The organism is Rossellomorea aquimaris, from assembly GCF_020172085.1.
In the GTDB taxonomy this organism is placed as follows: Bacteria; Bacillota; Bacilli; order Bacillales; family Bacillaceae_B; genus Rossellomorea; species Rossellomorea aquimaris_E.
On the sequence record NZ_JAIVAT010000013.1, the window covers coordinates 1 to 56,785 of the forward strand.

Consider the following 56,785-nt stretch of genomic DNA (forward strand, 5'->3'; position numbering starts at 1 on the left):
GAGCAAGCTCCCATCAATCCGCTCGACTTGCATGTATTAGGCACGCCGCCAGCGTTCGTCCTGAGCCAGGATCAAACTCTCCGATAAAAGTTTGAATAGCTCTTTAAAAATAAATCTAGTATTAACGTTGACGTATTGTCTTGTTTTGTTCAGTTTTCAAGGTTCAATGTGTAAGTGCTTCGTTTGAAGCGACCCTTTAAATATTACATTATTAACTCTTTCAAGTCAATAACTTTTTTTAAAAAGTTTTTTTATGTTGTGTGTCGCGTTTTGCGGCAACAGATAATACTATACCACCATCAATACAGGCGCGCAAGGGTTTTGTTGATTCTTTTTTATCAATTGATGAATATCCGTCAATCGACACTGTTTTTATTCCTTTTACCGTAATATGTAGAAATAGAAAGAGAGTCTTTCTACCTAAAAAGCGCACCATTCTATTATCTGCCAGGCTTCTAATATAGATTCAAAAAAACAGCCGGGGCTAGTGCCCCGGCTGTTTCACATATTCTATTAGTCACGGTGACGCATTAATGGGAATAATAATACGTCGCGGATCGATGGAGAATTCGTTAACAACATAACCAGCCTGTCAATCCCAATCCCCAGTCCACCAGTTGGTGGCATTCCATATTCAAGAGCCTCAATGAAGTCGTTATCCATCATGTGGGCTTCGTCGTTTCCTTCTTCTCTTTCCTTCAGCTGAGCCTCAAAGCGTTCTCTTTGATCGATTGGATCATTAAGCTCTGTGAAGGCATTCGCATGTTCACGTCCAACGATGAATAGTTCAAAGCGGTCAGTAAAACGTGGATCCTCATCATTTTTCTTCGCAAGTGGAGAAATTTCCACTGGATGTCCATAGATGAAGGTTGGCTGGATCAGCTTATCTTCCACTTTTTGCTCGAAGAATTCATTTACGACATGTCCATACTGCATATTATCCTTGATTTCGATACCGTGTTCTTTCGCAAGGGCACGAGTATCTTCGTCGGACATTTCCTGCCAGAAGTCTACACCTGTGTGCTCTTTCACCGCGTCTACCATGTGAAGACGAGTCCACTCGGGTTCAAGATTGATTTCGTAGTCTCCATATTGAACAGTAGTCGATCCGAATACATCTTTCGCGATGTGAGCGACAAGGTTTTCCGTTAGAGCCATGATGTCGCGGTAATCTGCATAAGCTTCATAAAGCTCGATCATCGTGAACTCAGGGTTATGCCTAGTTGAAACACCTTCGTTTCGGAATACCCGTCCGATTTCGTATACTTTTTCAAGTCCACCGACGATTAAACGTTTTAGGTGAAGCTCGATTGCGATACGCATGAATAACGGCATATCAAGAGCGTTATGATGGGTATTGAATGGGCGGGCAGATGCTCCCCCAGCAATGGCGTGCATCATCGGCGTCTCCACTTCCAGGTATCCGTTGTTATCCAGGTATCTTCTCATAGATTGGATGATGCGGCTGCGGGCGATAAACGTTTCCTTGCTTTCCTGGCTTGTAATAAGATCCAGGTAACGTTGACGGTAGCGCTGCTCGACATCTTTTAAACCATGGAACTTCTCAGGCAGCGGGCGAAGCGCTTTTGTCAGAAGTTGAAATTCTTTCGCTTTGACTGATAATTCGCCAACCTTCGTTTTAAATACCGTACCTGTGATCCCTACGATATCACCAAGGTCTGCTGTATTGAATACTTCATATGCCTCTTCACCGATGGCATCTTTACGGACATAGATCTGAACTTGTCCAGCGAGGTCCTGTAAGTGGGCGAATCCCGCTTTTCCTTTTCCACGTTTCGTCATGATACGGCCCGCGATGGTGACAGTAATATCTTTTTCTTCTAACTCTTCTTTAGAAAATTCATCATATTGAGCTTTGATCTCGGATGAACTGTGTGTGCGATCATAGCGTTTACCGAATGGATCCTGTCCTTTTTCACGGATGGCTTCCATTTTTTCACGTCTGACTCGAAGCTGGTCATTGATTTCTTCGTGACTCATCTGTTTCACTCCTATTCTATCTGCTTGCTTTACTAGACTATACGATTATATACCATACTATTTTACACAATATCTATATTTGTAACACCCCTAAAGTAAGAGTAATTTCATAAACATACTCCGGCGTGTAGAAATACTATTGAAAAAAATCTAAAAAGGCCGTTCCAACTCGGTGACAGGGTCACGCTTTGGTTCCAGCCTTTTTTAGAATAACATAAAAAGAAATACAAGTGAATCAACCGACATTACTCACTATGTTCCTGATCTTCATGCGGGATCAAGTCATGCAGCGGGATATTCAGCACCTCTGCTACGTTCGCTAAGAATTCTTCTTTCGGTATCCGACTCCCTCTTTCCACTTCTCCAAGGACAGAAACGGAGATGGAAAGTTCCTTGGCCAAACCTTCCTGAGTAAATCCTTTTAGCTTTCTGAATGCACGAATGCGTCTTCCCCATTTATCTGTTTCCATAACCGAACTCCTTCTTTGTCAGGTATTTCGTCCAGAAATTCAACGAACGGGGCATTAAAAGACGGGTGCTCAATGCGCGGAGCAACCTCTAATAACGGTATTAACACAAAAGCTCTTTCTTGCATCCTTGGATGAGGGATGAGGAGATTCTCCGATTCAATCGTTTCATGATTAAAGAGTAAGATGTCGAGGTCTATGATTCTCGGACCCCACTTGAACTCTCTTTCTCTCCCAAGGTCGATTTCCACCTGCAAGCATTGGTGTAGTAGAGTTTCTGGACTTAATTTGGTGCGAATTTCGATGACCATATTCAAAAATTCATCTTGTTCTGTATATCCTACCGGGTCTGTTTCATACATGGAGGACCGTTTCGTTACCTCTATCTTACCATGACTGCCTAAGATGTTTATGGCTTTTTCTAAATAACCCGCCCTGTCTCCCATATTGGAACCAAGTGAAATGTATGCAGTATTCATCCTATCGACTCCTATTAATCTCCACCGCCACCGATTGATAATGTCCGGGGATAGGTGGATCAGGTTTGATTAGTGTGATTTTACAGCTCTTTACGATGTCAAAAGTACTTAAGATTCTGGAAGAGATCTCCTCAGCCAATGCCTCTACTAAATTCTTAGGCTCTCCCTCGACCACTGATTTGGCGATGGAATAAACCTCCGCATAGTTTACGGAGTCTTCTAACTGATCACTTCGGCCGGATTTCTGTAAATCTACATGCAACTCTACACTGACCCGAAAACGCTGCCCAAGTTTGTTTTCTTCTTGAAATACACCATGATAGCCGTAAAACTCCATCTCGTTCAATAGAATCTTATCCATACATCTTCTCCTTCCCAATGAGAGCGTCCATCATCTTCGCCATCCGGGCCATTTCCTTCACATCATGAACCCGAACGATGTGACAACCCTTTTGAATGCCGTAGCATACTGTAGCTCCTGTCCCTTCCATCCGCTCCTCTACAGGAAGGTCCAGTACTTGTCCGATCATTGACTTTCGTGATGTCCCGAGAAGCACCGGATATCCAAGGGAGACGAGGATATCCAGATGCCTCATCATATCTATGTTCAATTGTACCGTTTTGGCAAAACCAATACCAGGATCCAGGATGATTTGTTCGTCTTTTACCCCGGCTTGTTTCACCAAGAAGATGCTTTCCTGCAGATCCTGGATCGCATCCCGGATGAAGTGGCTGTATTCTTTATTGCCCCTGTTGTGCATAAGAATAATGGGGGCACCCGTTTCCGCTGCCACCTGTGCCATTTCAGGATCTTTCTTCGCACCCCATACATCATTTATGATACTCGCTCCTGCTTCCAGGGCTTTTCTTGCCGTCTTAGCTTTATATGTGTCGATGGAAATCGGTACGTTCACTTCACGGGAAATCGCCTCTATAATCGGCACAACCCGTGAAATTTCTTCTTCAGCCTCAACGACCTGGTGTCCCGGCCGGGTAGATTCTCCTCCGATATCAATGATGTCTGCACCCATGGCCACCATTTCTTTCGCACGTTCCACTGCCACGTTTAATTCATTGAAAGATCCACCATCCGAAAACGAATCAGGAGTGATATTTAGTATTCCCATGATGAGGGTCTTCTCTGTAAAATCAAGTTCGTATTTTCCGCACTTCACTGCGTCATCCCCCTAATTGTAATTCTTCGATAGAATTCAAGTGTCGTTTATATTTCGAGTATTGTTCATAGAGCAGCCTTACCATCTTTCCCTTCCGACCGGGAAAATGTATGGAACCAATGGTCCTTACCGGGATGATCTCCTGTACGGAATTCGTGAAAAAAACCTCATCCGCTTCAAGTAATTCCTCTTTACCAAACAGACCCTCCCGAACAGGCATATCCAATTGATAGGTAAGGGCGAGGATGAATCGGCGGGTAATCCCGTTTAAGAGACCGGTATCTACCGATGGAGTGAATAACTCTCCGTTATTTACCCAGAAGAGATTAGAAGTGATCCCTTCACACAGGTGCCCTTCTTTTGTCAGAAAGATACCTTCTTGATCGAGTGATGGGCCGATCTCCCTTTTCGCCGCCATATTGTTCAGATAATGGTGAGATTTGAGGCGTTCCCCCGTTTCGGGAGTGTTTCTCCTTAGGCTTAGAAATACCCCTTCTTTTTCTCTCAACGGTTCTGTAGGGGGCAATTCCTTTTGAAACAAGATAACGGTCGGGTTCTCATACGGGGTCGTTTTCAACCCGATATCCCCCGCACCACCGGACACATTGAATCGGCAATACGCATCCATTAGTTCGTTTTTCTCCAGAAGCTCAGAAATATACCGTCTGATCTTTTCCTCATCCAGATCAGCCGCTATATTCAATTCGTTTAACCCCTGTGATAATCTGTTCAGATGATCTTTTAACAAAAAGGGATGGCCATCATATGTGCGAAAGGTTTCAAACACTCCCATTCCGTACAAGTACCCATGATCAAATGGGGAAATGGCTGCTTCTCTACTATGAACAACGTCTCCGTTCAGATATAGATACATCTATCATGCCATCCCGACTTTTTTATAGGACTGCAAGAAGTTAAGAAGCAATTGCTTCCCCTGTTCTGTCATGATGGATTCAGGATGGAATTGCACTCCCTCAACCGGCAGATGTTTATGTCGGATCGCCATGATTTCCCCTTCTGGTGTTTCGGCTGAAATCTCAAAGCATTCCGGAAGGGTCTCCCGTTTCACGATCAGGGAATGATACCTTGTCGCATTGAAAGGATTGGACAACCCCGCAAAAAGCGTTTTCCCATCATGGGTAATCGGAGAAACCTTCCCGTGCATCAACCGTTCAGCACGGACGACGTCTCCTCCAAATACTTGGGCAATCGACTGATGACCGAGACACACGCCGAAGATCGGGATCTTCCCGGCAAAGGTTCGAATCGCCTCCATACTTACACCGGCTTCATTCGGACTGCATGGCCCGGGAGAAATCATCAAATAATCCGGTGACAAAGCTTCAATTTCACCCAGGGTGACCTCGTCGTTTCGTTTCACTATTAATTCTTCCCCGAGCTCTCCTAAAAACTGCACAAGATTATACGTGAATGAATCGTAGTTATCTATCATAAGGATCATAGATTTTCTCCTTCCGCCCTTGCCTTCGCTACCCATAGGGCTTTCGCTTTCTTTAATGACTCTTTATATTCGTAAGCCGGATTGGAATCGATCACCACTCCCGCTCCCGCTTGAATATGACCTTTTCCTTCTTTCACAAGCATTGTCCTGATCACGATGTTCAGTTCCATATCGCCATTCACACCGATCCAGCCAATGGATCCCGTGTAAATGCCCCGTCTGACCGGTTCGAGCTCTTCAATGATTTCCATCGTCCTCACTTTGGGCGCACCCGTAATCGTTCCACCCGGAAAAACAGACCGGATCAAGTCAGCTCCCGATTTGGTTTCGTCCAACGTCCCTCTTACATTGGACACGATGTGCATGACGTGGGAATATTTCTCGATTACCATGAACTCATTCACTTCCACCGTCCCGTATTGGCACACTCTTCCCAGATCATTGCGCTCCAGGTCCACAAGCATCACATGCTCGGCTCTTTCTTTTTCATTATTGATCAGTTCAAGGGCAAGTTTCTCATCTTCTGCGGCATCCTTACCACGGGAACGTGTACCGGCAATCGGTCTTGTGCTTACTTCCGTCCCTTTTTTCTTCACCAACAGCTCAGGTGAACCTGAGACAACTTGGAAGTCAGGGCTGTGAATATAGCTCATATAAGGTGACGGGTTTAATTCCCGGAGCTTTTTATAAACCGTGTATGGCTCTCTGCGCAACTGCTGAGACTGCCTGACAGATAAGTTCACCTGAAAGACATCCCCCTGTGAAATATACGATTGAATCTTCTTCACTGCCTTTGAAAATTCTGCTTCATCCATCGATACTTCTATATCTGTCGAACCGGCATAAACAGGGTTTCTATCGACCTCGGCCACCGATGAAGATGCATTATTCCACGAGGCTGTCCAACTGGAAAGCTTTACTTCAGCCATATCCGGTCCTTCATCAGATAAAATCATCGTCCACAGGCAATTCTCCTGATGGTCGAATACGGCCCACTCCTTCAAGTAGTAGAAATAGAGGTCGGGAACCTCAAGATCATCCTTTCCAAGCGAAGGAAGTTTCTCAATCTTTCTTGCGTAATCATAACTGATAAATCCGATCACCCCGCCCTGAAAATCAGGCAGGTCGTCTCTTCTTTCTGTTTGAAGGGGGTTCATCCATTTCTCCAACTGAATAAGCGGATCTCCACTTACCGTTTCTTCCCCTTCTGCATTCTGTATTCTCAATCCTTCCGGAACACTTTGTAAAATGACGTCAGGTTTAAGTCCAGCCACACTATATCGTCCACCACGTCCACTTTCTAACAAAACATGATGCGTCTGATGTTGACTAAGCTGTTCGTACGCTGCGAAAAAATGTTCTTTAGTTGATTGGTTTTTATGAAAATATAGGTGCTGCACTAACCCCTCACACTCCTAATCTTTATCTTCTTTCATGATACATGAACTTCGAAAAGGTTTCATCGTTAAAAAATTGTAAGTAGGATTTGCTGAGCAGGTTTTCATGCATAAAAAAAGACCCTGAAGCAACATTTCACTTCAGGATCAGGTATAGATGATTATTCTTCATCAAATTGATAAAGAGGAGTGCTTAAATAGCGTTCCCCGTTACTTGGGATGACGGCGAGAACTTTTTTCCCTTTCCCTAACTTCTTCGCTACTTCAAGGGCTGCATAGATGGCTGCACCGGAAGAAATTCCGCCAAGGATCCCTTCTTCCTTTGCCGCTCTTCTGGCATAGTCGAAAGCGGAATCTTTATCCACCTGTATGATATGGTCATATACATCTGTATCTAAAATATCAGGGATGAATCCGGCACCGATTCCCTGAATTTTATGTGGACCGGGCTTTCCTCCTGATAGTACAGGGGAATCCGATGGCTCAACGGCATACAATTCAACAGATGGATAATGCTTTTTCAGCACTTCTCCCACTCCGGTGATTGTCCCGCCTGTACCGATTCCTGCAACGAAAGCATCCAATTGATCGCCCATTTGTTCAACGATTTCAGGTCCAGTCGTTTCCCGGTGGACTTTCGGATTGGCGGCATTTTTAAATTGCTGCGGCATGAAGTAGCCTTTTTCTTTCGCCAATTCTTCCGCTTTGCGAATGGCTCCTCCCATTCCTTCTGCACCTGGCGTTAATACTAGTTCGGCACCGTATGCACGTAACAGGTTCCGCCGCTCCATACTCATCGTGTCCGGCATGACAAGCAAAGAACGGTACCCTTTAGCGGCAGCGACCATGGCAAGGCCGATACCCGTATTGCCACTCGTCGGTTCCACAATCGTATCTCCAGGTTTAATCGTCCCAGCTGCTTCCCCTGCCTCGATCATCGCCAGGGCGATACGATCTTTTACAGAGCTGCCCGGGTTCATATATTCTAGTTTCAAATATACATCTGCACTGGTTTCATCCACTAATCGATTTAATTTCACCACTGGAGTCTGACCTATTAATTCTGAAATTGAATTGGCTATTCTCACCGTCCATCACTCCTAATTCCAAGTAAATTTGTTGGTTTTAATAAAATGTAACAATATTCAATTAACTTGTCAACGATATTGCACTCTTTATCGATATACTCTAAAGACGAAGATAATCGTTGATCCCTATACTTAACACTCACCTATATTTATATGCACTCTACACTTATCCTATGTTTCGTTGAAAAAGGTCTGACTATGTAAAAAAGAGCCGACAGAAAGTCAGCTCTCCTCCTTTACTCCTGCTTACCGTAAAACCATTCGACCTTCAACTCATCCCAGAAGGATTCCGGCTTAAGAGGTGTCTCGATCTGATCCAAAGCAATTTGCCTGCGGATTTGTGATTTGACGTCTTTGAAAGAAAAATGTCTTTCCTTCAGGATATCGTCTACATAATAAATAACATACTCTGAATCCTGTTGAACCGGTGGAGTCCATTCACCTTGTGACAAACGTTCCACCTCTGCTTTTGCATCCCCGGATAGAATATCGCCATCCAACGGGACATACCCAATGTCCCCTCCGAGGTGTGCACTTTGCTCATCGGTTGAACGTTCCATGGCCAACGCTTCAAAGTTCGAACCGGCTTCAAGTTCCTTCAGTACTTGCTCTGCTTCTGTACGATCAGCTACCTTCAGCTGCTTCAGCTTGTACATCTTAGAAATGGAATACTGGTCCTCGTTCTGAGTATAGAATTTTTTCAGCTCTTTCTCCGGCACCTGGACATCCTTTGTAATGAGCTCCTCTAGCAATAGCTCAGATTTAATCTGCTCTTTGAGAGTGTCTTCATCTTCATTATTTTCTTCATCATATGCATTATAAACCGATTGGATAAGGTAGTATTCCTGTTCAACTTCTTTATTCGACACGGAAATATCGTATTTCTTCGCTAATTGATTGACCACTTTTTGATTGATCAAAGCCCTTAGCTCTTCTTTCCCATGTTGCTGCTCAAGTGAATACAACCAATCCTCCCTAGTCACGGATTCTCCGCCAACCGATGCCACGACTTCAGGGGTACCGACTTTACCCGAGGACCAGTTCCACACAAGTGTAATCAGATTCGTGACAAGCAGTACCCCGATGATACCCATGAGTACAGACCGTTTTATTCTCATTTCTCCCATTCTCCCCGGTTGTGATTTATTGCTCAGCGCTGGATTTCAGCTCTTCTAGCTCCTCTTTCGAAAACACATACACTTCATTACAGAAGTGACAGCTTGCTTCCGCACTTCCATCTTCATCGATCATGTCTTGAATTTCCTGTACACCCAAGCTGATGATGGCATTGGAAAAACGCTCTTTATTGCATTGACACTTGAATTCTACCGGCATTGTTTCCAGTACTTTGACTTCCCCTTCACCAAGGACTTCTTCCAATACCTCTTCAGGCGTAAGACCTTTTTCAATCAATTTCGAGATTGGTGGGATCTTGGCCAATCGTTCCTCGATTTTCGTAATCGTTTCATCATCCGTACCAGGCATAAGCTGCAGGATGAATCCGCCTGCTGCAAGGATTGTATTGTCCGGGTTCACCAATACACCTACCCCTACAGAAGATGGCACTTGTTCTGAAGTGACGAAATAATACGTAAAATCTTCTCCAAGTTCTCCAGAAACAATCGGAACCTGGCCGGAGAAATGGTCTCTCATCCCAATGTCTTTTACAATCGATAACGTTCCCGTTGTACCGACCGCACGTCGTACATCAAGCTTTCCATGTTCGTTCAGATCAAAATGGACATGAGGGTTTGATACGTATCCTCTGACTTCTCCTTTTGCATTACTATCCACCAGAATGGCTCCGATCGGACCGCCACCCTCGACTTTGACCGTTATTTTATTATCACCTTTCAGCATAGCCCCCATCATTACTCCAGCACTGATGCTTCGGCCAAGTGCTGCTGATGCCGTCGGCCATGTATCATGTCTTCTTTGTGCTTCTCCTACTGTATCCGTGCTTTTCACTGCATACGCACGTACCTGCCCATTATAGGCTAACGCTTTTACTAAATAGTCGCTCATGTTGAAGCTCCTTTCACTTTAGTTCATATTTCTCTTATAGATTAATTTTAAGCCCTTCAACGTCAGGAAAGGATCTACCACGTCAATGCTATTGGATTCTTTCGATATCAGTGTCGCTAAACCTCCCGTTGCAATGACCGTTGGCTCCTCCTTACTTTGTGCTTTCATTCTTTGAACGATACCTTCGACTTGTCCAACATATCCATAAAGGATACCTGCCTGCATAGCCGTAACGGTATTCTTTCCGATGATCTGCTCAGGACGAGCGATTTCAATCCTTGGCAGTTTGGCAGCCTTAGAGTAAAGGGCTTCTGTTGATATCCCTATCCCCGGGGCGATCGCTCCACCCATATATTGTCGTTCTTCATTGATATAGCAATACGTCGTCGCTGTTCCGAAGTCAACGATTATGAGAGGACCACCGTATTCGTGAATACCAGCGACAGCATTGACGATCCGATCCGCTCCGACTTCCCTTGGATTTTCATACTTAATATTCAAGCCTGTCTTGATCCCAGGACCAACGACAAGGGGAGTGATATGAAAGTACTTCTCACACATGCGTTCCAAACTAAACATGATTGGAGGGACTACAGAAGAAATGATAATTCCGTCAATCTCCTCAAACGTCAGATGAACATGCTCAAACAGATTTTTGACAAGCATCCCAAATTCATCTTCCGTTTTATGTCGATTCGTCTCAGCTCTCCAATGATATTTTAAATGGTCATTTTCATACACACCAAACACAATATTGGTATTCCCTACATCCATTACAAAAATCAATATCCTCACCTACTAAACCAATTGTTTTCACACTGCCAACATCATACCATAATTTATTTAGAATAGGTACAAAAGCGCAAGGGCTTTGAAAGAGGCGACAAGCATAAGATGAACATGACTAAAAGGCGTTTTTTTGCCTTTTGGGCATGTTTAGCTTATGACCTCGAGCCTCTAAGCCCTGGAGCTGGATGAGTACAAAAGCGGAACCGGCTTGGTCAGATCCGACAAGCATAAGATGAATGGGCCGGGAAGGCGTTCTTTGCCTTCTTGGACCATTTAGCTTATGACCTCGAGGATCTAGCCGGTGGAGCTGGATGAATACAAAAGCGAAGGCGGTTTGGTCAGACCCGACAAGCATAAGGCGACTTCACCGGAAAGGCGCTTTTGGCCTTTTTGGTGAAGTTGACTTATGACCTCGAGGGGCTAACCGCCGTAGCTGGATGATACAAAAGCGCAAGGGCTTTGCCTAGAGGCGACAAGCATAAGATGAACATGACTAAAAGGCGTTTTTTGCCTTTTGGGCATGTTTAGCTTATGACCTCGAGCCTCTAAGCCCTGGAGCTGGATGAGGACACCCGTTCCACTTCCACAAAACCAACAACCAAACTCTTCCCAAAAATAAAAAGGATGCACCCACAAGTGGGTGCATCCTTCACGATCACGTACGATCAGAATCAGAATCGTCTTCCTTTGAAGCCGTGTCTTCTTCGATCACGTTTTCTTCATTTTTCTTTTGGATATTCACTTTTACATCACTGTTATCCTGATCGGATTCATATGTGCGTTCAGGCAGTTTACCGTGATCCATTAAATGCTTGATTTGTGCGGCATCCAATGTTTCAACATCCAGTAATGTTTTGGCGATGAGTTCAAGCTTGTCGCGGTTCTCAGTAAGAATTCGCTTCGCTCGTTCGTAGCTGTCTTTGATCATACGCTGCATTTCTAAATCAATTTCGTAAGCAATGGCGTCTGAATAGTTTTGTTCACTATTGATGTCGCGTCCAAGGAATACTTGACCACCTTGGGATTGACCGAACTGAAGTGGTCCAAGCTTATCACTCATACCATACTCAGTGACCATCTTACGAGCGATTCCAGTAGCGCGTTGGAAGTCATTGTGAGCACCAGTGGAAACATCTCCGAAGATGATTTCCTCTGCTACACGACCACCGAGTAAACCAGTGATCTTATCAAGAAGCTCAGGCTTCGTCATAAAGTAACGATCTTCTTTTGGAAGCATGACAGCATATCCGCCAGCCTGCCCACGAGGAACGATGGTTACCTTATGTACCATATCCGCTTCATCAAGGACTAATCCGATTACGGTGTGACCCGCTTCATGGAATGCCACAATTTTGCGTTCTTTTTCCGAAATGACGCGGCTCTTCTTGGCAGGACCCGCAATGACACGGTCAGTTGCTTCGTCGATATCGCGCATATCGATTTTCTTCTTATCTTCACGTGCCGCCACAAGGGCTGCTTCGTTCAGTAAGTTTTCTAAATCGGCACCTGAGAAACCTGGTGTTCTCATGGCAATCGCTTTTAGATCCACTGAATCATCCAGCGGTTTGTTTTTAGAATGTACACGAAGGACAGCTTCACGACCATTTACATCCGGGCGGTCTACTGTGATTTGACGGTCGAAACGTCCTGGACGCAGTAATGCTGGATCCAGAATGTCAGGTCGGTTCGTTGCAGCGACGATGATGATTCCTTCGTTCGCTCCGAAACCGTCCATTTCAACGAGTAATTGGTTCAAGGTTTGTTCACGCTCATCGTGACCTCCACCTAATCCTGCTCCACGTTGACGACCGACTGCATCAATCTCATCAATGAAGATGATACATGGTGCATTCTTCTTCGCATTTTCAAATAAATCACGTACACGAGATGCACCGACACCGACAAACATTTCAACGAAGTCGGAACCACTGATGGAGAAGAACGGAACTCCTGCTTCTCCGGCTACTGCTCGTGCAAGTAGGGTTTTACCTGTACCTGGAGGTCCCACTAAAAGGACACCCTTCGGAATGCGGGCACCCACTTCAGAGAATTTGCGTGGATCCTTTAAGAATTCCACTACCTCTACAAGTTCTTGCTTTTCTTCATCGGCTCCCGCTACATCTTTAAAGCGGACTTTCTTCTTCTCTTCGCTGTAAAGCTTGGCCTTACTCTTACCGAAGTTCATAACACGGCTGCCGCCGCCTTGAGCTTGGTTAAGTAAGAAGAAGAACAGAATGAAGATGATGACGAACGGAATGATGGTTGTAAAGAAAGATACCCAGCCGCTTGTTTCTTTGGCCTGCAACACTTCAACATCAATGCCTTGCTCTGATGCCGCTGTATTGATCTTATCCATCAACTTTCCATCTGTGGTAAGGACATAAGTCAAGAAGTACTCTCCTTCTTTAGCCCCTTCCATTTGTCCTTTTACTTCATAAACACCTCTGCCAGGCTGAATTGAAAAAGAAGAAACGTCTCCGTCTTCTAGCTTATTAATAAATGTACTGTACTCGATATTTTTGGTTGGCTCGTTGTTGTTGCTGAAATAACTCACCACACCTATGATCACTAAAAAGACTAGTAAATAGAATATGGTGTTTCGAAAGATCCGGTTCATCCCTTACCTCCTCCCACGGGTAAACAAACTAAGTAAAATAGTATCATAGAAAATCATGGCATTACAACAAATTGCACTTGCAAGATTCCTCTTTAGAATATACTTATTCTCCCGTTGTATACACTCTTGGTTTTAAAACACCGATATACGGCAGATTACGATATCTTTCAGCGTAATCAAGGCCATATCCGACCACGAACTCGTCAGGGACAATGAAGCCTACGTAGTCCGCTTTGATGTCTGCTTTACGGCCGCTTGGCTTGTCAAGCAGAGTGACAATGCTGATGGATTTTGCTTTGCGGTAGCGGAAAAGCTCAACAAGATAGCTTAATGTTAATCCGCTGTCGATGATATCTTCAATGATCAGGATATCCCGACCTTCCACCTTTGTATCTAAATCTTTCACAATCTTTACTTCTCCTGAAGAGACAGTAGAATTACCGTAGCTGGATACGTCCATGAAATCCATTTCCATATGAGTATCCATACGCTTGCAAAGGTCAGCCATGAATGGCATTGCACCTTTTAATACCCCAATTGCCAAAGGAAAACGATCTTGGTATTCCTCTGTTAATTGAGCACCCAGTGCCTTGATCTTTTCTTGAAGTTCTTCTTCTGAAATTAATACTTTCTCAATATCTTGGTTTAACAATGTTCAACTGCCTCCTAGAAGATGATTGCTTATAAATTGTAGTACTAAACGATTCTCTTGCTCTTCTCCCAAATCGTAGATGGACTTCTTCATTCCCGGAACCCAGAGTATATGATCGTCTGCATCGACTACAATTGGCCATCCATCGCGAAGATGCGTGGGAAGCTTATGGTCGATAAAGAGGGTTTTGAGCTTCTTGGAGCCTTCCATCCCCTTTACTTTCATTCGATCACCGATTCTCCTCGAACGCACATATAGCGGAAGGGTTACCTGACTCGGATCAAGATAGATCGTGTCGCCGACCAGGTCTTGAGCAGGCGGGGAAGAATGGAGAAGGAACTGATATCCGCCTTGAATATCGAGCCTGTCGTTAGCCGGAAGTTCATAACAATATGGAACCTCGGTCAAGGCTAATTCCCCAAAGTGAAAATAGCATGTATGATACGCACGCGTTACCTTTAGCCCTTCTGGTAAATCTATGCTGGCATTCGGCGTTTTTCCTTTTAAAATACCCAATACATCGTAAATATGTATAGACGATAAGGAAGATGGTCTTCGTTTGTAAAGATAGTTTAATATTAGATTAATCCCTCTCCTTTGTAAAGGCTGAGCCATTGCGAGAAAACCATCGATATGTAAAGACGAGTAAACACCGGTGTTATTCCATACTTTATTCAACTTTTTCTTCGTTAATTCCTCTAAATATGCCTCATCTTCTGCCAATTCTTCACTGAATCGCTGGAATTGAAGATGCACATGGGGGTTTTCTTGTTTTAAGAATGGAAGTACCCGATTTCGAAACCGGTTCCTCGTATAATCTTCCTTCTGATTGCTTGGATCTCTTCTCGGGTTCAGGTCATGTCTTTCACAATAGTTCTCGATGTCCATCTTGGTCACAGAGAGGAACGGTCGGATGATTTCACCGTCAGCAAATGAACGCTTTAATGGAATTCCGGACCTGGATGCACCTGACGCACCCCTTGTCATTTTCATCATGATAGTTTCAACCTGATCATCGCCATGGTGACCGAGAGCAAGCTTAGAAGCAGACAGCTCTTTCATGATCCCCTTTAAGAATTCATAACGGATCTGACGTGCTGTGTCTTGCGTGCTTCCTTTTGTACGCTCGATTTCCAGTGCGACATCCACTCTTTCTCCATAAAAAGGGATGTTCCGGTGATGGCAGAACTCCTGAACGAATAGAAGCTCCTGATAGGACTCATCCCCTCTGAACATATGATCAAGATGAGCCGCAGCCACCTCTACTCCAAATTCAGCTTTATTCGAGTCAAGAAAATGGAGAAGCGCTAAGGAATCGGGACCACCTGACACTGCCACAACAATGCGGTCTCCCTTTAGAATGAGCTGATGATCTTGAATGAATCGTTTAGTCGTTTGCTCTAACATTGTCTTCCTCTTCCTAAAACCATTTTCCTCATTGTATCAATTTCTCAGGCTTCCTTACACTATTACGCTACATCAATTCTCCATAAATATACAAAACGTACAGAAGCGATACGATGATCACGACAAGCAAAGTCTCCAGGAAATGACTGGATTTTTTATTCCGCTGGTTCTGATATCTGCTTGTGTGGGGAGAAGTTGTCTTTGAAGGAGAGCTTCTCGGGACTGACCGTTGTACTTTCGGTTTCGGCTGTTGTACCGAATGAGAACGTGATAGTCCATGTAAGAGGCTCTCTCTCATTTCACTTGCTGACTGGTATTTCCCCTCCAGGGCATCCTCTATCGTTCCCGCAAACCTTTTTAATTGATCCTTGGAGTCAATGGCCTGCTTTAGTTGTTTCATATTCCCGTCTGAAGATTTGGTGAAACGTGTTGGGTAAGCAAGATTGATAAGGATCATTCCTACAGAGAAAAGATCATAGGAGGGTTCCGCCCTTCTCGATCCCCCTATCCAATATCCTCTATCAAAAAACTCCGTAAACTCCTTAATGGCACGGCCATTGATAGTGGTGCCCCCAACATCGATGCAGCGTATCCGGTAAGGAGGACCCGTCACAATCAAGTTTTCCGGCTTTAGATCCCCGAACACCCATCCTTCTTTATGAATACGTTCCAGGTCTGAGAGGAGCTGGGCAATGAGTACACCTGTCCAGGAAAACCCTTTGGACTGCACAAATGACAACAGGTCTGTTCCCTGTATATATTCCATGACATAAAAATGGATTTTCTGACCCCTGACCTCCCAATCATCCACATCAAGAAGCTTTGGCCCAAGGGGGGAGCCTTGGACCTTGGAGAAAGATTTTAATACATTGACCTCTGATGTGATCGACATATTGCTGTCACTCATTTTCAATGCCTGATACCCAGATGATCCCTGCACGAGATATACCATGCCATTGGCACCGTACCCTAATTCTTTTACGACAGTGTATATATTCTTATACCACTTTCCTCTAATAACCGTTCCAGGGGGAAAACTAAATGGTTTCTTCGAAGTATTGTTCATCATCGCCACGAGAGAGCAATCCCCTTAATGAACGTTTTTTCTTAAAGTGTGTAATGGCCTCTGAGATGGCCGGCCCTGTTGGAGTGATCCCGCCTGGAGACAGTTTAGAGAAAATACTCGTTAACGTTTCAAGCTTCGGTGTCCAATCCAGCAATTTTTCGACATCTTGTCTTTTCCCGGGAAATACAAAGACAGAAAATTTATTATCCCCCATCCTGGCATTCAAGCTTAATGATAGGTCCAATAAGGCTTCCTTGACTGTCGGAAGCTTGTGTTTCATACTTGCAGACGTATCGACAAGAATCAACACTTCCATATCAACGGATTCACCCAGTTCATCCACAACTTCCATGACCTCTCCACGCTGCTCGGGTGGGAGCTCCTCCATGGATGCGGATTTTCCGAGGATTTGTTTTAACTCCTTATTTACAACCCCCTGCAATGTTTGTGTCATCGCCTTACGCGTAACCATCTGTACGGTTTGAGAAAGTGTTTCCGCATATACAATCTGGCTCACTCCACCCCCCGATAGAGCAATCCCTTCAATTTCCTGCATTCCATTGTCATCTATAACATCATTGTCCATTACGCCGATCACATTGACCGAAATTCCCTGCTCCTTGGCAAGGGCTGCCATCGCAATCGGGTCTTCTCCTTGATTCGAGCAACCATCCGTAATTAAAAGAATTTGACGAAGTGTACCTGGCTTCATCAGACTCCCCTCCTCATTCTAAAGTTGATATCATCTTCGCCGAATAAGGAGGGAATTATACTCTAGTTAACTATTTTTATAGGATATTCTCTACCCTAGGAAATTTTATCTTTTGCTTTTGCTTTGTGCATTGGGATGGAAGACCATTTCGGTATATTATGTTTAATTTTCGAGACTACGATGGTCATATCATCCTCTATGAGACCGGAACTCGACCGGATAACCTCCTCCATTAAAATATCCGCTACTTCCTGTGGATCCTCGGTTTCGAGTTCTTTAATTTTCCTCTTCATCCACAGATCATAATTCTCTACATGTTTGGGTCCCTCGAAGGCACCATCACTCATCATGATGAGAAGATCTCCTGCTTTCAACTGTTCTGACACGACATCGACATCAAAGTCCTGCTGAAGCATCCCCATCGGTAAATTGCTGGCTTCCACCTTGAGGATTTTATCCCCCCTCTTGATGAAGCTTGGGGTCGATCCGATTTTCAAGAACCTAGAAGAAGCGTTCTGCAGGTCGATCATAGCAAGATCTAATGTGGAGAAAATTTCATCATTCGTCCTGAGGGACAGGATCGAGTTGATCGACTTGATCGCAACCTGTTCTTCAATACCCGATTCCAGTATTTTCTTTAACAGTCTCAGTGTCTCATTGCTTTCATAATGAGCTCGTTCACCATTCCCCATCCCGTCACTGATGGCAACGGCATATTTCCCCCTTCCTAATTCAATCATGGAATAACTGTCTCCTGAAACCAAACCTCCTCCTTTTGCCGCATGGGATGCTCCTGTATCGACTACGAATTTTTTAGCAGATTGAAAGGTGACATGACATTGACCATTTGGAAATTGGGCGCACTCCTCCTTTTGTACAACGATGTTTTCACCTAAGATATCCGACAGCATCGGTGCAATAAGCTTTTCCCCCTGTCCATGTCCACCGCAATATGGCATGGTGATATCGATATCCACATTTCCTTGCTCCAGATTATAGATTTCAATGTTTTCAATCTCGATTCCGAACTCTCCGATACTCGAGAGGATTTGCTCTTCCTGAAGATGATGATTCTCCCTTTCCCTTTGGATTTCTTTCGCAAAATTCCCCATTACTTCTGATACCCCAAGCAACTGATCAGCCACCAGCTTCCTGCTTTCCTGAACCTGTTTCTTCAATTTCAGATTGGCTTGATAGAAAGTAAGCTCCTGATAAATCGTATCCTTCAACTTCTTCTCCCTCGTACAATGCTTTTCCACTTCCCTTGCCAGTTTCGGAGAAAGCGGGACCCTGCCCTGGTCGTATTCAGTCATCACATCTTTCATGAGATTATAGGTTTTATCAAAATTCCGTGCCCAACACTGGTCTTTCTTAAAGCATGTTTGACATGTCTTCTCCGTGACATTGCTTAAGAAGTAGTCAAACTCTTTATCTTCCTCCTCTTCAAACCGTTCTTCTATTTGTTGAAAGCTGTTCGATAATGCCTGGAACACCGACGAAAACTGTGTGACCCGATGAGCGGTCACATCCCTGACCCGTCGCATGTATCCTTGTTGATCCTGCTGATATTCAGCCGTACCGGGTATATGCCTTGCAATTTTAGACGTCAAGCTTTGCGGAGTTAAAAAGAGGAGTAGTATCGCTACTCCCGATTCATAAAGTGTTTTTGTAAGGACCGTATCCGTATCTCCGTACATTCCCATTAATAGCGTAGCGATTAACAAACCGATTGCCGCTCCAAATTTCTTCCCTTCTTTCATAAGACCGCCCAGAAGACCGGAAAAAGCAAGCAAGCTCATTTGATAAAAGCTTGAAACATTGGCTAAGCTGAAGACAAGACCGGTTACCACCCCTACAGTCGAGCCCACTGTGGCTCCGGCGATAAAGGAGAATAGAAGGACCAGATATCTTGATAGAACATGTTCTACAGACAGATTGTACAAAGACCAGCCGATCGTTCCTGTCATGATGGAGGCCAATAGAATGATCAAACTGACCACTTCTTCGGTTTTCAGCGATTTTCTTCTACGCTGAACCGTAACGAGAGGTACACTCTGGATAAAGATATAGGTTAAGAGAAACGCAAGACTCGCTTCTATCAGCGCCATCACTCCGTTGTAAATCGTCAAGGCTTGTCCCTGTTGAATGTAATCGAAGCCAAGTTTAGCAGCCATGACGGTAAAGAAGACATAGAAGGCAACAGCCCTCACATTATTCTTATGATATTTCTGAGATAACCGAAAAGCTAATAGGAATATTATTGCACTGCCAAACGTATAACTGATACTAGGAATCGATAAAGTAAGAGCACCTGCGAGCAATCCAATGAGGGCAATCGGTGACTTCTCTCTTCTGATAATATAAACCGAGGCAAAGAACGGCAGGGCAAATGGCGACAAATGTGAAAGGATCAAGGCTCTCCCGAGTAAAAATCCAATCACGAATAAGGCAATCCCCTTTTCTACAAATAACCACTCAAGCTTTGAATAAACGGACCGGATCCCCTTGGACAGTTCCACCCTCGTGTGTTCGATATCCACGTTCTGGACAGGTTCGATGATCGACTGATCGACTTTCCCCATGTATGAAACACTCCCCATTTCTTTTTTTTTAGTATAAATGGTACGAGCTTAAAACTTTGTCAAAATGAGGGAATGTATACCAAGAATGTTTCGACGACTTTCTATCGTTTACGTTAAAATATTCTGAATATTCATTTTGTAGAATGTATGGATTTCCTGTTTTTTCTATTCTAATGCTTGTGACATCAGACTTAAGGGAATTTTGACAAAATCTTTACGGTCGTATATTGACAAGATAATTCTTTCTAGGTATCATAGATTTTGTGCCAAAAAGGCGCATATCCATATGGCGGTGTAGCTCAGCTGGCTAGAGCGTACGGTTCATACCCGTGAGGTCGGGGGTTCGATCCCCTCCGCCGCTACCATATTGTCCTGGCCCGTTGGTCAAGCGGTTAAGACACCGCCCTTTCACGGCGGTAACACGGGTTCGAATCCCGTACGGGTCATAGAAAAAAAGACTATCTTTGGATAGTCTTTTTTGTTTGGCTATTTTAAGCCTTTTCTGCAGATACCACTTCTTCGATCTGCTCTTGATGATGTTTATCGTGACCGATGAAGTCTTCAAAAAATTCTTCAAGGGTAAAACTTTGATCTCCGACTTTAAATGCCTGCCTGAAATCATCGTCCGAAAGACCTTTCACATACGTTATCAGTTCATCCCTCGTTTGTACCCCTTCTTCGATCAAGCCTTCCTGATTTGCCACACGATGCGCATATTCTTCAGCCGCACCATTAAATTCCTGAAAGTCCGGAAATGGTATAAGTTCCACCCCTTCTTTCGCATGTGGAAGGATCTCTCTTAAGGAATATTGGTCCCATTTGATGATGTGAGAGACATTGGCTGCGATTGACCATTTCCCTTCCTCCATCGGCTGGATCCATTCTTCTTCACTTATCTGCTTCAACTCATTCAGCCACACCTTAAACGATTCGTGATGATCAATGATCTGTTCTTTTTTCATTCATACTGCCCCCACTAAATGATTTACTAGTATCTATTCGGTATGGGATGGTGAATTTCCTGTTTGAGGCTTTAATAAAAACAATAAGGCTGTTATCGTAAACATTGTTGATGTTTGACGTAGCCAGCATTGGTTGATTTCCGCTCCAGGTGCTCGCTTTCCGCGGGGCGTGAGTTGAGCCTCCTCGGGCTAAAGCCCTGTGGGGTCTCAACATTCACGCGTTTCCCGCAGGAGTCGAGCACCTTCCGTTCCAATCAACTGTCCAAGAATAAGTTTTTTACTATAACTAAAGAAATATCAGAATTCTTAAAACTGAACTAATCGAATGTAGTTATAGTTAAAGCCTCTTTCTCCTTGCTTTTATTAAAACCATTTAGCTCTGCCACCTAAAGCTTCTTTATAGGTGTGGGGAACAGCATAGACTACATATCTTTCAGTGCAAATAAAAAAACAGGCATACTCATCAAAATGAGTATGCCTGTTTTCCGTTCACAACCTGCTATATGGGTTAATAGACAGCAAGTTAACCTTTTTTCGCCCCTCTTCCACCACGACGAGATTCAGTATTTTTCTTTAAAGATGATAAACGATCTTCACTGTCTTTCAAGAAACGTGCCATCTTTTGTTCGAAACTTTCTTTCGTACGTGTGTCGTTCGGTTTGTTATTACTACGCGGGCGTTGAGGACGCTGAGGGCGCTGTGGGCGTTGTGGTTGCTCTTTCGCTTTACGGATGGATAAACCGATCTTTCCATCTTTCTCAACATTAATAACTTTAACCGTTACTTCGTCGCCGACTTTAAGGTGTTCGTTAATATCCTTAACATAGTTGTCTGCAACTTCACTAATGTGAACTAAACCTGTTGAACCTTCCGATAATTCCACGAACGCTCCAAAATTTGTAATACCTGTTACCTTACCCTGTAACTTGCTGCCTACTTCGATTGACATAAAAGAAATGCTCCTCCTTAAAATTATAAAAGATAAACCTTACTATATATTATAGCCAATTAAAAAAAAGAGTGTCAATAAGACTCCTCTTCTTCTTTCTCATTATCTGATTCTGGTATGTTGAAAATAATCTCACCTTCATCTGATAAAAAGTAATCCCGGCGCGCCAGTTTGGCAATATATTCATCATCGTTAAGCTTCACAATCTCTTCTTCGAGTGCTGATTGCTTATCTTTCAGATGTTCCAGCTTCTTTTCCAATTGTGCTTTTTCCGTTTGTTTATCTTCTAAAACCTGGGCTCTGGAAATGAGGGTCGAGATTAAAAATCCACTAATTGCCAACACTAATACAAAGAAAACTGCTAATCGACGGACCAAACGCTTTTTTCTCTTAGAAGAAGATTTATGCATATGCTCCTGATGACGGACATATTCATTTTCCATTGATGTCACGTTCTTTCTCATTCCCAAACCTCCTTTTCAATATGGAGTGACAAAGCCTGACCCTATTCTTTATCTTTGGGTTTCTTTTTGAACTTTTCTGCCACTCTATATACTTTTTTGATGTACACTTTAATATTTCCTGCCATTTTATTATATAACTTCTCGACTCTTTTTGTAAGATTTTTCGGCAATAAATTCCAAATACCCTTTAAAATCCACCCTATTGGTGTGATTACGAGCTTAATCGCCCACTGTACCAATTTCCATATGACCTTTAACAGGAATAATATGACGGATAAGAGCCCTTTTCCTATAGATAATACAATCGTAATAAGAAGCACAATCATCCATTTTATCGGTGAATAAATCAATTTCTTCACCATTTTTACAGCAAAATTATACAAGGCGATAAAAAACTGTATCAGCCGCTCCAGAAAGCCCAGGTAATGCTGTTTGATCAATGCCTGGTATCCCGCAAATCCGCATAGCAACGCAAGGAAAATATAAAAGCGGATCTCTCCGAAATTAACGACGAATAAAATATAAAAAATCGCCAGGGCCTGTAATACCCAAAACATGATGTCATTGATGAATACAAGCCACCGTTTTCTCTCGGAACGATTCAAGAACCGGGAGTATGTGTCGAGTGCCGCACCAAATAATGCTCCCATACCGATCATGGAAAGCATGGTATAGAACTGGGTCGAGAGGGTCATCGAAACAGCTTGCTAAAGAAGCCTTTAGCCTTCTCCCCATTTTGTTCATCCAGATAAACGAGATCAAACACCTTTCCTTTTATCGAGACGATGCCTTTATCCACGTCCAGATTTTTCATCTGAAGGTTCTGGCCTCTGACAGAGAGGAACCCCATCACCGTTTCCAGAAGGAACTCTTCGTTATCGAAGCTTTCCACCTGTTTCACACCGGTGATGTCCAGAAGCTTGCGGCCCCTCATCATCACGTCGTGTTCCTGAAAGGTCGTTTTATCTTTGTTTCCATCATAATATTGATTCATATCCATCCCTCACATTCCCATAGTACAAGCTTTGTAACTATGTTTATGTGTTCAGGGGAAATTTAGAACCAATTTACAGATCAAAAGCTATGTAACCCTTACTCCGTTTCTTCATGAATTCTTTCTTCTGAAAGGACGGAATAAAGCCCGCTCGCTTCTTCTTTTTTCGTTGTTTCCAGAAGCCTTTCTATCTTTACCCTCATAATCCTCTGGCCAAACCTTACGCTCAGTTCATCCCCGACTTTCACATTGGAGCTCGCTTTTGCCTGCAGGCCGTTTACGGTGATACGCCCCTGATCGGCAATCTCCTTCGCCAGTGTTCTTCTTTTGATAAGTCTTGACACTTTCAAAAATTTATCTAGTCTCATCGATACCATAGTTCTTCCCCCTTATTCGATATTCATCTTTTTCGCTTCATTCCAAAATTGGTCTAACTCTTCCAATGAAAAATCCTCAAAGCTTTTTCCGGATTTCAGTACCTGTTCCTCTACATAGGAAAAGCGGCGGAAAAACTTCGTGTTCGTCATGGCCAATGCTTCCTCTGGAAAGATCTTATAAAACCTTGCTACGTTGACGAGAGCGAATAACACATCACCAAATTCTTTTTTCATGTGGTTTTCACTATTATTCTCGACTTCGTTTTCAAACTCCTTCAATTCTTCCCATACTTTTTCCCATGCACCTTGAGGATCTGCCCAATCAAAGCCTACTTTCGCGGCCTTTTTCTGGTATTCATATGCCTTCATAAGAGCCGGCATCCCTTTTGCGACGTTTATAAGCATCGGTTCATGGTCTTGTTGCTTTTCACTTTTCTTGATTTCGTCCCAGTTTGCTTTCACCTGTTCCGTGTTCTCCACTTGGACCGTACCGAACACATGGGGGTGTCTGCGGACCATCTTGGCAGACAAACCTTCCATTACTTCCTCCATGGTGAACATACCTTCATCTTCTCCGATTTGAGCATGAAGCATGATTTGAAGAAGAACATCCCCCATTTCTTCAATCATATGATCAATGTCTTCTTCCTCGATGGCTTCCAAAAGCTCATACGTTTCTTCCAGAAGATATTTTTTGAGGGAATGGTGGGTCTGTTCTTTGTCCCATGGGCAGCCATTCGGTCCCCGTAGCGTCGAAATGATCTCCCTTAATGTGGCATATTGCTTGAAAGAGGCTTCCATTTCTTTCACCGCTGGGACATAAAGACTGGTTAGATTACTCAGATGCGCTACCCGGTCAAGCTCCACCAGTGGAATACGCTCCACCTTTTCTTCCTTACTTCCAGCTGCCGTCACCAGCATGACTTCATAATCATATGGATATAGCTCCATCAGAGTGAGCTTCACCTCAGAGGCTATGAAGGCATCATACACCTGTCCGATGATGAGCTGTTGTTTCATATGGATATCATGAAGCTTTAAGCTCGTGCCATCCAGGAGTTGAAATCCATCAATCGGATCCGCTCCGACAGAAGCAAATAAAGCATCAATGAAACTCTGCCCCCCACCTATCTCAACCCGAATCTTCCCTTCATCCTGAAGAGCCAGAAGCATCTGGACCGCCTTTTCAGCGACCAATGGGTGACCCGGGACGGCATACACGAGTGAATGTTGTTCTGATGCCGCAACCAGTTCTCGGACAATTTCTTCATATACGAGATCGAACTGATCATGTTTTTCATAAACAGCATCAAAAGAGTGAAATGTCACTCCTTCTGCTGTTAAATCCTTTACAACAGGATGCTGATCTGTCCTCAAATATAGATGTGAACTGCTTTTGATACGTCTGTATACACCCAAAGGAAGCTGTTCTATATCTCCTGCACCTAACCCGACTATCGTTATGGTATTCATGTCAATCTCCTCGCTACTTAATTATTCGGATACACTTTCTCCATCAACCAAACCCACTTACTTCCAAAAGGCAAGAAACTGATTTCTTCTCTTGAAAGGGCGTTCCCTCTTAAAAAAACGATCAGAAATAGCATGCCCCCGATGCATACTCCACCTAATGAAAAAAAGACAGAGAGCAGACGATCAGGCATTCCTTTGTGTAAAAGTGTATCATACACGTGCAAGATCCCCTGTAATCCAATCGTCATAACGGCTCCACTCATCAACAAGGTTTTATAAAAGGAGAGAGTGAGTATGCGGATGGGAAACAGTTTTCTTAAAGATATCACCATCATGATAGCCATTATACTTAATGAGCCTGCCGTCGATACGGATGCCCCCATGATTCCCATGAAAGGGATCAGACAGGCATTACCGAGATATTTAATCATAATGCCTATTAAAATGCAGAATGCGGGGTAATAAATTTTCCCTATACCTTGAAAAATGCCTGCAAATGTCAGAATGAGACAACTGAAGAAGATCGACAGACAGAATACAGCGATGACCGTTGAACCAAGGGCATTTTCAAATAGCATCGTATTGGTGGGCACCATGATGTTAATGATCCCAAGCGTTGCAGCAAAGCCTATGGTGATGCTGATTTTTAGGGAAAGTTGGATATATTCCCTCACTAATGCCTCTCTCCTTTTCAGATAGGCATTGGTCACCAATGGTACGATGGTAAGTGAAATGGATGTAGCCACCACCGTTCCGAGCTGGACGAAGGGCTGGCCCCGGTCATAAATCCCTTTCCACGTTTTCGCAGTTTCTGCTTCCATCCCCGACGATACGAGAAGGGAATATACATTTAAGGAATCAACAAACTGAAGCAGGACCAATAGCATTGCACTGACGCAGATGGCGGTTCCATTCTTGAATAACCTGGACCAAGTATGTACAAATCCAACAGGAAGGGACAGGTATTTACGCGAAAACAATTTCTCTCTCCTAGCGATCAGAAATGATAAGAGAACCAACAATCCCCCAAGACCACCGGTAATCGACCCGAACAATGCTCCGTTCCCGGTCATATATAAGGAGTATCCTTCAGATACCAGGATCGTCGAAAAGATCAGAATCGTCGCTACCCTGATGGTTTGTTCCGTTACTTGAGATACAGCCGTAGGAACCATATCTTCTTTCCCTTGATAATATCCCCTAATGACAGACAAGGGAGCCAGCAATAGGAACGACAATGAAATGACTTGAAGCAACGGCTTAAGCTTCGGATCCCCCATCCAACCGGCGATCAGGCCGGAACCGAAGTAGACGAGCAGGAACCAGGCCAAACCTACAAGACAGAGGAACAAGAAGGAGGTGACGGCCACATGCTTTGCACCTTCCTCATCCTCTTTCTCTAATTTCTCCGCTACCATCTTTGAGATGATTACAGGGAATCCATAGGTGGATAACGCGATGGCAATCCCGTAAAACGGATACACCTGCTGATATATATAAAATCCGATATCTCCAACAATGTTTTGAAACGGCACCCGATAGACAGCACTTAATATTTTTGTTACCAACGCTGCAATCGTTAATACCATGGCTCCTTTCAAAAATTGATTGGAAGAGTATTTCTTATCCAACCAGTTTTCCTGCCTTTCTGTACCACTTATTCTATGAGAGATCCCATCAGATCTAAGAAAAAGCATATATGTACTGGTCATTTTACCATATTGGTCCATATATTTTCTAAAATGGCTGTGTGTGACGGCAAAAAAAAGAAGAGCGGCGTAATGCCACTCCTTTACGTTATGACTCCATTTGTCTTGCTAAAAAGCCAGCTGCCGTTTCTACTGCCTTTTGTTCCACTTCGCCTACTGTGCGATCCTTTGAGAAAATCGCAACGGCACCAATCGGATCTCCATTTGCAACGATCGGAGCGATCGTATAGGAAGCAAGATCCTCACCGTGTCCTTCGACAAGCTCAGCTTGTCCCTGTTGAGTGTGTAATAGAGACGCGCGGTCATCCATTACTTTCTCAATCAACTCACTGATGTTCTTGTTTAAATACTCTTTCTTTGAAGCGCCTGAGATGGCAATGACAGCATCCCGATCACAAATTAAAACGGCACTTCCCAAACTGTCGTATAATGCTTCGCCGTACTCCTTAGCAAAGTCACCAAGTTCACTGATTGGGGAATATTTCTTTAAGATGACTTCTCCGTCACGATCAACGAAGATTTCCAGGGGATCTCCCTCGCGAATCCTTAATGTCCTGCGAATTTCTTTTGGAATGACGACACGACCTAAATCATCAATACGACGAACAATACCAGTTGCTTTCATCTATAGTTGCCTCACTTTCATCAGATGATTTTATTTGGCAATGCACCCATCTGTAGATGAATACTTTACCATTGTTGAGTTTAGTATCTTACAACTTAGAAGTTCTATACACATTCAGTTATTTTTTCTGTAATTTCACTAAAATTCTAATGCAGGTATCTTTTTCCAATGTTGGCAGCTGCATAAATACTAATACCCTTATCATAGTAAAGTAAAACAATCTACGCGTTTACATTTTGGTTACATTATTATAACGAAGGGAAGAAATGCCACATTGATGATAAGCGAGTGCTGGTTGATTTCCGCTGCAGGTGCTCGCTTCCGCGGGGCTTGCGGTGAGCCTCCTCGGGCTAAAGCCCTGTGAGGCCTCAACTTTCCCCCGTTTCCCTCAGGATTCAAGCATCTTCCGCTCCAATCAACTGTCAAGGCACGTAGCTATTCTAATTCTATCTTGGGTCCTAAACATTTTATGATTGATTATTTGGCGTTTTCTTCTATTTTAACCGCTTCATCCAGATGCTTGATGATGTCATAGGCCATATTGAACCATTTAGACGCTTCAAGGCGTGCTGTGTTTATCGATATTTTAAGTTTAGAGCCTTCCATTCCGAGTCCGACGGCACGGCCATGCTTGTTGCAAAGATTAAAGACTTTGGATCCGTCGATCTGTGCCGTTCCTTCCGGTGACATAAAGATATTCACCATTTTCTTATCCTGTTTAATGGATTCAAGATTGGTATTCCTTGCGTAGATCTTCATTTCAGAGATCACGAACAGATACCCAACCTCTTCCGGGTATTCGCCGAATCGATCCAGGATTTCCTCTTCCAGCTCTTCAATTTCTGGAAGGGAAGAGAGGGAACGGAATCGCTTATACATCTCGATCTTTTGATGACCATCTTTAATATAGTCATCCGGAATATAGGCATCAATCTCAATATCCACTTCAAAGCTTGATTCAGGCTGCTTCTGCAGGTCGCCTTTTCTTTCCTCGATGGCTTCTTTCAGCATTTGGGAGTACAAATCGAATCCGACAGAATCGATAAAACCGTGCTGCTGTGCACCGAGAAGATTTCCCGCTCCACGGATCGTTAAATCACGCATGGCGATCTTGAACCCTGAACCGAGCTCCGTGAATTCTTTGATTGCCTGCAATCGTTTTTCCGCAACTTCAGTGAGGACCTTATCTTTACGATAAGTGAAATAGGCATAGGCAACCCTGTTGGACCTCCCAACACGCCCTCTTAATTGATAAAGCTGTGACAATCCCATGCGATCGGCATCAAAGACGATTAACGTGTTGACGTTCGGAATGTCGACACCCGTTTCAATAATCGTCGTGGTGACCAATACATCGTATTCTCCTGCAAGGAAGCTCAAGATGACCGCTTCAAGCTCGTTTTCGCTCATTTGTCCGTGTGCATAGGCAATACGAGCATCCGGGACAAGCATCGAAATCTCATCGGCCTTTCGTTCAATATCCTCAACACGATTATAGAGGAAGTAAACCTGGCCATTCCGTGCCATCTCCCTTTCAATCGCTTCTTTGATCAGGGCACCGTTGTACTCCATTACATAGGTCTGAACCGGGAACCGGTTCTCCGGCGGTGTTTCAATCACCGATAGATCCCTTACCCCGAGCATCGACATGTGGAGGGTTCGTGGGATCGGCGTAGCCGTCAGGGTGAGTACATCAATATTGGTTTTCAGCTGTTTGATCTTCTCTTTATGCGTGACACCAAACCTCTGTTCTTCATCAATGATCAATAGACCCAAGTCCCGGTATTGAATATCTTTAGACAGGAGACGATGAGTCCCTACCACAATATCCACCGTTCCATTCTGAAGTCCTTTCGTCGTCTCCTGTTGTTGTTTTCTCGTCCGGAAACGGCTTAATAGCCCAATCTCCACCGGAAAGTCCTGAAAACGCTCTTTGATGGTTTCGTAATGCTGCTGAGCAAGGATGGTGGTAGGAACAAGGATGGCTACCTGTTTTCCATCAGCAATCGCCTTAAATGCGGCACGGATCGCCACTTCGGTCTTTCCATATCCTACATCTCCGCATAATAACCGATCCATCGGGCGTTCTCTTTCCATATCGTGTTTGATCTCACTGACAGAACGGAGCTGATCATCTGTCTCTTCGTAAGGGAAAGCCAGCTCAAAGTCCCTTTGCATATCCCCATCGGGAGAAAAGGCATACCCTCTTGCCGCTTCCCGCTCAGCATACAGCTTGATCAGGTCATCCGCTATGTCCTGAACAGAAGATTGTACCTTCGACTTGACCTTCTTCCATTCACTTCCGCCTAGTTTGTAGAGCTTCGGATCCTTGTTCTCCGATGCCACATATTTTTGGACAAGTTCGATTTGATCGACGGGGACATAGAGCTTGTCGTTCCCCTGGTATTTCACATGAAGATAGTCTTTATGGACTCCATTGATCTCCAACGTTTCAATCCCTAGGAATTTACCGATACCGTGATTCACGTGAACCACATGGTCCCCAACCTTCAGCTCGGAATAACTTTTGATTCTTTCTGCGTTCGAAAGCTTCTGCCTTCTCGGTTTCTTTTGGGTCTTTTTATTGAATAATTCCTCTTCTGTAATAACAGCCAGCTTCTGAAGCGGCAGCTCAAACCCACTTGTCAGGCTACCATTGATCATTTGGACTTTGCCCGGTAGCAGCTTATCTCCATCTTCTACAAAGGCGATCTCAATCTTATAGTCATCCAACACTCTTTGCAACTTCTTGACTCGCTCTTCATCAGGACCTAATAACACCACGGTATACTTTCCTTTTTTCCAGCGGTCCAGTTCTGCCTTTAATACGTTCATCTGTCCATGGAAGTTCTGCATGGGCTTTGTCGAAACATTAAAGATGTTCTGTGGGCTCGTATTGGGAATATGACGCAAAAACAATGAGAAATACACCTTCGGCAGCTTCGTCCTGTTAACCAGCTCGGAAAAAGTATGAGATACGGGTACATCATGAATGATCTGTCCTTCTTGCAGCAAGGAAGTATACCATTCCGCTTCCTCTTTCTCCAGGGAATCACTCATTTCCTGGACGCGACTGAACTCATCAAAGAACAAGACACCATCATCGGGTAAATAATCTAGCAAACTACTAGGATCCTCATATGCCAGTGATAAGTACTTGAAGATCTGCTCAGGGACCTGCCCGTTCTCAAGCTGACCCACTTCATGCCCTATGTACTCTGTCATCTTCTCCTTGACGGCTGCCGATTTCACCTTCTTTAAGCTTTTGGACAATCCGGCATTGATTTCATGGATGAGCCTTTCCATATTCTCATATTTCAATAAGACCTCCGTAGCAGGTCCTATCTCCATTTCATTCAGTTTATCGATTGAACGCTGATCTTCAGCTGAAAATACACGGATTGAATCAATTTCGGTATCAAATAATTCAATTCGGACAGGGTTTTGAGACGTTAAAGGAAAGATATCGACAATTCCCCCACGAAGGCTGAACTCGCCTGGTGTGCTGACCATTCCTGTACGTTGATACCCCATCTGCACCAATTGATTCAATACTTCGTCCAAGTCGATATCTTCACCCATCTTAAAGCGGATCTGGTTTGTTGCCCACATAGATGGTGGAGGAAGGATTTTACGCAATCCAGCGACCGGAACAATGTAGACACCCTGCTGGTGTTTTGAAAGTTTATTCAATACCTCGATACGTTGTGCCCTCAGTTCAGGACTTGCCACGCTTAACTCAGCAGCAATCAACTCGTTAGCAGAATATAAATATACTTCATCCTCGGATAAAAACTGAATGAGATCGTCATAGACTTTCTGAGCTTGAAACAAATTATGTGTGACCACAATAGTGGATTTATTCGTTTGTAAGTACACATCCGCTATATACGCCGTTCTGGATGATCCCGATAATCCTGCAACTAGTTGTTCAGATAATCTCTCCCCGACTCCAGCGATGACGGACTGAATTTCTTCACTTTGGTGAACCTGTTTTAAAATACCTTTCAAGTGTACGCTCCTCCCCTTGGATCCCTATATAGATAAGTGAAAACAGAAAAATGCTTTGGTTCGTAACCAAAGCGTCTTACTGAATGATATGATCTAATTCGTGGTAGCCTGGATTCCTCTCCAGACTCTCCTGACAATCTTCACAGATCGTTCTTACTTGAATGTCCCCGTTTTCCTGATACTGAACCATATGTAACCGCTCTTCATCCGTCAGCATGTGAATGCCGAGCTGCATGGAATGCACGGATACGTTTGAAAGGGTCCCTACATTTGTGCCACAATGTCGACACGTATAATGGATCGCCATATCTTTCCCTCCATACACATTTATATTGTTAGTATGAACCTGATAGAAGGGAGTTATTCAACCTTGGCGGCGAATGGACCTTGGAAATTCAGTATATGATCGGGTCAGTTGAATTTATTCATCACTTCAAGGAATGGCTTATCCAGCCACGTCTCACACGCTTCCACGCTTGATGAAATGGCTTTATCCAATTCCGGCTGCTCTTCCTTCGTAAATTTCCCCAGGACGTAATCGGGTACACTCATTCCATTGGTTGGACGGTCGATTCCCACTCTCAGCCGATTAAAATGCTGGGAACCTAAATGAGCAATGGTCGATTTAATGCCGTTATGCCCACCGGCACTTCCTTTTTGCCTTAATCGTAATTTCCCTACCGGCAAGTCCAGGTCATCATAAATGACAAGTAAATCCTCATCATCCATTTCAAAATAATCCATTAAGGGCACAATGCTTTCCCCGGATAAATTCATATACGTTAGTGGCTTCAAAAGAATGACTTTCTCACCTTTGTAATGATATGTTCCATATACACCCTTAAACTTTGACTGATTCAACGAAACACCCAGTCGATCAGCTAAAGCATCTATAATCACAAATCCAATATTATGTCTCGTTTTCTCATATTGTGATCCCGGATTTCCGAGTCCAACGATTAACTTCATGTCTAACACCTCTTCTGACCTTATACTCCTAGAATAACGTAAAAAGCGCAACCTGCAAAAGGTTACGCCAAAAAAATGAGTGATTTTTTATTCTTCCTGTGCTTCACTTTCATCACTGGCTTCTGATTCTCTTCCTTCTTCGTTATCAGGAGTACCAGCTTCCTGCTCTTCCCCACTGTCGATTTCTTCTTCCTGTCTTGGAGCAAGGATTGAAGCAATCGTACGGTCATCCTCTTCATTCAGGATGACACTATACTTGTCACGGATATCGCTGATCGTCACCGTCTCTCCCACTTGGAGCTCGGACACATCCACTTCGATGGATTCAGGAATATCATTCGGTTTGGCTGTTACAGATACCTCATGCAACGGCTGCTGCATGACGCCACCGTCTTTGACTCCTGCCGCTTCCCCTACAAGCTCGATACGAACATCCGCATCGATTTCCTGTGACATATTCACAGCAAGGAAATCAACATGTGTAACGGCATCCTTTAAATGATCCTGCTGGTAATCACTTAAAATGACGTTTTGCTTCTTGCCATCTACATTTAAGGAAATAATTCCGTTTCTTCCTACTTCGCGTATCGTTTTAATGAATGTAATCGAATCTACCATGATGGGAGTATTATCTGCCTTGTAGCCGTAGACAACTCCAGGGATATTCCCCTCATGTCTAAGCTTCGTTAATGAAGACCGTTTAAAATCTTCCCTTTTATTTGCTTTCAGTTCTGTTGCCATGTCTAATCCAACACCTTCCCTAATCTTTTATGTTAGTTAAAGTTCTATATATAGTAATTACCCCAATCCCATTTGAAATAAACATAGAAAACCCAATTATTAGCGGATGGCGGGGTGGGAAAGTGTTACAGATGGCGGCCGGCTGGATGCGTTCACCGCCCCTTACACAAAAAGAAGAGCCTGTCCCATGTGAAGGAGAGGCTCTTCTTTCTATGCACAAACTACATATATTAATTCTTAATCAAAAAGCGTGCTGACAGACTGCTGCTCGTAGATACGGATGATTGCTTCACTGATCAAAGGAGCCACTGACAGAGACTTTACTTTACCGATCATTTTCTCTTCCCCTAGAGGGATGGAGTTTGTTACAACCAACTCTTTAATATTTGAGTTTTCAATGCGCTCGATGGCAGGACCAGATAGTACCGGGTGCGTACAGCAAGCAAATACTTCTTTCGCCCCGTTTTCGACTAACGCATTGGCTGCAAGTGTGATGGTTCCTGCAGTATCAATGATATCATCGATCAAGATTGCGATTTTCCCATCGATATTACCAACGATGTTCATAACCTCTGCCACATTTGGTTTCGGACGACGTTTATCAATGATCGCGATAGGAGCCTTCAGGCGTTCTGCAAGCTTACGTGCTCTTGTCACCCCTCCATGGTCTGGAGATACGATAACAAGATCTTCCGTATTGAATCCTCTTTCCTCGAAATAATCCGCTAGGATCGGCACACCCATAAGGTGATCGATCAGGATATCGAAGAATCCCTGGATTTGTGGAGCATGCAGGTCCAACGTGATGACACGTGTAGCACCGGCTGTTTCAAGCAGGTTCGCCACAAGTTTAGCCGTGATCGGTTCACGTGCTCTTGCTTTACGGTCTTGACGTGCATAACCGTAGTAAGGCATCACGATATTGATCGTCTTAGCTGAAGCACGCTTAAGCGCATCCACCATGATGAGAAGTTCCATCAGGTTTTCATTTACAGGCGCACAAGTAGACTGAATGACAAACACGTCACAGCCACGGATACTTTCTTCGATGTTAATCTGAATTTCACCGTCACTAAAACGTTTAACAGACGACTTCCCTAATTCCACCCCTACTTCATCAGCAATTTCCTTTGCAAGATGGTAGTTTGAATTCAAGGAAAAGATTTTCAACTTGGAATTAATATAAGAGTTTGGCATTGTGGACCTCCAATTATTTCTTATGATTTAAATTTTGAACATAATTTTCTTTATTTACTTGGCGAGCCCTTGCAATAGAAAGAGACTCACCGGGAACATCCTCGGTAATCGTAGATCCTGCAGCGATATATGCCCCTTTGCCTACGTTAACAGGTGCAACCAGATTGGAATTACAGCCGACGAATACACCGTCTCCGATCTTCGTCAAATGCTTGTTCTTTCCATCGTAGTTCACAGTGATCGACCCACACCCGATATTCACATCGCGTCCAACCTCCGCATCACCAATATAGCTTAAATGGGAAGCCTTACTCGCTTTACCGAATGTCGCTTTCTTGATTTCAACAAAGTTGCCGATCTTCACTTCATCTTCAATCGTAGAAGCCGGGCGGATATGAGCAAACGGTCCAATTTGAACATCGGAACCAATCGAGCTGTCATGAGCGACAGACTGCTTCACTACCGTACGGTCTCCGATTTGACAATCCTTCACTTCTGAATTCGGGCCGATCATGGCGTCTTCTCCGATTGACGTGCTACCTTTAAGAACAGTGCCAGGCAGGATCACTGTATCTCTTCCGATCGTCACTTCCGCATCGATATACGTGTTGTTCGGATCTTTAATCGTTACGCCGTTACGCATATGGTATTCATTAATGCGCTTTTTCATTGTAATCTCCGCTTGAGATAATGCCACCCGATCGTTGACACCAAGCGTCTCATCAAAGTCACTTGTCTGATACGCACTAACGATTTCACCTTCAGATTGAAGGATTTCAACCACATCAGGTAAGTAATATTCACCTTGTACATTGTCATTCGAAACCTTCTTCAGGGCATCGAATAACGCTTTATTATCAAAACAATAGGTTCCAGTATTGATTTCCTTGACGCTTCGTTCTTCTTCACTTGCGTCCTTATGTTCCACAATGCGCTCCACTAATCCCTCTTGGTTACGGATGATTCGTCCGTATCCATCCGGGGATTCCGTATGACCTGTCAAAATGGTCGCCTTGGCACCCTGTTCCTCATGGTGCTTCACCAATGCTTCCATCGTTTCCCCTTTAATGAGCGGCGTATCACCACATACCACTAAAGTCGTACCTTCAAGGTCACCCAGAACATCTTCAGACTGCATCACAGCATGGGCTGTCCCTAATTGCTCAGCCTGTAGAGCAAAATCACTCTTGCCTTCTAAATGCGACTTCACAAGCTCGGCGCCATGACCGATGATCGTGACAGTCTTTTCTATATGTAGTGTTGAAATTTGGTCGACCACATGTTCCACCATCGGCTTGCCACAAACAGGATGAAGAACTTTATAAAGTTTTGACTTCATTCTCGTACCTTGACCAGCAGCTAATATAACGGCATATCGATTTGTCATTTTTGGTCCTCCAATAACCTTTTTATCCATAACGAATATATCCTAAAAACTTTATCATTTCAAGGATTCAAATAAAAGTACATATATTTGTCATTAGAAAAGCGGAGGCGGCTTGGTCAGAGGCGACAAGCATAAGATGAATGGGCCATGAAGGCGCTCTTTGCCTTCTTGGTCCATTTAGCTTATGACCTCGAGCCTCTAGCCGCCGGAGCTGGACACATCGAAAAGCGGAAGGGGCTTGGTCAGACAAAAAGCGCGTGTTCACAATTCGGCACGAGTTTGGCCGAAAGTGGCACTAGTTCTACCTAAACTGGCACAAGTATTCCCAGAAACCCCATCTACAACATGAAAGATCGCCCAAAACACTCTTACATCCTTCGTAAAATGTATTTTTAACGGTATAACTGATCGAAATAAGCAGGTTTGTCTTCATATTTCCCTTCGAATTAAAATCATGTCATTTCTTATTCCGCACTTTCTATCCCAACTCTGCCATCATTCAAACCTCTGTCGAATTTTCTTTACCCAAAAACACAAAAAATCCATATTTAAAGGTTTCAACTCTATAATAACTCGGGTATACAAAAAAACGTAAGAACCACTATGGCTCTAAAAGACAAAAAAAAGAGCCTTACACAAAGTAGGCTCTTGATGCTATAGATCTTAATTAAGAAGCCCCAGCTTCTTCTAACTCAACTTCTTCCAGCTCTCCTAAACGATGATACTCAGCTAAAACGGCATCTTGAATCTTGCCGCGAGTACCCGAATTAATTGGATGAGCAATATCACGGAATTCCCCATCAGGAGTACGCTTACTTGGCATTGCTACAAATAAGCCATTGTTCCCATCAATAACGCGAATGTCATGAACAACAAATTCATTATCCAGCGTAATAGATGCGATAGCTCTCATGCGACCGTCGGTGTTTACTCGGCGTAATCTTACGTCTGTTACTTCCATTCTGTTCACCACCTTTTTCCCTAGATGAAATCTACTCTATGTATTCAACGAATTATTTAGATATTCCTTCTTAAACTGTAAAATTTTTTGAAAAATTTTATTTTTCTCACCTTTTCCTCTATATCATTTGAACTATACTTCCTTTTTGGTATAAAAAAAACACCCGTGAACATTACTTCACGAGTGCGATGACTTCTATTTCAACCTTTGCATCTTTAGGTAAGCGGGCTACTTCTACACAAGACCTAGCAGGTTTGTGACTGCTGAAATATTCACCATATACTTCATTGATCGTCCCGAAATCATTCATGTCTTTGATGAAGACAGTTGCTTTAACGACTGTTTCGAGTGAAGCCCCAGCTTCCGATAATACGGCTTGCAGGTTACGAAACACTTGATGTGTCTGTTCCGCTACATCTCCTTCGATCATTGTTCCCTCTGCCGTTAATGGAATCTGCCCTGAACTGTAGAACAGGTTATTTACGACAATGCCTTGTGAATATGGACCGATTGCTGCTGGTGCTTCCTTAGTAGAAACTACACGCATGCTAGACGCCTCCTCTTATGGTAAAAATGTCAGATTGGATTGGAAATAATTCCCTTTCGCTAATGAGATCTGCTTATCCTTTTCATTGACTTCAGATAATTTTAATAGTGATACATAATCATCCACCAGTCGACCGTCCAAGCTATTGGATTCGACCAATACCCCGATGCCGGACAACGTAGCAGAGAACTCCTCCAGCAGGTTCTTCATCCCGTTGATGGTTCCCCCTGCCTTCATGAAATCATCGACTACCAATACTTTCGATCCTTCCTTCAAGCTTCTTTTCGAAAGAACCATGGACTGGATCCTTTTTGATGATCCCGATACATAATTAATGCTTACAGTCGATCCTTCGGTTACACGGCTGTCCCGTCTGACAATGACCACCGGAACATTCAAATAGGATGCAATCGCATTGGCGATCGGAATTCCTTTTGTCGCTACTGTCATGATAACATCAATATCTTTCTCTGCAAAAGCGGATGCCAGCAATTTACCGACGCTCTTCATAAGCTGAGGGTTCCCTAGGAGATCCGTCATATAAAGGTATCCACCTGGCAAAAGGCGATCGGAGCTTTCCAGATGTACACAAAGCTCATCGATCATAGCTTTCGCTTCCTGCTTGTTTACTTTTGGAACATACTTTACTCCACCTGCAGCCCCCGGAACTGTCTGAACCGTCCCAACACCACGCCCTTCAAATGTTTCTTTCACAATTGTTAAATCTTCACTGATGGAAGACTTGGCAGAACCGTACCGTTCAGAGAAAAAAGTCAAAGGAACAAGCTGATGGGGCCGTTCTAATAAATAGTGGGTCATATCAATCAATCGTTCGCTGCGCTTAAACTTCACCAAACAAACCTCCTAAATCCGAATATTGTAATGTAAATATATCATTAATATACGGATTTCGGCAAGAGGTCTTAATCTCCAAGCATACGCACTGCGAAAACCTGATCACAAAACCCTCTTAAACCATTGTAAATGCGATGGAGTCTTGATTCATATTGCACTAATCCATATACTGTCGGGCCGCTCCCGCTCATCAGAACAGCATCGGCACCAAAACGCTCCATTTGATCTTTAATCTGGGAGACTTCAGGATGCATATCCAATGTAACCGATTCGAGTACATTGCCCAGATTGGTGCAAATATCATGATAATTTCCATGTTCCAAGGCAGAAACCATTGCCCCTGTATTCGGATGTGAAATGTTTTTAAGATCTAAATTTTTATAAACATCCGCTGTTGAAACTCCTATTGTTGGTTTCGCTAAGATAACCCAACAGTTTGGCGGAGCCGGAAGATGTTTGATCTTCTCTCCCCTGCCTGACGCTAATGCAGTCCCTCCGTACACACAGAACGATACATCGGAGCCAATTTCCGCACCAAGCTCTGCAAGCTCGTCCATGCTAAGGCCTAAATCCCACAAGCGATTCAGTCCTTTAAGGGTCGCTGCAGCATCACTGCTTCCCCCGGCTAACCCTGCAGCAACAGGGATCACTTTATCGATGGAAATGGCTACACCCTTCTTAATATTCATTCTCTCTTTAAGCAGCTGTGCAGCCTGATAGGCAAGATTCCTCCCATCGTCCGGTACAAATCGATTGTGCGAAAGAATTTTGATCGTATCGTCTGAAAGATTCGTAAGTTCAATTCTATCCGCTAAATCAATTGTCGTCATAACCATTTCAACTTCATGGTAACCATCTGAACGTTTATGTAAAACATCAAGTGAAAGGTTAATTTTTGCCGGCGCCTTTACTAATAACCTCATATCATCACCTTCTTACCAATACTCTTTGTTATATTGTATCATACACTTATTATAGAGAGTGTTAACTTCTAAACATACTCATACAAGTATGTTATTTTATCACGTAAAGTACTGATAGGAAAGAAGGTCTGATCCCTTACTAAAGAAAGGCCGCCAAAAAGCATTACACTTTTAAGGCGACCCTTTTGTATGGTACTGAAAAAAGATGTAATCCAAATGTGTAAAAAGAGTTAATGTGGTTGACTTCCTGAAAGTTGGCGGCTTGCCCGTTCAACTGCACGCTTCACCATATTCCCAGCGTCCCGGGACGTGATACCGCCCCAACCATCCTTCTGAACAACATCATAGAATCCTAATTCCTGAGCGATTTCTGCTTTTAATTGATCAGACATGATTCCTCTTCTTCTACTCATTGTCTACCTCCTTCAGATATGCACCACATGCTTAGTATGCGTACTGAAGGGCAAAAAATGACGAAAGTTATTATGTAAAACATGTATGTTTAAACAAATAAAAAAGCAGCAAACAATTGTCTACTGCTGGCTAAAGATGATATTTCCTGTTGCTTCATCATAAAATGTTAATTGAACTGTCTCAGTGAGAACATCTGCATAGCTGTAAGAAACTCGTTCGAACGCATTCTCTTCTTGATCCAGTTGAACCACGAATACAGAAGGATACGTTTCGGCTAGAACACCTGAACGCTCAATTGTTTTTCGACGTCCACCGTTTGCTTTAAGCATTAAACGTTTCCCCAGATTAGAATCAAGGGATCTTTTAATGTCGGCTAATGTTTTTGGCATTTCGCTTCCACCTCACTGTAATTAAATATATCACATTATGTAATTTTAGTCAAATAAATTTATAATTTTAACAAGAATCATGAACACCTGTCAATATATTTTATTCAACAAAAAATACGTTTTTTCTACACCACTAACATTCCCCAAACAATGAGAAAATATGTAAAAATAAAAGCGGGGGCGGATTGGTCAGAGGCGACAAACATAAGGCGAACCTGCCGGAAAGGCGCTTTTTGTCTTTTTGGCAGGTTTGACTTATGACCTCGAGCCTCTAGCCGCCGGAGCTGGATATCAATAAAAGCGGAGGCGGATTGGTTAGTCCCGACAAGCATATGACGGGTAACCCGGCTCAGCCTAAAAATCAACACCTAACCAGTGTATGACATGCATAATTAAAATAGACCTTACAATTAGCGCATAAATTGCAAGGTCATTACAGGTTTTGTCGAACCTTCCTTATTCACTTTCCGTGGTTTTGTACGGCATACCCGTACGGAGGACACCCTTCGTCTCGATACCACCCAATCCTTTGTCCCCTGTCAATGTATTCCGGATGACATCCCACACATTTACGGAATCCTTAAATCCGGTAAAACAAATCTTCGCCACGATATACACCGGATCCAGGGCATGGATATTCACTCTCGAAGGAGAACTTGCAAAGTTGGCCCCTGCATGGATCAGGGATTCAAAGTGGGATTGACATGCGCCTGCGAATATCACAAGCTGATCCAAATGGGGGGATTTGCTACGGGCTTCCCTTACTGCTTGAACAAAATATTTTGAGTGTCGATAGGCATTGATGTCTCCCTTGGAACCTTTCGACTTTGAGTAGGCATCATGACCTGTCAATACGATAATATTCGGCCTATATTTATCAATAAGGGGTCCTATTTGTTGAGGCATCTCTGTTTCACTGCAGTGAACACCTTTTACCGGGACACCAATTTTTTCATAAAGATCTAGACACTTTCTTAAATAGCTGGGATCTCCATCAAGATGAAGCACTTTCCCCGGGACTTGGAAATAGTTATAATCGTCTCGATAAGCATTCGTCACCCTGTACTCCTGCTTATACTTGAGAAGCTCTATGTCCTGCCGGAACAGGTCAAGGGATTGTTCCTCCTTCGAACGAAACTCCTGTGTAATCCGATCCTGTTCTCTAGGGTCCATCTTCTTCAAATCATGAAAAGGAGCATCCGCTATCAATCGAAAATCTTCACCATACAGCACTGCCGTTTTAAGACCATCTATCATGCGGATATCTATTACCCTGAATAAAATATCACATTGATATGAAAGGCGACCTACGACATCATTGATTTCGATATTCACATCAGTCACTCCCATAGGCTAAGCATTGAGAAATCAAAAAAGGAAATCAACAAGCCGAGGAGGATCAGCATTCGCCCTACCCTTCTCCACCTTTTCCTTATCATCCATTGAGTAAATATTCCCTGTGATAACCTATGCATTGCTGGAATATTCGGTGTCAATAAAATGGGGTCGATGTTCAGTATTCGCGAACATAAAAAATGGCTAAACGATGTTTCACGTTTAGCCATTTACTGATTGTTACTTAAAATGCGGGTACAATGCATCGCTTAACCGGCCGAATTCTTGTATCGTCAGAGTTTCTCCACGGCGGGAAGGTTCTACCCCCGCAGTAGATAAAGCGTCCAGAATATAGTCTTTCTTCTCTTTTCCTTGAGGGAGCTGACTGGTTAAGTTATTCAGAATCGTTTTTCTTCTTTGGGCGAAAGAAGACCGTGTAACGGTAAAGAAGAAGTCTTCACTGATAACCTCAACTGGAGGCTTTTCACGCTTCGTTAATCGGATGACGGCAGAATCCACATTCGGCTGCGGCATAAAGACCGTTTTCGGGACAGTCATGACCATTTCAGCCTCTGTATAATACTGAATCGCGATGGAAAGGGAACCATATGCTTTTGTTCCGGGTTTAGCAGAAATACGGTCTCCTACTTCCTTCTGAAGCATGACACATATTCCCCTAATCGGGAGACGCTCCATCAATAATTTCAGAATGATGGGTGTTGTGACATAATACGGGAGGTTGGCTACCACCATAATATCGTCGAACCCTTCGAATTCTTTGTTTATGATTGATGCAACATCTGCCTCAAGGACATCTTCATTTATGATTTTCACGTTGTCATAAGGAGATAGCGTGTCATCCAGAATCGGTATCAGACGCTGATCGATTTCAAATGCCACAACTTTACCGGAAGTGCGGGCAAGATGTTCAGTCAGTGCTCCTATACCAGGTCCGATTTCAATGGCGGCCGTTTTCTCGGATAAGCCTGCATATTCTGTTATGTTCCGTAGGATATTGGGGTCAATCAAAAAGTTTTGACCAAGACTTTTTTTAAACGAAAAGCCATGCTTAGCAAGGATCTCTTTCGTCCGTATCGGGGTTGCGATATCTTTATGCATGTTCTTCCTCCTGAATGATTTCCATTAACGCTTTTTTAAATTCTTCCTTTTGGATATTAAACATCCGTAATCGTTTGTGCAGCTGTTTTCCATTAGTGTATCCGATTCTCAACTTCTCTCCAAGTGCTATTCTCCGGTCCTTGGACTGGGGGCTCCCTATCAAACCTGCATGAATTAAATCATCTTGAGTAATGACTTCCTCCTGCTCGGCATCCAGCACATGCGCTTCCTTCAAGGATTCACGGATGACCTCAGGGGTTGCATGCTCCACCCCGATTCCCCTGCCCGATTTTGGCAGCGCATCCTTTTTATGTACAAAGGCATGCTTACACCCAGGTACCGCTTCAGCCACAATCTTTCGGATCCGTTCTCCGGGGTAATCGGGATCCGTAAATATGATAACGCCCCTTTTTTCCTGAGCGTGTTTGATTTTCTCTATAGTAGCAGGCGAAACGGCAGAACCATTCGTCTCGATCGTGTCTGCATTGACAGCCCGCTGTATGGCCACTGTATCATCTTTACCTTCTACTACGATGATTTCTTTTATTTTCATAATTCCTCCAAAAAAATTGAAACATTTCTGCTTTTTGTTTCGTCTAATAAATGAAGACCTAAAGTTATTATAACGGTTTTAACCAAATAATAAAAAAAAGCAGGAAAACTCCCTGCTCTTAGTTCAGTATTTTCACTTTGATGGTTTTTCTTCCCCAACGATAAGCGTCAGATTTTGACGAGAAGAACACATCGATTTTATTCCCTTTGATGGCTCCGCCTGTATCTGCTGCAACAGCATACCCATAACCTTCAACATATACTTTTGAACCTAAAGGAATGACGGAAGGATCCACTGCAATGACTTTTACATTTGGATTTGCTTTTAAATTGATGCCTGTAGCCGTATGGCCAGAGCATCCGTTACATGAAGCTGTATATGCGGTTGAACTGACATAGAATTCCCTTCCACCACTTGGAGCGGCTGAAGCTGAGCTAGAGGAAGAACTTCCGCGTGAAACCTGGGCCACCAAAACCTTTGTCCCGACATTGATGATTTTGTCCTGGCTTTCTTCCACCACTTTTTCACTAATCAACTTCCTGGAAACTTCTTTGCCGTTCTCTTTCACAATTTCGTATTTCTTTTCAATCTTTCCGTTTTTACCCTCTTGAACGACTTTCTCTTTCCCTTTTGAAAGGTCAGAATCCTTCTTGGAAATAACGGTGAAATTTTTTGTCTCTTCCACTACATCGGTGACTTTTTCAACTCGAACGACATTTACGACATCATTTGCTTTAACAACTTTGTCTAAACTTGGTTCAACACGGTCTGAATCTTTTAGTGTAATTCCTTGTTGCTTTAAAAAGTCAGCGACCGTAGTCGAAGTAGACCATACCTTTTGCCCTTTTCCACCGTTTACAAGCTTAAGTGAAAATGCGGTATTAATCTTTACATTCATGTTCCCTGTTACTTTTTCTGATAAGCTGGGTTGGACCTTATCATGTTCTCCTACTTTAATTTCATTTTCAGAGAGTAACTCTTTTACTGTATCAGCAGTGGTCCAGATCTTTTTCTCTTGACCGCCTACTGTAATTCCTACCTGTTTTGCCGGTTCCCAAATAATATTCATGTTATTTGAAACCTTCGTATTCCCCGAGGGGTACAAATAGTCTTCTGAGCGGGGTGAAATCTCTAATTCTTTTAATATATCTTGAATCGTGTTTGCATGCGTCCTAATCTCTTTTTGCTCGCCGTCTAAGGTCAATGCTACAGTGTTCTTCGATCCTTCGTAAAAAAGAATTCCAAATACAGCTGCAGATGTTACCAATGTTCCGATTGTAACAATCCATTTCCTTCGACTCAAAGACTTGGAAAACAGGCTTTTCATGGCTTTAAAGTTCATGAAAAACGCCTCCTTTTCTCGGAGTGATTATATAGAGTTATCCAGCGACTGTCAACCCTTACTTCTTCTAACTTAATCTAGCAAAATATTGCAACCCAGGGAACACAAAACATATTATGCAGAAAATGAAAGAAAAAGAAAAGAGAGAGTTATCGACACGTTTATCCTATGAAACAAGATTCCTATGTAGAACTATTTGTTTTCATTCACTATTTGGACAAGCTCTCTCAATTCTCGACAATAGTTGATGTCAATTTATGTTGAATAATTTTTTTGCATTTTCTGTTGTGATCTTTTCTACTTCTTCCAGCGACACTTCTTTCAGCTCGGCAATTTGTTCAGCCACAAGCTTGACGTAAGCCGGCTCATTCCTCTTTCCTCTATATGGGTGAGGAGCCAGGTAGGGACAATCGGTCTCAATCAAAAGTTTTTCCAAAGGGATTTCTTTTGCTACCTCTTTTGGTTTTTTTGCGTTCTTGAAGGTTACAGGACCACCAAGGGAAATATAGAAATTCATGTCCACACATTCTTGAGCGATTTCAGGGCTTCCACTGAAACAGTGCATGATTCCTCCGACTTCCCCCGCTCCTTCTTCCCTCAGAATATCCACTATATCCTGTGTGGCATCACGGTTGTGAATCACGATCGGGAGCTTTACTTTCTTAGCTAGTTGAATCTGTTTTCGGAATACTTCTTTTTGAATATCTTTCGGTGATTTATCCCAGTGATAGTCAAGACCCATCTCTCCTATTGCCACCACTTTTTTGTGATGTGACAGTTCTTCTATCCAAGTTAAATCTTCATCCTTCATATCAATTGCATCCACTGGGTGCCAACCGATGCTGGCATATAAAAAATCATATTGCTCAATGAGCTCCATGGCCCGATTAATGGTAGGACGGTCAAAACCGACGACCACCATCTTTTCAACTCCAGCTTCTCTTGCTCTTGAAATTACCTCCTCGAGATCTTCGTCAAATTGTTCAGCATTCAAATGAACATGTGTATCAAATAGCATGTAAGACACTCCTTGTAATAAAGATAAGTTTAATATAAAAAAGCATGACAAGCATCACATTCATGTAACATTCATATTACATATTATGGTTTCTATGGATATTTTTTATTTAACCTGTTTCGTCTGCAGTTTGCTTTCATTCTAACCATTTCAGATGCAGAACCAAAACAATCTGTTTCTTTCTTATTAAATAATTATTCCAACATAATAACATCGAACCAAGAACTTACTATTATAAAGAAATTAATTATTTTAATATACTAAAGGGATGTTCCACGTGGAACATCCCTTTAACTTAAAAACATGTGAATGACTTATTTTACTTTTGTTCCGTTTGGTAAAGATTGATCAATCGATGCAAGAGACAGCGTTCCGTTCTCTTCTCCGGCAAGGATCATTCCTTGAGAAAGCTCTCCGCGAAGCTTTACCGGTTTCAAGTTCGTAACACAAATCACTTTTTTCCCTACCAATTCATCCGGCTGATAGAACTTAGCAATCCCTGATACTACTTGACGTTTTTCAAATCCAAGATCCAGTTGCAGCTTAAGAAGTTTATCAGCTTTTTTAACCGGTTCCGCTGAAATGACTTCGGCTACACGAAGCTCAACTTTCATGAAATCGTCAATTCCGATTTCTTCTGATTCTTCCTTTGCAGGAGCTTCTTTCTTCTCTTCTACAACAGGAGCAGAACCCTGCATTTTCTCTTTTATGAAATTCACTTCTTCTTGCAGTTCAAGACGAGGGAAGATTGGTTCCCCTTTCTTGACTACTTCGGTTCCTGCCGGTATGGCTCCAAAGCTCTCCAGACTCTCCCAAGTGTGCATTTTTTCGTCATGAAGATTCAGTTGCTCAAAAATCTTCTTAGGTGTTCTGGTCAAGAATGGTTGCAATAGTACGGCGACTCTGCGCAATGATTCAGCTAAGTGACTCATGACACTGCCAAGTTCTTCTTTCTTGCTTTCATCTTTCGCTAATGCCCAAGGCTGTGTTTCATCGATGTATTTATTCGTGCGGCTGATTAACTGCCAAAGACTCGACAGTGCCACTGAAAACTCCATATTTTCCATGGCAGATTCGTACTTCTTGACGGTTTCGGTATTCATATCCAGAAGGGCTTGGTCAAACTCCCCTTTGGAATCCACATAAGTCGGAATGACTCCATCAAAGTATTTATTAATCATGGCCACTGTTCGATTTAACAGATTCCCAAGATCATTTGCCAGGTCAAAGTTGATTCTCTCTACAAATCCTTCCGGTGTGAAGACCCCGTCCGATCCAAATGGTACTTCTCTTAACAGATAGTAACGAAGAGAATCAAGACCATAGCGATCGATAAGAGTAACGGGATCAACGACGTTCCCTTTAGACTTGGACATTTTTCCATCCTTCATCAGAAGCCAGCCGTGAGCGAATACCTTCTTAGGAAGTGGAAGATCTAAAGCCATCAGCATGATCGGCCAGTAAATCGTATGGAAACGGACAATCTCTTTCCCTACAAGATGTACATCGGCGGGCCAATATTTCAAGTAATTGGCATCATTTTCGCTGCCATATCCCAATGCAGTAATATAGTTAGAAAGAGCATCGATCCACACATAAATGACGTGCTTTGGATCTCCTGGCACTTTCACTCCCCAATCAAAGGTCGTACGTGAAACAGCCAAGTCTTCCAAACCAGGTTTAATGAAGTTGTTCACCATCTCATTCTTACGGGACTCAGGTTGAATGAACTCTGGGTTCTCTTCATAATAAGCCAGTAGTCGATCGACGTATTTACTCATCTTGAAGAAATACGATTCTTCCTTTACTTTTTCAACCGGGCGGCCACAATCCGGACAGTTCCCGTTTTCCAACTGTCTTTCAGTAAAGAAAGATTCACACGGTGTACAATACCACCCTTCATACTGATCAAGATAAATATCCCCTTGCTCAACAAGCTGATTGAAGATTTTTTCCACAATATCCTTATGACGCTTTTCCGTCGTCCGGATGAAGTCATCATAAGATATATCTAGTTTCCCCCAAAGGTCTTTGATTCCACTGACAATACCGTCTACGTATTCTTGAGGAGTGATTCCCTCTTCCTGAGCCTTTCTTTGAATCTTCTGTCCATGCTCGTCCGTACCTGTCAGATACATGACATCGAATCCACGCATTCTCTTATAACGGGCCATGGCATCACCTGCAACCGTGGTGTATGCATGTCCAATATGTAAATTTCCACTTGGATAATAAATCGGTGTTGTAATATAGAAGGTGTTTAATTTTTCTTCCACTTTCTGTTCCTCCTCTTTTTTAAATATACCCCCATAAAGCCAAAAAACCCTCCGAATGGTTTATAGCGGTATGTTTGTAATATACATCCAATTAAAAGACACTTACCTATCATCTTAACCTCTTATCTCATCAAAATATACCTAAAATAAAGGGTTTCTGCAACTAAACATTGCTAACAATCGATTATGTCGAATTACCCGTTGAACATTGTCGATTATTGTCGAATTAGAAATGATTATAAAGAAAATTCGACAAAATTTATTACTATTACATTCATTACAATAATATTCAATTGGTAATACAATTATTTACAACAAAGCGTAAAGCTTATTATATCAGTATTTGAACATCCATTTTTTATTAATAATTGTCAGATTTAATTATTGACGAGATACCTAATCGTTGGTATGATAGAAACAGTAAAAGAAATTTGTCGAATATTGACGAAATAGATAGAGATAAATCATTTTATTTGGAGGAGATTCTCAAATGAAGTCTACAGGTATTGTAAGAAAAGTTGATGAATTAGGCCGTGTCGTTATTCCTATCGAATTACGCCGTACACTAGGTATTGCAGAGAAAGATGCTTTGGAAATTTACGTGGATGACGAAAGAATCATCTTAAAGAAATACAAGCCAAGCATGACTTGCCAAATCACTGGTGAAGTTTCTGATGACAACATCAAGCTTGCTAACGGTAAATTAGTTCTTAGCCGTGAAGGTGCAGATCAATTACTGAAAGAAATCCAGGAATCATTACAATCAAAATAATTTGTTGTTACTATATCAAAAGCCTGAGTCACTCGACTCAGGCTTTTTTTTGATCATGTTGACTGATCTCTCTTTATTCGACGTGATAAGCTTGATACACTTCACGCTTTGGCAGGGATCGTTCTTTTGAAACTTGCTTGATGGCTTCTTTGGATGACAGGCTTTTTTCATTTACATAGTGGTCAACATGTTCCTGAAGAGAGAAGCTGCTCCACCACACCTCTTCATTTTCTTTATCCGTTGGTCCTGCTCCTTCGATCAATAAGCAGAATTCCCCGCGAACTTCCCCATCGTTTGCCCATTCCATGACTTCTTCAAGAGACCCGCGGATGAATTCCTCAAACTTTTTCGTGAGCTCGCGACAAATGACGATTTGCCTGTTCCCGAGAGCGGCATAGAGTTCTTTTAATGTTTCTTTTAATCTATGGGGTGATTCATATAGGATAAATGTCTCTTCCAAAGATTTGAGTGTTTCAAGTTCAGCTCGCTTATCCTTTTTTCCTCTGTGTAAAAAACCATAGAAATAAAATGGCTGCGGGGATAAGCCTGAAGCGATGAGAGCCGTAAGCGCTGCATTTGCACCAGGCAATGGAATCACCGCAATTTCATGATGAATGGCTTCTTTCACCAGTTCAAACCCAGGATCTGAGATGGATGGCATTCCTGCATCACTCACAAGGGCTACAAGCTCGCCTTTCTTCATCCGTTCAATCAGCTTCTGCCCGCTCGTTTCTTTATTATGCTCATGATAGCTAATGATCGGCGTATCAATTTCAAAGTAATTGCACAGTTTCTTCGTATTTCTTGTGTCTTCGGCTGCGATGACAGACGCTTCCTTCATCATGCGGATGGCACGGAACGTCATATCCTCTAAGTTCCCGATTGGTGTTGGAACGAGGTACAAGCTACCTTTATCACCATCCTGAAAACTTTTTTGCTGGTTCATTGTATCACTCACCTCCTGAATCACGTTTGTTGGTTTGTATCAGTATGTCCAAATAGCATATCATGTACTTCTTGGGAATACTGATTTTGATCATCATACACATATAATGGAGGAAGGATTTTTAGGTCTGGTTTCCCATCTTTTATTCCTTCAATTAATATCGTGTTGGCTTCTCTTCCCGGCTTCGGATAGACGAAGCGCAACCGTTTCGGCTCAAGACGATGTTTCCTCATCAAGGATAAGATGTCCATCAATCGACCAGGCCGGTGCACAAAGGATGCTTTTCCTCCCTGCTTCAATAAGTAGCTTGAAGCTTTGATGGTATCTTCGAGGCTACATAAGATTTCATGGCGGGCAATCGCATAGTGCTCATTCACATTTCGTTTATCTCCCGGTGGCGTATTGAAATAGGGAGGATTACAAGTGACCACATCGTAGTGGGAATGATGAAGAAGTTGATCAATCTCCTTAACATCCCCCAATTTCATCGTTATCTGATCTTGGCGAGCATTATACTCGACGCTTCTTTGGGCCATATCAAACAACCGCTCTTGGATTTCCACACCTGTAATGTGGACATTCGTTCTTGCACTAAGTAATAAAGGAATGATTCCGTTACCTGAACACAAGTCCACCACTTTTCCTTTATGAATAGGCAAGTAGCTGAAGTGGGCCAAAAGAACCGCATCTGTTGAAAATGAGAAAACAGATGGACTTTGGATGATCCTCATATTCTCAGCTAATAAATAATCTAAGCGTTCATCTTCTTTTAACTCGACCATCGGTTTCCTCCATATTTCTTCTATTATATGTGTTTTGCTTTTCGATTTGTCCAGCTCCAGGGGCTTGGGGCTCGAGGTCTTAAGCCAATTAACCCAAAAAGGCAAAGAACGCCTTTCCGGGTTACTCGTCTTAAGCTTGTCGCCCCAGTACGAGCCCCTTCCGCTTTTCGATTGTCCAGCTCCGGCGGCTAGCCCCTCGAGGTCATAAGCTAAAGTGACCGAAAAGGCACAGAACGCCTTTCCGGCCACTTCATCTTACGCTTGTCGGGCCTGACCAAGCCGCCTACGCTTTTCGATTGTCTAGCTCCGGCGGCTAGCCCCTCGAGGTCATAAGTTAAAGTGACCGAAAAGGCACAGAACGCCTTTCCTGCCACTTCATCTTATGCTTGTCGGGCCTGACCAAGCCGCCTACGCTTTTCGAATAAAAAGGACCAATCCCACTAGACATGGATCAGTCCTTCTTGTGATTTGTATGCTGTTTCGGGAGGATGAGGTGCTCCTCTATTTCTTGTTTAAGAAAGAAAGGCAGAATAAGCAGTCTTCATCCTTCCGGGGACTTCCGAAATGTATGTTACAAATATGAAATCCTTCCTGGTATAATCGGGCTAGATTGTCATAGCCTTCTCCGATATCCAGTGTTTTATCTTCTAAGTCTATGTCTGACTCACTCGTCGTACCCGCATCGCTGTTTTTTTGTACCTTTTTAGGTGAGTTCTCTGTTTGTTCCAGTCTACGGCGCAAATGCTCATTTTCAAGCTTCAAAGAGTTATTCTCCTCTAACATCTCAGCTAGGCATTGTTTGAGCTCACCCAATTGATGATATAAATGACCAATTTGTTGTTCCATGTTACTGACTGAATCAAAGAACTCTTTCTTATCCACGACACTACACCCCGTTACTCTGTGGCTTGGAATGATACGGCACCCTCGTTCATAATTTCATCTAATGTAAATTCCAGAACCCGTTCTTCTTCTTTGATTTCTACCTGAAGAATACGCTCAAGAATATTAAGACCTACCACTTTACCTTTCCCATTAGGTGTCTTAATCACTTCTCCGATATCAGGTAATTCTTCTTTTGCTGCTTCATATTCGTCGTTCTCATATTTCAGACAGCACATTAAACGTCCGCATAAACCTGAAATCTTCGTTGGATTAAGAGATAGATTTTGATCCTTCGCCATCTTTATGGATACAGGTTCAAAATCCCCTAAAAAGGTTGAACAACATAGCATGCGGCCACAAGGACCAATACCACCCAGCATTTTTGCTTCGTCACGAACGCCAATCTGACGAAGTTCAATACGCGTACGGAAAATGGAGGCCAGATCTTTCACCAGCTCCCGGAAATCAACACGTCCATCAGCCGTAAAATAGAATATGACTTTATTACGATCGAATGTATATTCTACATCTACCAATTTCATATCTAATTGATGCTGATTAATTTTATCACAACATACGTTATAGGCTTCCGTTGCAGACGACTTGTTCTCATCTACAATCAAACGATCCTTTTGATCTGCGATCCGGATCACTTTTTTCAAAGGAAGCACTACATCGTTTTCTCCGACTTGCTTTCTCTCTACGACTACTTTACCGAATTCGACTCCGCGAACGGTTTCAACGATTACATAGCAATCTTTTTGAATGTCCAGTTCACCGGGATCGAAATAATAGATTTTACCCGCTTTTTTAAAGCGAACTCCTACAACATCGTACAAAGGACCATCACCCCTGCAGTTTTAGCATAAGCTGTTCTACTAGCAGCTGCGAATTCATATTGGCGTTTAATTTGCGTTTTGCTTCAAGGATCACCGTCATATTAGTAGAAAGACGATTGGTTGATACTTGAAGTGCGTTTGATTTCCAGTTTTCCTTTTGGTCCGGGTACACGAGCTGTTCTTCTTTTCCCAGCTGGATATGAAGTAAGTCTTTATATATTAGAAGTAAAAGATCCAAAGCTCGATCGACTTGATCTTTTTCTTTGAAGTGCTGTACAAAATCCTCTTGTATTTTGACCATTGCTTGGAAGGGACTTTTTTGGAGGACTTCATATAATTTTAACACTATTATTCTTGCTTGTGCAAACCACTCATTTTGACATATTTCTACAGCTTCCTCATAATGATTGGTTAAGTTTGCTGCGAGAGTGGCAAAATGTGGTTGTATTCCTTCTTCCATTAATTGTTTCGTCAGTTGTTCTTTCGGTAACGGCTTAAATGAAATCGTCTGGCACCTTGAAAGGATCGTAGGCAAGATCCTATGAATATTTTCAGTAATCAGAATCGCGGTTGTATCCGCTAACGGTTCTTCAAGAAACTTTAGTAGGCTATTAGCCGCATTAGCTGTCATTTTATCTCCATGGACAATGATGTAAATCTTCTTCTTGGATTCTACACCCGTCTTCGAGAATTCTTCTTGCAGACTTTTTATTTGGTCCTTCTTTATGGATAGACCATCAGGCTCGACGATATGGAGATCCGGATGATTTCCGTGATTAATTCTTTTACAGTTGTTGCACTCTTCACACGGCTTACCGTCCACCCGGTTCAGGCAAAGCAGTGCTTTGGCGAACAGGATGCTCATTTCTTTCTTTCGTGTCCCTTTTTCACCCTCAAATAAATAAGCATGAGCGACACGATCCTTCAATATACTATTCTGCAGCATCTGAAGGACGACGGGCTGAAATGGTTGTATCTCTTCAAACAACATGTCTTAACATCACTCTCTTACATATAAAGATTAATAAGGAGACCTTTTATTTCCCCGATCTTTCCTAATATATCAATGGATTTCTTCTCTTTATCCAACACATCTTCAGTTAAACCAACAAGATGCTGATCAACTGTTTCGACGATATTAAGCTTTCGTCCCTCTCCATACTGATTCCATGTATGGGATTGCTTCAAGTCCATTCCAAAATCAACGGCTTCCCGCACAAACTTCTTGACCAATGTTTTATACTTGGCAAGATCTTTGAACGTCCTGGACTTTGCTAAACGGCTTCCTGCATCTTCTATCGTCACAAGAAGCTTATTGAGCTGGTCCATCTGCATCTTCTGATCATGCTTCTGAACAAGCTGCCCGAACTTGACTTGACCAGAATTGACAGATCTCTGGTCTTTCGCGACATTATCTAAAGACACACGGTGGTCTTGGTTAATTTTCATACGTTGAACCTCACTTTAGAACTGATGAAACTGATCGACAGGGAGAACGAAAACCGTTGCTCCACCTACAGCCACTTCAACAGGATAAGGCACATAGGAATCTGCATTTCCTCCCATAGGGGATACAGGTGCCACCATTTGGTCACGGGACTGACAATTTTCTTTAATGACCTGTAACGCCTTCTCCACACGGATATCCTCCGTACCAATAATGAATGTGGTATTACCGGACTTCAAAAACCCACCGGTACTCGCTAATTTTGTCGAACGAAAATTATGTTCCATCAGGGCATTAGACAAACGATTGCTATCTTTATCCTGCACAACTGCCATAATTACCTTCATGAATGATTCCTCCGTTATAAAGCCATTTACTTCCTTCTATTATATCATTGAAAGGACTCCAATGCTTCATCTAAAAAAGAGACGGACTTCTTAGCATAGATGTTTGCTTAGAAGTCCGTCCTCTTATTCTCTTACTTGTTCAAGTAACCCGTCACGATTTCATATGCATCCGCTAACACGGCTTCCTTACTCTTACTCGCATCGATGACCTGGATACGATCCGGATACTGTTTGATTAATTTCTGATATCCATCCCAGACACGGGTATGAAAATCCATTGATTCCAGATCTAAACGATTCACTTCTCTACCATTATGTTTAGCAATTCTCTTTAACCCTTCTTCAGGATCGATATCAAAGTAAAGCGTTAAATCCGGCATTCTATCCTCAATCGCAAATTGATTGATATTCATGACTTCTTCCATCCCGATTCCACGGGCATTCCCCTGGTACGCGAGGGAGCTGTCAATGAAGCGATCACAAATGACGACCTTTCCTTCGTTAAGGGCCGGGATCACCTTCTCCACCAGATGCTGCCGTCTCGCAGCGGCATATAACAGAGCTTCCGTCCGCATATCCATTTCGGTATTGTCTGTATTTAATATGACTTTCCTTATCTGCTCGGCAATTGAAATGCCCCCAGGTTCCCTCGTCTGAACAACATCCAATCCATCCTGCTTCAGTTGTTGATATAACTCTGATAATATCGTTGATTTCCCGGCTCCCTCGGGGCCTTCAACGGTAATGAACAATCCTTTTGTCATCTATTTCCCTCCGCTTATCGATATACAAACACACAGCGGTCAACCAAACGATGATGACCTTGTATATTTGCCTTATTCACTATATACTCATTTAACCGCCAGATTACCTCGGCTGAGATCCTTTCACCAGGTACCAACAGAGGAATTCCTGGTGGATAAGGCGTCACCATTCCAGCCGAAATCTCACCTTCCGCCTCATCCAGTGAAACAAGGACTTCCGTCTTCGCGTCCATTTCCTCAAGCGCCAACTCTAAGGTGGAGAAGTGGGATTCCCTTACTGAATGCTTTGGACGTATGACCGGGCTCACCTCTACAACCGGTACATTCTCAAGCGCCCTGGATATCCTTTTGACCGCCTCTTCGTATGGAAACGAAAGTCCCCTCTTTACAAGAGGAAGGATCAGTAATACTTGTGAAGGATCAGCAAGTTCAGGGAAAATCCCTTCTGACTCTAGCCATTCCTGCAGCACATATCCCGTCCGTCCCTCAAGCTTCAAGATAAGCTTTAAGGGATCATGTGACTGTTCAACAATCAGCTGAGGATGAATCTCCTCGACTGCTTGCAAAAAACGGCTGACTTCCTGAAGCGTTTGATCCAAATCTTCTTCAGAAAACGTCCCGACATATGATCTCGCATAATCAAGTGATGCCATAATCGGATACGACGGACTACTTGATTGTAGCATAGCTAAATACTCTTTTACCTTACGCCCATTCACCCGATTACTTCCAATATGTAAATACGACCCCATCGTCATGGCCGGAAGCATCTTATGTGCCGATTGAATCACAATATCTGCCCCACAATCCAAAGCAGTCTCAGGAAAAGGTGTGCCCAAAGTAAAATGAGCTCCGTGGGCCTCATCAATGATACACGTGACATCGTATTTATGTAACTCTTCCATTATCTTTCTAATATTATAGGCGTATCCATAATAAGTCGGATACGTCAGTACGCATGCTTTCACATGCGGGAACGCCAACAGCGCCTTCTTCACGGAATCAAACCGAACACCAAGGGAAGTCCCTGCCTGATCCCACTCTGTTTCGATGAATACCGGAACAGCCCGGGCAAGTTTGATACCATTCAACACTGACTTATGACAGTTCCGTTGAACAAACACGATATCCCCAGGTTCACAGGAAGAAAGAATCGCCGCGATATTCCCGACTGTACTCCCATTCACCAAAAAATAACTCTTCAATGAACCATATACATCCGCAAGCATGTCCTCAGCTTCCGCTATCGCCCCATGCGGATCATGTAAATCATCCAGTCCGCTTAACTCTGTAAGATCCCCTTGATAAAAAGAATGATTTCCCATCATCATTAATCCGTTCTTATGCCCCGGCACATGAAATGAAATAGGGTTAACGGACCGATGTCCTTCTATCGCTTCAATAAGCGGGGTTCGTGTATGATCTCGCTTCATTCAACGTATCTCCTCAATAAAAATATCCATACATATCGTATCACACCCGTGCTCCTCAATGGGCTGGATAATTCAAATCTTATCGATTGTAAACGTATGAACCTAGGAAACTGGCAATATTGACAAAAAAAATCATAACCATGTATACATTCTGGTTATGAGTAGATTTGAGGAGTATTCACTTTTTTCAGCCTTTGAATAAACGTTTTATACAAAGGATCATTCGTTTCTGTATGAACCATTTCATTCTCACATTCTGTGCAGATAAACGATGTGTATAGATGGATTCCAACCTTCTTCTCAACGTGACATACGATACACTCTTCCAAAGCAGCCTTACGCTCCATAGGGCTCTCCACCTCCATACAATCAATTCTGCCTCAAAACCACTAATTGTATACATTATTTTAAACATTTAAACTGACAGAATAATCAAGTGTACTCTAATCTTATGTAACTGTCACCATGTCTGTGTATGTCTCTCTAAAAAAGATTGTGAAAAGATGTTGGCATATTGGTGGCACGCCTTGATAATGTTTTAGATTGGGAGAGGGGAATGTGTTGATTTTGTTGGTTGGGGTATGAGTAGGGGATCTGGTGGTAAACGGGGAGATTAAGATGGAAATCTGGAGAAAATAAGGTCATTTCGAGCAAGTTCAGAGCAGAGTTGACGGGGAAATGAGCTTTTTGAGGACTTTTGATGGGAAGTTGTAACATTAGAATGGACTTGCTTGGTGAGGATTGCGTCTTTTTTATCTTTTTTGCGTCATTATCGGAGGGAATTGCGTCATAATTTTATTATTTGCGTCGTTTTCGGTGATATTTGCGTCACTTTTTTGTTATATGCGTCTTTTACCAATTATTACCCAAACACGAAACACCACCTACCCATTCGCATTAATCAAAAAAGAGTAACTCACAATGAGCTACTCTTTTTCTATTTGCCTGGCGACGTCCTACTCTCACAGGGGGAGATCCCCCAACTACCATCGGCGCTGAAGAGCTTAACTTCCGTGTTCGGCATGGGAACGGGTGTGACCTCTTCGCCATTATCACCAGAC

General features: G+C 43.0%; 56 protein-coding genes, 2 tRNA genes and 2 rRNA genes. 3 read left to right on the plus strand and 57 right to left on the minus strand.

The window, feature by feature from the left end; genetic code table 11:
• The 19 genes from LCL96_RS22670 to spoIIE form a co-directional block, all read right to left on the minus strand.
• Nucleotides 1-87: ribosomal RNA gene (locus tag LCL96_RS22670) — 16S ribosomal RNA — on the minus strand; the annotation flags it as partial.
• Nucleotides 88-513: 426 nt separating this feature from the next.
• Nucleotides 514-2,010, minus strand: a complete 1,497-nt coding sequence (gene lysS, locus LCL96_RS22675) for a lysine--tRNA ligase (protein WP_224945518.1) — start codon at nt 2,008-2,010, stop codon at nt 514-516.
• A gap of 236 nt (nt 2,011-2,246) precedes the next feature.
• Entirely contained in the window at nt 2,247-2,471 is a 225-nt protein-coding gene (locus tag LCL96_RS22680) for a helix-turn-helix domain-containing protein (RefSeq protein ID WP_224945519.1), read from the minus strand.
• Nucleotides 2,423-2,947, minus strand: coding sequence for a 2-amino-4-hydroxy-6-hydroxymethyldihydropteridine diphosphokinase (folK, locus tag LCL96_RS22685; RefSeq protein WP_224945520.1), 525 nt, complete (start codon nt 2,945-2,947; stop codon nt 2,423-2,425). Before folK ends, LCL96_RS22680 begins: the two co-directional genes overlap by 49 nt.
• A gap of 1 nt (nt 2,948) precedes the next feature.
• Nucleotides 2,949-3,308, minus strand: coding sequence for a dihydroneopterin aldolase (folB, locus tag LCL96_RS22690; RefSeq protein WP_224945521.1), 360 nt, complete (start codon nt 3,306-3,308; stop codon nt 2,949-2,951).
• A complete protein-coding gene (gene folP / locus LCL96_RS22695) occupies nt 3,301-4,074 on the minus strand; it encodes a dihydropteroate synthase (protein WP_224945597.1) in 774 nt (257 codons plus the stop codon). Before folP ends, folB begins: the two co-directional genes overlap by 8 nt.
• A gap of 52 nt (nt 4,075-4,126) precedes the next feature.
• Complete coding sequence (gene pabC / locus LCL96_RS22700) at nt 4,127-4,996, minus strand: aminodeoxychorismate lyase (RefSeq protein ID WP_224945523.1); 870 nt, start codon at nt 4,994-4,996, stop codon at nt 4,127-4,129.
• A 3-nt stretch (nt 4,997-4,999) separates the two neighbouring features.
• Complete coding sequence (pabA, locus tag LCL96_RS22705; protein ID WP_224945525.1) at nt 5,000-5,584, minus strand: aminodeoxychorismate/anthranilate synthase component II; 585 nt, start codon at nt 5,582-5,584, stop codon at nt 5,000-5,002.
• Entirely contained in the window at nt 5,581-6,984 is a 1,404-nt protein-coding gene (gene pabB / locus LCL96_RS22710; RefSeq protein WP_224945526.1) for an aminodeoxychorismate synthase, component I, read from the minus strand. Before pabB ends, pabA begins: the two co-directional genes overlap by 4 nt.
• A gap of 158 nt (nt 6,985-7,142) precedes the next feature.
• A complete protein-coding gene (gene cysK / locus LCL96_RS22715; RefSeq protein ID WP_224945528.1) occupies nt 7,143-8,069 on the minus strand; it encodes a cysteine synthase A in 927 nt (308 codons plus the stop codon).
• A 236-nt stretch (nt 8,070-8,305) separates the two neighbouring features.
• A complete protein-coding gene (locus LCL96_RS22720; protein ID WP_224945530.1) occupies nt 8,306-9,187 on the minus strand; it encodes a peptidyl-prolyl cis-trans isomerase in 882 nt (293 codons plus the stop codon).
• Nucleotides 9,188-9,212: 25 nt separating this feature from the next.
• A complete protein-coding gene (hslO, locus tag LCL96_RS22725) occupies nt 9,213-10,094 on the minus strand; it encodes an Hsp33 family molecular chaperone HslO (RefSeq protein ID WP_224945538.1) in 882 nt (293 codons plus the stop codon).
• Between the two features lie 18 nt (nt 10,095-10,112).
• Nucleotides 10,113-10,880 (minus strand): type III pantothenate kinase, encoded by a 768-nt coding sequence (locus tag LCL96_RS22730; RefSeq protein ID WP_224945540.1) that lies wholly within the window; start codon nt 10,878-10,880, stop codon nt 10,113-10,115.
• 658 nt (nt 10,881-11,538) lie between these two features.
• Nucleotides 11,539-13,500 (minus strand): ATP-dependent zinc metalloprotease FtsH, encoded by a 1,962-nt coding sequence (gene ftsH, locus LCL96_RS22735; RefSeq protein ID WP_224945542.1) that lies wholly within the window; start codon nt 13,498-13,500, stop codon nt 11,539-11,541.
• Nucleotides 13,501-13,603: 103 nt separating this feature from the next.
• On the minus strand, nt 13,604-14,152 hold the full coding sequence (gene hpt / locus LCL96_RS22740) for a hypoxanthine phosphoribosyltransferase (RefSeq protein ID WP_224945544.1): 549 nt from the start codon (nt 14,150-14,152) through the stop codon (nt 13,604-13,606).
• 3 nt (nt 14,153-14,155) lie between these two features.
• Nucleotides 14,156-15,559, minus strand: a complete 1,404-nt coding sequence (tilS, locus tag LCL96_RS22745; RefSeq protein ID WP_224945546.1) for a tRNA lysidine(34) synthetase TilS — start codon at nt 15,557-15,559, stop codon at nt 14,156-14,158.
• Between the two features lie 67 nt (nt 15,560-15,626).
• Complete coding sequence (locus LCL96_RS22750; protein ID WP_224945598.1) at nt 15,627-16,628, minus strand: protein kinase domain-containing protein; 1,002 nt, start codon at nt 16,626-16,628, stop codon at nt 15,627-15,629.
• Nucleotides 16,597-17,337, minus strand: a complete 741-nt coding sequence (locus tag LCL96_RS22755) for a VWA domain-containing protein (RefSeq protein ID WP_224945547.1) — start codon at nt 17,335-17,337, stop codon at nt 16,597-16,599. The genes LCL96_RS22750 and LCL96_RS22755 overlap by 32 nt, the downstream gene beginning before the upstream one ends.
• Before the next feature lie 95 nt (nt 17,338-17,432).
• The gene (gene spoIIE / locus LCL96_RS22760; protein ID WP_224945548.1) at nt 17,433-19,919 is read right to left on the minus strand and encodes a stage II sporulation protein E; all 2,487 of its coding nucleotides are present in this window, start codon (nt 19,917-19,919) and stop codon (nt 17,433-17,435) included.
• Nucleotides 19,920-20,207: 288 nt separating this feature from the next.
• Here spoIIE and LCL96_RS22765 point away from each other — a divergent pair.
• Nucleotides 20,208-20,284: transfer RNA gene (locus LCL96_RS22765), tRNA-Met, on the plus strand.
• A gap of 9 nt (nt 20,285-20,293) precedes the next feature.
• A tRNA-Glu gene (locus tag LCL96_RS22770) sits at nt 20,294-20,365 on the plus strand.
• Nucleotides 20,366-20,410: 45 nt separating this feature from the next.
• Here LCL96_RS22770 and LCL96_RS22775 read toward each other — a convergent pair.
• The 27 genes from LCL96_RS22775 to metG form a co-directional block, all read right to left on the minus strand.
• Nucleotides 20,411-20,881, minus strand: coding sequence for a DinB family protein (locus tag LCL96_RS22775; protein ID WP_224945551.1), 471 nt, complete (start codon nt 20,879-20,881; stop codon nt 20,411-20,413).
• Nucleotides 20,882-21,404: 523 nt separating this feature from the next.
• Nucleotides 21,405-21,830, minus strand: a complete 426-nt coding sequence (locus LCL96_RS22780; RefSeq protein ID WP_224945553.1) for a S1 domain-containing RNA-binding protein — start codon at nt 21,828-21,830, stop codon at nt 21,405-21,407.
• A gap of 74 nt (nt 21,831-21,904) precedes the next feature.
• A complete protein-coding gene (locus LCL96_RS22785) occupies nt 21,905-22,294 on the minus strand; it encodes an FtsB family cell division protein (protein ID WP_224945554.1) in 390 nt (129 codons plus the stop codon).
• Nucleotides 22,295-22,335: 41 nt separating this feature from the next.
• On the minus strand, nt 22,336-22,989 hold the full coding sequence (gene yabQ, locus LCL96_RS22790) for a spore cortex biosynthesis protein YabQ (RefSeq protein WP_224945555.1): 654 nt from the start codon (nt 22,987-22,989) through the stop codon (nt 22,336-22,338).
• Entirely contained in the window at nt 22,986-23,288 is a 303-nt protein-coding gene (gene yabP / locus LCL96_RS22795) for a sporulation protein YabP (protein WP_044340620.1), read from the minus strand. The genes yabQ and yabP overlap by 4 nt, the downstream gene beginning before the upstream one ends.
• 98 nt (nt 23,289-23,386) lie before the next feature.
• Nucleotides 23,387-23,656: an RNA-binding S4 domain-containing protein gene (locus LCL96_RS22800; RefSeq protein ID WP_224945599.1), complete on the minus strand. Its 270-nt coding sequence runs from the start codon at nt 23,654-23,656 to the stop codon at nt 23,387-23,389.
• A 21-nt stretch (nt 23,657-23,677) separates the two neighbouring features.
• A complete protein-coding gene (gene mazG, locus LCL96_RS22805; RefSeq protein WP_224945556.1) occupies nt 23,678-25,138 on the minus strand; it encodes a nucleoside triphosphate pyrophosphohydrolase in 1,461 nt (486 codons plus the stop codon).
• Nucleotides 25,139-25,155: 17 nt separating this feature from the next.
• Entirely contained in the window at nt 25,156-26,769 is a 1,614-nt protein-coding gene (locus tag LCL96_RS22810) for a polysaccharide biosynthesis protein (protein WP_224945557.1), read from the minus strand.
• Nucleotides 26,770-26,935: 166 nt separating this feature from the next.
• Nucleotides 26,936-27,472 (minus strand): stage V sporulation protein T, encoded by a 537-nt coding sequence (spoVT, locus tag LCL96_RS22815; protein WP_224945558.1) that lies wholly within the window; start codon nt 27,470-27,472, stop codon nt 26,936-26,938.
• Between the two features lie 477 nt (nt 27,473-27,949).
• On the minus strand, nt 27,950-31,483 hold the full coding sequence (gene mfd, locus LCL96_RS22820) for a transcription-repair coupling factor (protein WP_224945562.1): 3,534 nt from the start codon (nt 31,481-31,483) through the stop codon (nt 27,950-27,952).
• A gap of 76 nt (nt 31,484-31,559) precedes the next feature.
• The gene (locus LCL96_RS22825) at nt 31,560-31,790 is read right to left on the minus strand and encodes an anti-sigma-F factor Fin family protein (protein WP_224945563.1); all 231 of its coding nucleotides are present in this window, start codon (nt 31,788-31,790) and stop codon (nt 31,560-31,562) included.
• Between the two features lie 104 nt (nt 31,791-31,894).
• Nucleotides 31,895-32,452, minus strand: coding sequence for an aminoacyl-tRNA hydrolase (pth, locus tag LCL96_RS22830; RefSeq protein WP_224945564.1), 558 nt, complete (start codon nt 32,450-32,452; stop codon nt 31,895-31,897).
• A gap of 87 nt (nt 32,453-32,539) precedes the next feature.
• The gene (locus tag LCL96_RS22835) at nt 32,540-33,193 is read right to left on the minus strand and encodes a 50S ribosomal protein L25/general stress protein Ctc (RefSeq protein WP_224945566.1); all 654 of its coding nucleotides are present in this window, start codon (nt 33,191-33,193) and stop codon (nt 32,540-32,542) included.
• 237 nt (nt 33,194-33,430) lie between these two features.
• Nucleotides 33,431-34,390 (minus strand): ribose-phosphate diphosphokinase, encoded by a 960-nt coding sequence (locus tag LCL96_RS22840; RefSeq protein ID WP_224945567.1) that lies wholly within the window; start codon nt 34,388-34,390, stop codon nt 33,431-33,433.
• A 13-nt stretch (nt 34,391-34,403) separates the two neighbouring features.
• Nucleotides 34,404-35,777: a bifunctional UDP-N-acetylglucosamine diphosphorylase/glucosamine-1-phosphate N-acetyltransferase GlmU gene (gene glmU, locus LCL96_RS22845; protein WP_224945569.1), complete on the minus strand. Its 1,374-nt coding sequence runs from the start codon at nt 35,775-35,777 to the stop codon at nt 34,404-34,406.
• 667 nt (nt 35,778-36,444) lie between these two features.
• Entirely contained in the window at nt 36,445-36,738 is a 294-nt protein-coding gene (spoVG, locus tag LCL96_RS22850; protein WP_032085215.1) for a septation regulator SpoVG, read from the minus strand.
• Nucleotides 36,739-36,910: 172 nt separating this feature from the next.
• Nucleotides 36,911-37,285 (minus strand): RidA family protein, encoded by a 375-nt coding sequence (locus LCL96_RS22855; RefSeq protein WP_224945571.1) that lies wholly within the window; start codon nt 37,283-37,285, stop codon nt 36,911-36,913.
• Between the two features lie 15 nt (nt 37,286-37,300).
• Nucleotides 37,301-38,137 carry a pur operon repressor gene (gene purR, locus LCL96_RS22860; protein ID WP_224945573.1) on the minus strand — a complete coding sequence of 279 codons (837 nt, stop codon included), beginning with the start codon at nt 38,135-38,137 and terminating at the stop codon, nt 37,301-37,303.
• Nucleotides 38,138-38,208: 71 nt separating this feature from the next.
• Nucleotides 38,209-39,063: a 4-(cytidine 5'-diphospho)-2-C-methyl-D-erythritol kinase gene (gene ispE, locus LCL96_RS22865; RefSeq protein WP_224945575.1), complete on the minus strand. Its 855-nt coding sequence runs from the start codon at nt 39,061-39,063 to the stop codon at nt 38,209-38,211.
• A 230-nt stretch (nt 39,064-39,293) separates the two neighbouring features.
• Entirely contained in the window at nt 39,294-39,476 is a 183-nt protein-coding gene (locus LCL96_RS22870) for a small, acid-soluble spore protein, alpha/beta type (RefSeq protein WP_224945576.1), read from the minus strand.
• A 120-nt stretch (nt 39,477-39,596) separates the two neighbouring features.
• A complete protein-coding gene (gene veg / locus LCL96_RS22875) occupies nt 39,597-39,866 on the minus strand; it encodes a biofilm formation stimulator Veg (RefSeq protein WP_032085220.1) in 270 nt (89 codons plus the stop codon).
• Nucleotides 39,867-40,322: 456 nt separating this feature from the next.
• A complete protein-coding gene (gene yabG, locus LCL96_RS22880; RefSeq protein ID WP_224945578.1) occupies nt 40,323-41,201 on the minus strand; it encodes a sporulation peptidase YabG in 879 nt (292 codons plus the stop codon).
• A gap of 240 nt (nt 41,202-41,441) precedes the next feature.
• The gene (rsmA, locus tag LCL96_RS22885) at nt 41,442-42,320 is read right to left on the minus strand and encodes a 16S rRNA (adenine(1518)-N(6)/adenine(1519)-N(6))-dimethyltransferase RsmA (RefSeq protein WP_224945580.1); all 879 of its coding nucleotides are present in this window, start codon (nt 42,318-42,320) and stop codon (nt 41,442-41,444) included.
• Nucleotides 42,313-42,873, minus strand: a complete 561-nt coding sequence (gene rnmV, locus LCL96_RS22890) for a ribonuclease M5 (RefSeq protein WP_224945582.1) — start codon at nt 42,871-42,873, stop codon at nt 42,313-42,315. Before rnmV ends, rsmA begins: the two co-directional genes overlap by 8 nt.
• A 118-nt stretch (nt 42,874-42,991) precedes the next feature.
• The gene (locus LCL96_RS22895) at nt 42,992-44,215 is read right to left on the minus strand and encodes a G5 and 3D domain-containing protein (RefSeq protein ID WP_224945584.1); all 1,224 of its coding nucleotides are present in this window, start codon (nt 44,213-44,215) and stop codon (nt 42,992-42,994) included.
• Nucleotides 44,216-44,465: 250 nt separating this feature from the next.
• Nucleotides 44,466-45,233, minus strand: coding sequence for a TatD family hydrolase (locus tag LCL96_RS22900; protein ID WP_224945585.1), 768 nt, complete (start codon nt 45,231-45,233; stop codon nt 44,466-44,468).
• A gap of 314 nt (nt 45,234-45,547) precedes the next feature.
• Nucleotides 45,548-47,566, minus strand: coding sequence for a methionine--tRNA ligase (metG, locus tag LCL96_RS22905; RefSeq protein ID WP_224945600.1), 2,019 nt, complete (start codon nt 47,564-47,566; stop codon nt 45,548-45,550).
• Nucleotides 47,567-47,999: 433 nt separating this feature from the next.
• Between metG and LCL96_RS22910 the strand changes: the two genes are divergently transcribed.
• Nucleotides 48,000-48,281 carry an AbrB/MazE/SpoVT family DNA-binding domain-containing protein gene (locus tag LCL96_RS22910; protein ID WP_034762946.1) on the plus strand — a complete coding sequence of 94 codons (282 nt, stop codon included), beginning with the start codon at nt 48,000-48,002 and terminating at the stop codon, nt 48,279-48,281.
• Between the two features lie 73 nt (nt 48,282-48,354).
• On the opposite strand, the gene rsmI is transcribed toward LCL96_RS22910, so the two are convergent.
• The 11 genes from rsmI to rrf form a co-directional block, all read right to left on the minus strand.
• Nucleotides 48,355-49,227 (minus strand): 16S rRNA (cytidine(1402)-2'-O)-methyltransferase, encoded by an 873-nt coding sequence (rsmI, locus tag LCL96_RS22915; RefSeq protein WP_224945587.1) that lies wholly within the window; start codon nt 49,225-49,227, stop codon nt 48,355-48,357.
• A 20-nt stretch (nt 49,228-49,247) separates the two neighbouring features.
• A complete protein-coding gene (locus LCL96_RS22920; RefSeq protein WP_224945588.1) occupies nt 49,248-50,009 on the minus strand; it encodes a tRNA1(Val) (adenine(37)-N6)-methyltransferase in 762 nt (253 codons plus the stop codon).
• A 501-nt stretch (nt 50,010-50,510) separates the two neighbouring features.
• Nucleotides 50,511-50,891, minus strand: a complete 381-nt coding sequence (gene yabA, locus LCL96_RS22925; protein WP_224945589.1) for a DNA replication initiation control protein YabA — start codon at nt 50,889-50,891, stop codon at nt 50,511-50,513.
• A gap of 14 nt (nt 50,892-50,905) precedes the next feature.
• Entirely contained in the window at nt 50,906-51,733 is an 828-nt protein-coding gene (locus tag LCL96_RS22930) for a stage 0 sporulation family protein (protein ID WP_219170339.1), read from the minus strand.
• Nucleotides 51,734-51,740: 7 nt separating this feature from the next.
• Nucleotides 51,741-52,724, minus strand: coding sequence for a DNA polymerase III subunit delta' (holB, locus tag LCL96_RS22935; protein WP_224945590.1), 984 nt, complete (start codon nt 52,722-52,724; stop codon nt 51,741-51,743).
• 17 nt (nt 52,725-52,741) lie between these two features.
• A complete protein-coding gene (locus LCL96_RS22940; protein WP_224945592.1) occupies nt 52,742-53,182 on the minus strand; it encodes a YaaR family protein in 441 nt (146 codons plus the stop codon).
• Between the two features lie 15 nt (nt 53,183-53,197).
• Nucleotides 53,198-53,527 carry a cyclic-di-AMP receptor gene (locus LCL96_RS22945; RefSeq protein WP_224945593.1) on the minus strand — a complete coding sequence of 110 codons (330 nt, stop codon included), beginning with the start codon at nt 53,525-53,527 and terminating at the stop codon, nt 53,198-53,200.
• Nucleotides 53,528-53,658: 131 nt separating this feature from the next.
• The gene (gene tmk, locus LCL96_RS22950) at nt 53,659-54,291 is read right to left on the minus strand and encodes a dTMP kinase (RefSeq protein WP_224945594.1); all 633 of its coding nucleotides are present in this window, start codon (nt 54,289-54,291) and stop codon (nt 53,659-53,661) included.
• Nucleotides 54,292-54,305: 14 nt separating this feature from the next.
• Nucleotides 54,306-55,724, minus strand: a complete 1,419-nt coding sequence (locus LCL96_RS22955; RefSeq protein WP_224945595.1) for an aminotransferase class I/II-fold pyridoxal phosphate-dependent enzyme — start codon at nt 55,722-55,724, stop codon at nt 54,306-54,308.
• A gap of 155 nt (nt 55,725-55,879) precedes the next feature.
• The gene (locus LCL96_RS22960; RefSeq protein WP_224945596.1) at nt 55,880-56,071 is read right to left on the minus strand and encodes a sigma factor G inhibitor Gin; all 192 of its coding nucleotides are present in this window, start codon (nt 56,069-56,071) and stop codon (nt 55,880-55,882) included.
• Nucleotides 56,072-56,667: 596 nt separating this feature from the next.
• A 5S ribosomal RNA gene (gene rrf, locus LCL96_RS22965) occupies nt 56,668-56,784 on the minus strand.
• Between the last annotated feature and the right edge of the window lies 1 nt (nt 56,785).

Coding starts and splice junctions, on each gene's coding strand:
- LCL96_RS22680 (WP_224945519.1), bottom strand. CDS start 2,471: ATGGAAACAGATAAATGGGGAAGACGCATTCGTGCATTCAGAAAGCTA.
- glmU (WP_224945569.1), bottom strand. CDS start 35,777: ATGACAAATCGATATGCCGTTATATTAGCTGCTGGTCAAGGTACGAGA.
- ftsH (WP_224945542.1), bottom strand. CDS start 13,500: ATGAACCGGATCTTTCGAAACACCATATTCTATTTACTAGTCTTTTTA.
- LCL96_RS22940 (WP_224945592.1), bottom strand. CDS start 53,182: ATGAAAATTAACCAAGACCACCGTGTGTCTTTAGATAATGTCGCGAAA.
- tilS (WP_224945546.1), bottom strand. CDS start 15,559: ATGTTAGAGCAAACGACTAAACGATTCATTCAAGATCATCAGCTCATT.
- LCL96_RS22840 (WP_224945567.1), bottom strand. CDS start 34,390: ATGCCAAACTCTTATATTAATTCCAAGTTGAAAATCTTTTCCTTGAAT.
- pabC (WP_224945523.1), bottom strand. CDS start 4,996: ATGTATCTATATCTGAACGGAGACGTTGTTCATAGTAGAGAAGCAGCC.
- holB (WP_224945590.1), bottom strand. CDS start 52,724: ATGTTGTTTGAAGAGATACAACCATTTCAGCCCGTCGTCCTTCAGATG.
- LCL96_RS22800 (WP_224945599.1), bottom strand. CDS start 23,656: ATGAGACTAGATAAATTTTTGAAAGTGTCAAGACTTATCAAAAGAAGA.
- veg (WP_032085220.1), bottom strand. CDS start 39,866: ATGCCAAAAACATTAGCCGACATTAAAAGATCCCTTGATTCTAATCTG.
- spoVG (WP_032085215.1), bottom strand. CDS start 36,738: ATGGAAGTAACAGACGTAAGATTACGCCGAGTAAACACCGACGGTCGC.
- yabQ (WP_224945555.1), bottom strand. CDS start 22,989: ATGACCCTCTCGACCCAGTTCTATACCATGCTTTCCATGATCGGTATG.
- pth (WP_224945564.1), bottom strand. CDS start 32,452: ATGAAGTTAATCGTTGGACTCGGAAATCCGGGATCACAATATGAGAAA.
- pabA (WP_224945525.1), bottom strand. CDS start 5,584: ATGATCCTTATGATAGATAACTACGATTCATTCACGTATAATCTTGTG.
- LCL96_RS22895 (WP_224945584.1), bottom strand. CDS start 44,215: ATGAACTTTAAAGCCATGAAAAGCCTGTTTTCCAAGTCTTTGAGTCGA.
- rnmV (WP_224945582.1), bottom strand. CDS start 42,873: ATGAAAATAAAAGAAATCATCGTAGTAGAAGGTAAAGATGATACAGTG.
- LCL96_RS22945 (WP_224945593.1), bottom strand. CDS start 53,527: ATGAAGGTAATTATGGCAGTTGTGCAGGATAAAGATAGCAATCGTTTG.
- LCL96_RS22775 (WP_224945551.1), bottom strand. CDS start 20,881: ATGAAAAAAGAACAGATCATTGATCATCACGAATCGTTTAAGGTGTGG.
- spoIIE (WP_224945548.1), bottom strand. CDS start 19,919: ATGGGGAAAGTCGATCAGTCGATCATCGAACCTGTCCAGAACGTGGAT.
- yabP (WP_044340620.1), bottom strand. CDS start 23,288: ATGAATCAATATTATGATGGAAACAAAGATAAAACGACCTTTCAGGAA.
- LCL96_RS22825 (WP_224945563.1), bottom strand. CDS start 31,790: ATGGCGATCCATTATACGTGTCGACATTGTGGCACAAATGTAGGGACC.
- folK (WP_224945520.1), bottom strand. CDS start 2,947: ATGAATACTGCATACATTTCACTTGGTTCCAATATGGGAGACAGGGCG.
- folP (WP_224945597.1), bottom strand. CDS start 4,074: ATGGGAATACTAAATATCACTCCTGATTCGTTTTCGGATGGTGGATCT.
- LCL96_RS22960 (WP_224945596.1), bottom strand. CDS start 56,071: ATGGAGCGTAAGGCTGCTTTGGAAGAGTGTATCGTATGTCACGTTGAG.
- LCL96_RS22750 (WP_224945598.1), bottom strand. CDS start 16,628: ATGATGAACAATACTTCGAAGAAACCATTTAGTTTTCCCCCTGGAACG.
- LCL96_RS22855 (WP_224945571.1), bottom strand. CDS start 37,285: ATGCGTGTAGTTTCTACTAAGGAAGCACCAGCAGCAATCGGTCCATAT.
- rsmA (WP_224945580.1), bottom strand. CDS start 42,320: ATGCATAAAGATATCGCAACCCCGATACGGACGAAAGAGATCCTTGCT.
- LCL96_RS22780 (WP_224945553.1), bottom strand. CDS start 21,830: ATGTCAATCGAAGTAGGCAGCAAGTTACAGGGTAAGGTAACAGGTATT.
- spoVT (WP_224945558.1), bottom strand. CDS start 27,472: ATGAAAGCAACTGGTATTGTTCGTCGTATTGATGATTTAGGTCGTGTC.
- ispE (WP_224945575.1), bottom strand. CDS start 39,063: ATGAGGTTATTAGTAAAGGCGCCGGCAAAAATTAACCTTTCACTTGAT.
- rsmI (WP_224945587.1), bottom strand. CDS start 49,227: ATGAACCAGCAAAAAAGTTTTCAGGATGGTGATAAAGGTAGCTTGTAC.
- hslO (WP_224945538.1), bottom strand. CDS start 10,094: ATGAGCGACTATTTAGTAAAAGCGTTAGCCTATAATGGGCAGGTACGT.
- LCL96_RS22785 (WP_224945554.1), bottom strand. CDS start 22,294: ATGAGAAAGAACGTGACATCAATGGAAAATGAATATGTCCGTCATCAG.
- mazG (WP_224945556.1), bottom strand. CDS start 25,138: ATGAATACCATAACGATAGTCGGGTTAGGTGCAGGAGATATAGAACAG.
- LCL96_RS22910 (WP_034762946.1), top strand. CDS start 48,000: ATGAAGTCTACAGGTATTGTAAGAAAAGTTGATGAATTAGGCCGTGTC.
- LCL96_RS22870 (WP_224945576.1), bottom strand. CDS start 39,476: ATGAGTAGAAGAAGAGGAATCATGTCTGATCAATTAAAAGCAGAAATC.
- LCL96_RS22755 (WP_224945547.1), bottom strand. CDS start 17,337: ATGAAGCCAGGTACACTTCGTCAAATTCTTTTAATTACGGATGGTTGC.
- tmk (WP_224945594.1), bottom strand. CDS start 54,291: ATGACAAAAGGATTGTTCATTACCGTTGAAGGCCCCGAGGGAGCCGGG.
- LCL96_RS22835 (WP_224945566.1), bottom strand. CDS start 33,193: ATGGCAACAGAACTGAAAGCAAATAAAAGGGAAGATTTTAAACGGTCT.
- LCL96_RS22900 (WP_224945585.1), bottom strand. CDS start 45,233: ATGCTATTTGATACACATGTTCATTTGAATGCTGAACAATTTGACGAA.
- LCL96_RS22720 (WP_224945530.1), bottom strand. CDS start 9,187: ATGAGAATAAAACGGTCTGTACTCATGGGTATCATCGGGGTACTGCTT.
- LCL96_RS22920 (WP_224945588.1), bottom strand. CDS start 50,009: ATGGTCGAGTTAAAAGAAGATGAACGCTTAGATTATTTATTAGCTGAG.
- folB (WP_224945521.1), bottom strand. CDS start 3,308: ATGGATAAGATTCTATTGAACGAGATGGAGTTTTACGGCTATCATGGT.
- LCL96_RS22955 (WP_224945595.1), bottom strand. CDS start 55,724: ATGAAGCGAGATCATACACGAACCCCGCTTATTGAAGCGATAGAAGGA.